The following is a 56,431-nucleotide window of genomic DNA, read 5'->3' as shown; positions in this document are numbered from 1 at the left end:
CATTCGGCCAGCGCAGGATGAAACTGATGGACGTACCGTCCACCACCGCGCCTTCCTCGATCGTTCCGAAGGTGCCGCCGGAGGATCCGGTGCCCCAGAGCCGCCCGCTGCCGTCCTGACCCAAATTGACCGTGGTCATGTGTCCGTTGCTCTGGTGGATCTGCCAGATGCCACCGGCGTAGAAGCCGGGTGCGAGGGCGGCCGCACCCGGTGCGGCCGAGGCTGCGGCGGGTGCGGCCACGGCCGCAGGGGCGAGGGCGAGGCCGCTGACGGCCAGGGCCAGGGCGAGTCCGGCCGTGGCGAGTTTGGTGCGCATGGGCGATCCCTTCGTCGACGCTTTACAGGTCGGAAGAACTGTTCCCACACGTGCAAGAGACCCGGGAACGAAAAGGAGAGTCGGGTCGAAGCGAGTATCTCCGCGCCCGGGGCAGAGGACGACGCTCCTTCCGGCCAAAGGCCCTCCCCGAGGGGCCGGACCCGCCTCACCCGGGGCGGACCCGGCCCCTCCCTCTGTCACGGCTTGCGCGGTTCGGCCTCCCGGACGGTGTTGAGGTGGATCAGGACATCGAAGGAGCGGCCGAGCGCCAGATCGTAGAGGGGGTAGTTGTCGTGGAACAGTGTGCCGATGCTGCGGGTGGGGCGGGCCGTGTTCAGCCAGTCGCGGGCGGCGGGCGCCGCGGTGCGCAGGTCGGCGTAGAAGTCGCGGTGGCGGACCCGGTCGAGCGTGTGCTCGTTGGTGCCGGGGGCGGCGCCGCCGACGGTGAACTTCTTCCAGTCGCCGCCGATGGCCGTGGATGTGGCGAGGAAGGAGCCCCGGTCGAAGGTCATACCGATGGGGAGATAGTCCCGGCCCAGGGCGTCACGGAGGAAGGACCCCTGGGTCTTCGGGTACATCTCCGCCGTTCCGGCGATCAGGCCGAGGTGGTCGTTGTGCGCGGAGACCAGGATCTTGTGCCCGGTGCGCTGCTGCCACCACAGGATGTTCCGGGCCATGACCTCGTCGCGGAAGCGCTGGAAGTCCGGCAGGCCGACGGGGTCGCCGGCGTCCACGGTCAGGAAGTGGGTGGTGTCCGCGATGGAGCGGGCGTTCTGCACGGCCCAGTCGTGGGCGTCCCGGTCGCGGCCGTCGGCCGCCCGGATCAGGTCGAGCGCCTGCCGGGCCCGGTCGGCGAAGCGCTTGCGTTCGGCGAGCGGCTTGTTCAGGTAGTCGAAGACGTCGTCGACGGGGCGCAGCCCGGTGTACAGCTCGTCGATGCGGGGGGCCAGCGCGGGGTGGTGCCGGTGGACGTATCCGGTGATCCGGCCGAAGAACTCGTCGGTCATGGAGGGACCGGCGAGGTCGTTGCCGACGAAGTGGACGGTACGGGTGGGGTTGCGGCGGTTGTGGTCGCGCATCCACTCGATGAGGTGCACGAACTCCTCGCGGTCCCACGGGGATTTGGCGAGGGTCTCGGCGGCGATCTGCCGGGCGTTCCCCTTGCCGGTCTGGAGGTAGTCGTTGATCCGCAGTCCGGCGGCCCAGCTGAACTCCAGGGAGAAGGCGCGGAATCCCTTCTCCCGGACGAGGTGGCGGAAGAGCCGCTCCTTCATGGTGAAGAACTCGTGGGAGCCGTGGGTGGCCTCGCCCAGGCCGACGACCTTGGCGCCGCCGATCATCGCGCCCAGCGCCCGCAGGTCGGCGGTGCTCCCGCCGGGTGCGGTGGAGCGCAAGGGGTGGGCGATCCGGTCCAGTGCGCGGAGGGCGGGGTCCTGGGCCCGGGCGGCGGTCGTCGCCGGGGTCTGCTGGGCGGCCGGGGCCGCCTGCGCCACCGCGGGGGTGAGGGTCATTCCCATCGCGATCGCCGCCGTGACGAGCATGGCCCTGCGGCCGATGCACGGATGGTGTGGACTGCTCATGCTGGTGGGCTCCTTCGGTTCACTGCCGGCAACGCGGCGGCCTGAGAAGATCCTCGCCCGCGCCTCCCCGGGCGCGCAGTGACCACAGCTCCCCTGTTCCCGGGGGAGCCTGCTACACCGGAGCGGCTCCACCACCGGAACTGATCCGGCGGGTGGAGTCGTCCCGGTGGGTGGAGGCGGTGCGGTACCGGGCCGCGATCCGGTCGGTCGTGCCCGGCCCGGTGCCGGGCTCATCTGGGGGAAGGCGGTCGCTTCACCGTGGACGGCACGTTTCTGTTCGGTCTGGGTACCGGCCTCTCGGCCGGTGTCGTCATCGCCCCCCTGCTCGCCGTGGCCGCCAGAACAGGCCGCTTCGCTCTGCTCCGCCCGGTGCTGGTGGCCGTCGGTGCCACCTTCGCCTTCTTCCTCGTCCTCGACGCCGTCCTGGAGTCCGGCTCCCGGCAGCCGACCGTACGGACGCTGGGAATCCTGACCGGGGTGCTGTCGCTGCTCGCGGCCGGGCTGATCACCTGGGCGGTCTTCGAGATCCACCGCGGCGCGCGGCACCGGACGTACGGACCGGCCGTACGCCCGCTGTACGCGGGTGTCGTGGTGGCCGCCGCCGCCCTCTCGGTGGGGCTGGGCGGTCTGGGCCAGGCCCAGTTCGTCCGGGCTGCGGCACGGGCCGCCACCGGCGAGGAGGCCGACCTCCTGCCGCTGTTGGGGGTGGTGCTGGGCGTCGCGACCGGGGCCGTGGTGGCGCTGGCGCTCTTCCACGGTCTGCTGGGGATCCGCCCGGACCGGTGGTTCTTCACCGGGACCGCCGTCCTGCTGGCCGTCGTCGGGGCCGGGGTGCTCGCCCAGGGAGTCGGCAACCTCCAGTTCGCCGATGTGTTCGGTGGCGATCGGACCCCGGTGTACGACGTCTACTCCGAGGTGCCGTTGGACACCTGGTACGGAATGGCGCTCACCTCCACCGTGGGGTTCAGTCCCTTCCCGACTGCCCTCCAGGTCACCGTCTGGTTCCTGTATGCGGTCCCCGTGCTCCTGCTGCTCCTCGCCCCGATAAGGTTCGGTCGTTCAGTCGGGGGCGCGGGGGCCAAGGAGTAGGCGACGACCGATGGAGAAGCCGATTCGGGTGGGTGCGCAGCGTCGCCGGGGCCGCGGGACGGCCGTGACGGGGCTGGTGGCGGCGGTGGCCGTGCTGGCTCTGACGGCGAGCGGATGCGTGACGGTGCACGGGGAGCGGGCGGTCGTCCCGTCGGCGACGGAGGCCGAGGCGGCCGGGGCGCTGAAGGAGTTCGTCACCGCGTTCAACGCGGCGGACAAGGCGTACGATCCGGGCCTCGACGCCGGGCGGGTCACGGGCGCGCTGGGGGCGGTCAACCAGGCCGGGATGAAGTCCCGCAGCGTGACGTACCCCGACGGCAATCCACGGCATGTGCCGCTGGAGCTGACGGACGTCACCTACTCCATACCGAAGAAGGCGGGCTGGCCGCGGTACTTCCTCGCGGACGCGGACCCCAACCGCGACCAGGACGGCGGCGGTCCGCGTGACGAGCGCTGGCTGCTGGTGTTCCTGCGCGGCGGGCCGACGGACGTCTGGAAGGTCGCCTATCTCAACGCGGTGTCCGCGGCGAAGGCGCCGAAGCTGAAGCGGGACGGCGAGGGGCACGTCTCGATGCTGCCCGTCTCGACGGAGAAGCTGGCGCAGCGGCCGGACCAACTGCCCAAGAGCTACTCGTCCTATATGCAGTCGGGGACGCCGCCGGTCTTCGGCGACGGGCCGCACAGCTCGCAGTGGCGGGACAGCAGGCGGCGTACGTCGAACCTGCCGGGGGTCTCCACGCAGTGGATCGACCAGCCGCTGGACACGGGTGATTTCGCGCCGCTGGCGTTCGCCGCGGAGGGCGGCGGGGCGCTGGTGTTCTTCACGATCCGGACGTACGAGCGGCAGACCGCGGCGGGCGGGGTGAAGCTGCCGGTCCACCCCGATGTGAGGCCGCTGCTGACGGGCGAGGTGAAGGCGTCGCTGACGAAGGAGCGGGTGTCCGCCCAGGCGGTGCTGGTGCCCGCGGCGGGCAGCGGAGCGGCGAAGACGGAGATCCTGAGCCGGCTGGCGGGCCTGACGACGGCGAAGGGCGCGTAGCGCGCCGTACCGGGGACGACGTACGAGCCCGGCCCTGACTCCAATCATTGATGTGAATTCGAGATAACCACCATCACGATGGGCCTCACCTTGAGGATCCGTCGCCAGAGCCTTGCCCAGCAGGGCGGCTCCCTGGGAAAGTGAATGGCCGATATCAAGCATGAGACTTTGCGGAGTCGCTCAGGATTGGTGTTGCCATGTACTTGACCCAGTCGTTGCACCGTGCCTTTCAGCAGGCGCCGGACCGTGCCATGACCGTCTGCGATGACCGGACCCACACCGTGCGGGAGGTCATGGACCGGGTGTCCAGGCTGGCCGGCGGCCTGCGCGGGCTGGGCATGGCCGAAGGCGACCGAGTCGCCGTACTCGCCATGAACTCCGACCGCTACCACGAGACCTTCTTCGCGTCGTGGTGGATCGCGGCCGCGGTGAACCCGGTCAACCTGCGCTGGAGCGCGGCGGAGATCGCCTACTCCCTCGACGACTCCGGCTCGAAGGTGCTGCTCGTCGACGAGGCGTTCGCCCACCTCGTCCCCGAACTGCGCAAGAGCTGCCCCCGGCTCACCACCGTGCTGTACTGCGGGAGCGGCAACGCCCCCGAAGGGACCCTGGGGTACGAGGAGCTGATCGCCGCCTCGGTACCGGCCGAGGACGTGCGCGCAGGGGGCGACACACTCGCCGCCCTGCTCTACACCGGCGGCACCACCGGCTCCCCCAAGGGGATCATGATCAGCCACCGGGGTCTGATGACGTCGACCCTGGGCGCGCAGGCCACCACCTCCGCGGCGGTGGCCGACGGCACTCTCCTCGTGGTCGCACCGATGTTCCACATCGCCGGTCTCGTCGGCTGGATGGGGCAGATCATCGCCGGTGGCACGATCGTCTTCCTGCCCTCCTTCACCGCCGAAGGCGTGCTCCGGGCGATCGCGCACCACCGGGTCACCTCCCTCGGGCTGGTCCCCACCATGATCCAGATGCTGGTCGACCACCCCACCGCCGGCGCGTACGACCTGAGCAGCCTCCGCCGTATCGGCTACGGCGCGTCCACCATCCCGGAGGCGCTGCTGACCCGCGCCATGACGACCTTCCCGCAGGCGGAGTTCCGTCAGCTCTACGGCATGACCGAGACCGCCGTCGTCACCACCCTCGGGCCCGGCGAGCACCGCACCGGCGGACGGCTGCTGCGCTCGGCGGGGCGCGCCGCCCCGCACTGCGAGGTCCGCATCGTCGACCCGGGCGGCTCCGAACTGCCCCCCGGCCAGGCCGGGGAGCTGACCTGCCGGGGCGACAACCTCATGCTCGGGTACTGGAACAAGCCCGCGGAGACGGCGGCCGCGCTGCGCGGAGGCTGGATGCACACCGGCGACGGCGCCTATATCGACGAGGACGGCTACGTCTTCATCACCGACCGCATCAAAGACATGATCATCACGGGTGGGGAGAACGTCTACCCCGCGGAGGTCGAGAACGCCCTCGCCCGGCACCCCGCCGTGGCCTCCTGCGCCGTGATCGGACTGCCCGACGGGCACTGGGGCGAACGGGTGCACGCCGTCGTCGTGCTCCGGCCGGGAGCCACCGCGACCGAGACCGAACTCCGCGACCACACCAGGACGATGATCGCGGGCTACAAGGTGCCGCGCAGTATGGACTTCACCGACGCCCTGCCGGTCTCCGGCGCGGGCAAGATCCTGAAGCGCGAGATCCGTGCCGGGCTGCTGGCGCGCGGGGCATCCGGCTGAGAGCCCGCTCCGGTGGACCGTACCGCTCCCGGGCGCGGGTCCCGAACGTACGGCAACAGGCCCTTGCCGGACCGCACCGCTCCCGGGCCCCGGTCCGGTATCTGCGGCACCGGCCCGGGAGGACCCGGTGCCGGAGCGCGGGCCGCTCAGTGGTGGAGCGGCCACGCCTCCTCGTGGTCCACCGCGTACCGGGCGCACGCGTCGGTGAGGGCGCCCAGCAGGGTCAGCGGTTCGGGGAGGGCGTGCTCCGGGCCCCGTACCCACGTCACCCCGTGGTCACCCGGCAGCCGGGACGGCGGCACCAGCACATAGCTGCCGCGGCAGTGCCAGCGCAGCCCCGGATGCTCGTCCATGGTCTCGGGGTGGCAGTCCAGCTCGCAGGGCCACCACTCGTCCTCGTCCTCGGGGGTCCCCCGGGTCTGGGTGAAGAAGAGCGCGCGGGCGTCCTCGCCCTCGCCGCTCGCCTCGGCGACCGGGCCCACCTCGACGCCCTGCTCCAGCAGTCGGGCGAGAGCGGCGCGGCCCGCTTCGAGCGGGACGTCCAGGACGTCGTGGACCATGCCGGTCGCGGTGATGAAGTTCGCCTCGGGGTCGCCCTGCGCCCAGCGGGAGATCTGCGCCGGGTCGGTCGTGGACTGCGTCTGCCAGGCGAACGAGACGGGGTGGCGGCCCGGGGTCGGACAGCCGATGCGCTCGCACGAGCAGCGGTACGCGACGGGATACGCGGCGGGCGCGAGTGGCAGTCCCGCGGCGGCGACGGCAAGCAGCAGATCCTCACGGCCCGAATCGTCCGGCTCGCTGTCCCGTGAGCGCCTGCGCAGCCAGCCGGCCAGCCTGCTCTCCCGGGGGAGCCCGCTCCCCGCGCCGCGGTAACGGCCTTTACCGTCGCCCATCTATCCCCTCACAGATCACAGCTCGCCCCTCGCGGTCTCTGCCATCGTCCCACCATCCGGCGCCGTGGGTGTCCACTGTGCCCAACCACATGCCCCGTCCGGGCATTCCGGAGCGCACGGGGAGGGAGTACGGGATACTGCCCTGCGCCGGGCGCAGACGGCGTGCGACCGGGCGCGGAAAGGCCGCGGAGGGCGTGGCACGGGCCGTACCCGGGCCGGTGCGGCCCGCGGCGGAGCCGTCCGGAGAGAACCGGGGCCGCCGCCGGGCGGGCGGCGGGAAGTGGCAGGGATCACCCGGCCGGTCATGCCCGGGGCGCCCTCGCCCGCGGTCCGGTGATGCCCCGGGACGCCCCTCGGCGGCGGTCCGGGCCGGGGATCACCCGCGCGGGCGCAGCCCGTACAGCGCGTACTCCACGATCCGGTCGGTGTAGTCGTGGGTCAGCGGCAGCGTCCGCAGCAGCCAGCGGTGCAGCAGCGGGCCGACGAAGAGTTCGGTGGCGATCCGGGGGTCGATCCCCGGGTCCGCGTCGCCCGTCCCCTGCGCCGCCGCCAGCCGTTCGGTGTAGAGCTTCAGGCCCGGGTCGAGAAGTTTCTCCAGGAATGCCGCGCCGACCGTCTCGTCGACGATGCCCGCGGCGGCGAGGGCGCGGGTGGGGCCCTCGTACCGGGGGTCGGTCAGCTCGTCCACGGACGCCCGCAGCACGGTCTTGAGGTCGGCTTCGAGATCGCCCGTATCGGGGAAGCCGCCGCCGTGCGCCGGGTCCGCCGGGGTGACCAGGTCGAGGAAGGCTTCGAGGAGGACGGCGGCCTTCGAGGGCCACCAGCGGTAGATGGTCTGCTTGCCGACGCCCGCGCGGGAGGCGATGCCCTCGATGGTCGTACGGGCGTAGCCGACCTCGGTGACCAGGTCGAGCGCGGCCTCGTAGATCGCGCGGCGGGAGCGTTCGCTGCGCCGGGTGGAGTCGGGGTGCCTGGGCCCGGTCGTGGTCTCGGTCTCTGCCATGCCCCTAATCTAGCAACGATGAGCCGATACGTATCGTCTCGTCGACGCTGTCCGGCTGATCGGTGACGTCTCGCCGATCCGTCGGCCGGAAGGTGACGCCCCGCTGTCGCCGCGCCCCCGGGAAACCCATCGGAAACCGGACGGAAACCGAGGGAACATCACATGGGCGCACGTCCGGTGCGGATACGGGCAGTTGGGCGCACCATGGCTTCCACGCAACCCGCGTAACCGACGTTTCGTCCGTGAGGAGCCCACCTTGCGCTCATCGCTTCGCGACGCATCGCCCCGCCGTTATCTGATGTGCCCACCCGCGCACTTCCAGGTGACGTACTCCATCAACCCGTGGATGGACCCGTCCAAGCCCGTCGACCTGCCGCTGGCCATGACCCAGTGGGAGGACCTGCGGGACCGCTATCTCGCCCTCGGCCACACCGTCGAACTGCTCGCCCCCCGCCCCGGTCTGCCCGACATGGTGTTCGCCGCCAACGGCGCGACCGTCATCGACGGACGGGTGCTGGGCGCCCGCTTCGCCCACCCGGAGCGCGCGGCGGAGGCCGCGGTCCACCGGGACTGGTTCAGGGCCGCCGGATTCACCGAGGTCCACGAGGCGGCCCATATCAACGAGGGCGAGGGCGACTTCGCCGTCACCGCCTCCTACGTCCTGGCCGGACGCGGCTTCCGGTCCTCCCCGCTCTCGCACGGCGAGGCCCAGGAGTTCTTCGGCCGGCCGGTGATCGGCCTCGACCTGGTCGACCCCCGCTACTACCACCTGGATACGGCCCTGTGCGTCCTCGACGACGCGGCCGACGAGATCATGTACTACCCGGACGCCTTCTCCCCGGGCAGCCGCGCGGTCCTGGCCCGGCTCTTCCCCGACGCGCTCGTCGCGGCCGAGAAGGACGCGGCGGCCCTCGGGCTGAACGCGGTCGGCGACGGACGCCATGTGCTGCTGCCGCAGGCGGCCGTGGGGTTGTTCGAACCGCTGCGGGACCGCGGCTTCGAGCCGCTCGGGATGGACCTGGGCGAGCTGCTGAAGGGCGGCGGCAGTGTGAAGTGCTGTACGCAGGAGATCCGCGCCGCGGTCTGAGCGGGCCGGGGGTCCCGGGGCGGTCGCCGCCCCGGGGCGTCCGGCGGCGTTCAGCCGTGCTCCGGCGGGGGCCACTCGCCGCCCCACGCGGCGTCCCGCGCCGCCTTGTAGCGGGGCCCTTGCCGTTTGGTGACGTTGATCCGGTCCAGGCCGTCGTGCCCCGTGCAGAGGTCCAGCAGGACCAGCCCCTTGCGGATCTGCGGCCTGCGGGTGATCCGCGCCGCCGCGGGGTGGACGGGGAAGCGGGTGGCGACGACGTAGCTGAACTTCTCGTCCTCGTACGCCAGGGAGCCGCCCTTGACCTGGCGGTGCAGGGACGAGCGGGCGACCCGGGCCGAGAAGTGGCACCAGTCGGAGCCCGGCACGATGGGGCAGGAGCCGCTGTGCGGGCAGGGCGCGGCGACCGTCAGCCCGGCGGCGACCAGCAGATCGCGGGCGGCGATGATCCGTTCGTACCCGTCGGGGGTGCCCGGCTCGACGATCACCACGGCCTGCGCGGCGCGGGCGGCCTCGGTGACGACGGCGGTACGGTCCGCCTCGGTCAGCTCCTTGAGGACGTACGACACGGTGACGAGATCGGTGCTCCCGATCCGGAGCGCCCTACTGATCCGGGCCCGCTGCCAGTCCGCGCCGGACGGGCCGGCGCCGCCGGACCCGGCCGCCAGCTCGCGCCCGAGGGCGAGCGCCGGTTCGGACCAGTCGAGCACGGTCGTCGCGGTCCGCCACTCCCCCGCGACGGCCCAGCTCGCGGCCCCGGTGCCGCCGCCGATATCGGTGTGGGATGCGGGCGTCCAGCCGGGGGCCGCGTCCCGCAGCGCGTCCAGGGCGGCCCGTACCGCCTCGAAGGTCGCGGGCATCCGGTACGCCGCGTACGCGACCACATCCGCCCGGTCCCGCAGCACGGGGGCGCCGGTGGGGGTCTCGCCCCGGTAGTTCGCGATCAGCCGCTCGACGGCCTGCGCGGCCCGGTTCGGGGGCAGCCCGTCCAGCAGCGCGGCGAGCCCTCGGCGGAGGGCGTCGGCGGTGGTCTCGGCGTCGGGGGCGGGAAGGGTGTCGCTCACCGGAGGATTCTAGTGCTGTGACCGGAGAGCGGTGTCCCCGCCCGGAGCAGGGCGGGGACGGCGCCTCTCCGGTGCCCGGAGCCGGGCGGGGGCGGCCCGGCCCCGTGGTGTCAGAGCCGGGCGGGTGTCCGCCACGGGCGGCACAGGAACAGGAAGGACGCGACCGCCGCCAGCCCGCACCCGAGCTGGACGACGGCCATCGGAACCGCCGTGTCCTCACCCGCGAGGCCCACCAGCGGGGAGGCCGCCGCGCCCATCAGGAACCCGGAGGTGCCGATCAGCGCGGAGGCGGAGCCCGCCGCGTGCGGGGTGCGGTTCAGGGCCAGGGCATTGGTGTTCGGCATGGTCAGACCCTGGGCGGCCATCAGCACGAAGAGTCCCGCCGCGACACCGACGAGACCCGGTTCGCCGAAGACTCCCGTGGTCATCAGGGTCAGCGCGGCCGCCGCGAGCACGATCACCACCAGCCCGCAGGCCAGCGCCTTGTCCAGGCTGACCCGGCCGATGAGCAGCCGGCCGTTGATCTGGCCGACCGCGATCAGACCGATGGAGTTGAGGCCGAACAGCAGGCTGAAGGCCTGCGGCGAAGCGCCGTAGATCTCCTGGACGACGAAGGGGGACGCGGCGATATAGGCGAACAGCGCGGCGAAGGAGAAGGCGCCGGTGAGCACGTACCCCGTGAACACCCGGTCGCCGAGCAGCCCCCGCATCGTCCGCAGCGACTCCCGGACACCGCCCGTCCGGCGCGCCTCGCGCGGCAGCGTCTCCGGCAGCCACTTCAGGATCACCAGGGTCAGTACGGCTCCGACCCCGGTGAGGACCATGAAGATGCCCCGCCAGTCGGTGAAGCGGAGGACCTGCCCGCCGATCAGCGGGGCGACGATCGGGGCGACGCCGGAGATCAGCATCAGGGTGGAGAAGAAGCGGGCCATCGCCACGCCCTCGTACAGATCGCGGACCACGGCCCGCGCGATCACGATGCCCGCGGCCCCCGCGAGCCCCTGGACCAGCCGGAGCGCGATGAGGACACCGGCGCCTGGGGCGAGGGCGCACAGGGCGGTCGCGACGACATAGACCACCATCCCGGTCAGCAGCGGGCCCCGGCGGCCCCAGCGGTCGCTGAGCGGCCCGGCGACGAGCTGGCCGAGGGCAAGACCGGCGATACAGGTGGTGAGGGTGAGCTGAATCGTCGCGGCGGACGCCGAGAGGGAGTCCGTCACGGCGGGCAGCGCGGGCAGGTACATGTCCATGGAGAGCGGTGGCAGCGCGGCCATCCCGCCCAGGACGAGGGTGACGAGCAGCCCGGCACGGCGGGCGGCGGGGAGGGGCTTGTCTCCGGCGGGGGGCGGGGCGGGGACGGCCGGGGGCGCCGGGGCGGGGACCCCCAGCGCCGGGGGCGCCGGCGCGGGCCTGCCTCCGGCGGGGGGCGGGGCCGCCGGGGCGGTGACCGGGCCGGGGGAGACGCCGGCTCCGCCGATGGCCCCGGTCGCCGGGGCAGCACCGGCCACAGGGACCGCGGCTGCCGCGGGGACCGCCGGGGGCGGTCCGGTCTTCGGATCGGGGGCTTCGGTCCGCCCCCGGGGTATGTGCCCCGCCCCGGCCCCGTCCGCCGGGCCGCCTGTCCGCTCGGCCATCGCCGCCCTCCCTGTCGCTGCTGCCGTACCCGTTGTTGAATCGTGCACCTATCTTGGCAGTCTTCGGGCCGGGGCAGGACGGGTCGGGGCTTCTCTTCCTGCCCGCCGTGCCGGGCCGGACGGCCGGGACGGCGGGCGTCGGACGAGGGACGAGGGACGGCGGACGAGAGACGGCGAACGACGGACGTCCCGGCCCTCCGGCCCGCACCGGCCCCGAACGGCCCCGGGGCCCGGTTCAGACGGGACGGAGGCCGGGGTTCCCCGCGATCATCAGCAGCGAACCCGCCGTCAGAACGGACGCGCCCGGTACGGTCACCGCGGGCACCGCGCGGAAGTCCGCACGGGCCGTGTGCTCCCGCAGCGTCAGAACCGTGTAGCCGCGCCGCCCGTCGTAGAACCGCAGATGGGGATTGGCCTCGAAGAGACGGGACCAGTTCGACGGCCGGGCCGCTCCGTTGCGCCCGCTGCTGATCGACGTGGTCGCGATCTCGGCGCCGACGGTCCGGGCACCGGGATCGTCCCAGTCCCGCTTGAGGTCGAATCCGTAGGCCACATGCACATCACCGGTCAGGACGACCAGATTGCGGATCCCGGCGGCCTCCGCGCCCGCCAGCACCCGGCTCCGGGCCGCCGGATAGCCGTCCCACGAATCCATGCTCACCTTGTGGCCGGGGCCCGGGGCGTCCCGCCGCCGGGCGAAGGTGACCTGCTGCGGCAGCAGGTTCCAGCGAGCGGTGGAGGCATGCCAGCCGTCGATCAGCCACCGCTCCTGCGCGGTACCGAGCATGGTGCGCCGGGGTGCCTCGGACTTGGGGCCCGGCCGCTGCCAGCCGTCGCCGTACGCCTGGTCGGAGCGGTACTGGCGGGTGTCGAGCACATCGAACTGGGCGAGCCGCCCGAAGTGCAGCCTGCGGTAGAGCCGCATATCCGGGCCCTTCGGGCGCTGCGGCAGCCGCAGGGGCTGGTTCTCCCAGTACGCGCGGTACGCGGCGGCCCGCCGCAGCAGGAAGTCCTCGGGCCGGACGTCGTTCTCGGGGTTGCGGCCCGCGTAGTTGTTCTCGGTCTCGTGGTCGTCCCAGGTCAGGACGAAGGGGTGGGCGGCGTGCACGGCCCGCAGATCGGGGTCCGACTTGTAGAGGCCGTAGCGGAGCCGGTACTCGGCGAGGGTGCGGGTCTCCCGGTCGAAGCGCCCGGGAAGCCGGTGGTCCCGGTAGGCGCGGGCGCCCCCGCCCGCGCCCACGGGGTACTCGTACAGATAGTCCCCGAGGTGGAACACGGCGTCGAGTTCCTCCTCGGCGAGATGGGCGTGGGCCGTGAAGTAGCCGTCGTGGTACGCCTGGCAGGAGGCCAGGGCGATCCTCAGCTCCCGGACCCGGGCGCCCGGGTCGGGAGCGGTGCGGGTCCGGCCCACGGGGCTGATCCACTTCCCGGTGCGGAAGCGGTAGAAGTAGACACGGGCGGGTTCGAGACCGGTGACCTCCACATGGAGGCTGTGGTCGAACTCGGGGTGCGCGGTGGCCGATCCGCGCCGGACGGGCCGGGTGAAGCGGTCGTCCTCCGCGATCTCCCAGTCGACCGCGTAGCTGCCGCGCGCCAGTCCGCGGCCCGTTTCGTACGGGCGCGGCGCAAGGCGGGTCCACAGCAGGACGGAGCCGGGCAGCGGATCGCCGGAAGCGACACCGAGCGTGAACGGGTCACTTCTGATCCGGGCCGGATCCGCGGCGGCGGCGTGGGCGCTGCCGGGCAGACCGGTGGCGAAGGCGAGGACGGCGGCGGCCCCGGCCCCGGTGAGGAGCCCGCGGCGGCCGACCCCCGGACGGTCCCCGGCGCGGGAGGACACGGCCGCGCCGGGATGGCCGCGGAGGAGCTGCCGGGCGGCGGCCCGGAGTTCATCGGGGTGCGCGGTGCTGGACGGTCGGCTCACAGGACCCCCTCCGGTGGACCCGGGCTGCCGTGGCATGAGCACTCGGCAGTCGAGGATCGGGGTGGTGACGGGTGCGGGTACGGGTACAAGTTCGCGCGCGAGTTCGGGCGCGGGTGCACGTTCGCGCGCGAGTTCGGGTGCGGGTGGGGATACGGGTGCACGTTCGCGCGCGAGTTCGGGTGCGGGCATCGACCGGAGCGGTGCGGTGGAGTCGGCCGGAGCGGGCCGGACGGTCGTGGCAGCGGGCCGGCAGGGGGACCTGCTGGGGCGGACGGCGTCACTGGCGGACAGGGACATACGGTGCGTGCCCACGGATGTAACCTCACCGACCGATGTGACCATGCTTTTTGATCGAGTTGTGGCGGATTTCGATCGTGTCGAGCCGCTGTTCAACAAGGCGGGTGTTTCAGAACCCTTTGGAGCGACTTTTCCCGAACTCTCGTACGAGGAGTGACAGCGGGTTGTCGGCACCACTCCGAACGGGGCGTTCCGCTGCGCTCGGGCGGCCCTCCGGATCCATCGGACGCGGCCGACGGCTCCGCGGTACGGGCGCGGGATGCGGGCCCGGCGGAGGCGGCCGGGCGTTCCCCCCGCCCCCTCCGCCGTGGGAGGCTGCCACTCGTGCACGACGCCCCCCGAGACCCCCGCCGTCCCCGACGCTCCCGACGCTCCCATCTGGTCCACGGTCGACAGGCTGTGCGCTTGGCTCGACGCCGCCGCGGAACGCCCGGCGGAACAGGAACTGTTGCTGCGCGTACTGAAACTCGCCGAGGAGGTCGGGGAGACGGCACAGGCCGTCATCGGCGTCTCGGGCCAGAATCCGCGCAAGGGCTACTCCCACACCTGGCGCGATGTCGAGTCCGAGCTGTGCGATGTGGTCCTCACGGCGATGGTGGCCCTGCGGACGCTGACCCCGGACGCGGAGCAGGTCTTCGCGGAGCACGTACGGAAGGTGACCGAGCGGTCCCTGGGCCCGGCACCCGGCACGGAACCGCGCGCGACACCGGCCCCGGGGCCCGCCACCGCCCGCTGACCGTCACGCCCCGGGGCCGCGGCCCTGACAGCTGCCGGCCGACGGCTGAATCCTTCTGCGGGCCGCGCGCCTCTCATGGGTGTACGGACGCACGGGCCGTACGGAACCGGAGGCAAGAACCATGACCACAGCAGCCGTCGTCATCGGCGCGGCCGTCCTCGTCTGTGCCTGCACCGTCTTCTTCGTCCTGCGCCGCCGCGGGAGCTTTTTCGTCCTGCGCCGCCGCGGGAGCGGTCGTGGCTGACACCGGCTGGCCGGGCGAGCAGTTGATCGCCGCGGCGCGGGACGGCGACGGGGAGGCGATCACCGCGCTGGTGTCCGGATCGCATCCGCATGTGAAGCGGTTCGCCCACACCCTCTGCGCCACCCCGCAGGACGCCGAGGACGCCGCACAGGAGGCGCTGATCATCCTGTACCGGAAGATCGGGATGCTGCGGGCCTCCGGGGCGCTGGCGTCGTGGATGTTCCGGATCGTTCGGAACGAGTGTCTGCGGCGGGCCCGGATGCTGGTGCGGAGCCCCGGGCCGGTGCCGGACGGGGCGCTGCCGTCGTTCGAGGAGGACCTGCTGCGGAAGCTGGAGGCCGAGCTGGTCGCACGGGCGATCGCGGCCCTCCCCGCCGACCAGCGGCAGGTGCTGATCATGCGGGACGTACAGGGTTACAGCGGCCGGGCGACCGCCGCCGCCCTGGGGCTGTCCACCGCCGCCATGAAGTCCCGGCTGCACCGGGCCAGGGCGGCCGTCCGGCTGGCGCTGCCGTCGGAGGACGGGGCGCTGCGGGGAGGTGCGGGCGGTGCGTGAGTCCGGGAACTTCGCGAGTGCTTCCCTGCCCCGCCATCTGGTCCGCGGCGTCCTGGGTTTCGGCTCCCTGGCGGCCTCGGTCCTGCTGCTGCCGGTGACCGGTCCGGCCGCTCTGCTGCTGGCCCCGGTGGGGCTGCTCGTGCTGCGCGGCTGTCCGATGTGCTGGACCGTGGGCCTGATGCAGACGGTGTCCCGGGGCAGGCTGCGGCGCGAGTGCCGGGACGGGCGCTGCGAACTGCGGGCGGCCGGTGCCGGCCAGGAGGAGGTGACGGGCGGCCCGATCAGGGCCGACAGGCAACAAGGTCCGGGCACCGGCTGACGGGCAACAGCCGCCAGGCAACAGCAAGGAGGTCGTACGCTACCGCCGTCCGCGGGCCCCTCGCGCGCCGAAGCCCCCGCGGTGCGGGCCACCGTCACGGTCAGGGCGTCGGTGCAGGCCCCCGGCGCCGTCGGAGCCGAGGACCGGCTCGGCTCCCGGCCCGGCTCCCGGCTCGGCTCCGGCAACGGAGGAGAGACCCCCGGGGAGCCGTCCGGGCGCCCGCCCCGGCCCCTTACCGGCAGAGCCCGGCACAGCACCCGCCCGCAGGCCCCTTCCCGGCGGGGCCGGCCCGCGCCCCGGACCCGGGCGGCCGCGTGACCCTTCTCACGGAGGAGTATCGGCCACCGGGGGTCTTCTGGCTGATCAGAAGGCGTATCAGGGCCCGCGGTCCGGGTACGGCTGAAGGGGCCGCCCGCGCACCGGGACGGCAGCCGACCGCCGCCGATGGAGGACAGAGCGCGTGATGACCGCGGAACCACCGAACCCCGCCCGAGGCACCGGCACCGGCCCGGACTCCGCCGAGCCGCCGCTCGTCCGCACCAGCGGCAGCCCTCGGGGGCGCGGCCGCCAGTACGGGGCAGCGGCCCGGGAGCGCGTCCTGCTGTCGCTCGAAGCCTACGAGCGGATGTACGCGCATTTCGCGGAGATGGACTGGCGGACGGCGACCGCGCTCGCCGAGACGTTCGTCCCGGTGATCGAGGAGTTCAACGCCGACCATCTGGAGGAGATGGCGGGCATCGCCGACGGGGCCGGGGTGTCCTTCGCCGATGTCCTCGCCCTCAACCTCCGTACGGAGATCCTCTTCTCGGCCCGGGCCCGGACCGCCGGTGCTCCCCCGGCGGAGTGCACCGCCTTCGCCGATCTGCGGGGTCCGGAGCCGATCGTGGGCCAGAACTGGGACTGGCAGCCGTTCGCCCATCGGACGATCGTGGTCCTCCAGACCGAGCCGACGAACGGCCCGCGCTGGGTGTCGGTGGTGGAGGCCGGACTGCTGGCCAAGTTCGGCATGAACTCCGCGGGTCTGACGGTCCTGACGAACGCCCTGGTCAGCTCGGTGGACCAGGGCCGCCCAGGGGTGCCGTACCACCTGCTGCTGCGGGCCCTGCTGGAGTCGGAGTCCGCGGAGGCCGCCGAGGAGACCCTGCGGTCGGCGAACCGCTCCTCCTCGGCCAACTACCTGCTGACCTCCGGCCGCCGGGCCGTCGACCTGGAGGCCCGCCCCGGCGGCCCCGCCGACCTGGCCCGCCGGGCGATCACCCCGGGCACCTTCTATGTCCACACCAACCACTTCACCTCCCCCACCACCGACTTCGGCACCCCGGCCGCCGACCACGGCCCCGACGTCTTCCCCGACACCCACGCCCGCCATACCCGCGCCACGACACTCGCCCGCGCGATGCCCTACCCCTCGGTCGCCGCCTGGCAGGAGGTCCTGCGCGACCACGACAACCACCCGGAGTCGATCTGCTGCCACCCGGACCCGGCCGCCGCGGAACCCAACCGCAGCTCGACGGTGGCGAGCACGATCGTCGAACCGGTTCGCCGCACGATGCATCTGACCCTGGGCAACCCGTGCACGACGGCCCGGGTGACGTACGCGTACCGGGACTTCTTCAAGGGGCGCGGCTGACGGCCGGTATCCGGGTCCAGCGGCACGGGAGTTCGCAGGCGACCCCGGGGAAGTGTTCCGACCATGCGCGACGGGTGACCGGAGGCCGCCCCGTCGCCCAGACCCGGACCGGCGCACGGCCGGGATCCGTTTCCCGCAAGAGAGCGGTGCCGTCGCGGCCGGCCGGGGCGTGAAAGGAGGAGATCGCGCTCACCCCGATCGGCCGGGCCGGCCTGGCCGATCTCGACGCGGCCATCACTTCCCCGGCCGTCCCGGACGCCGTCGACGTCAACGCGGCCCTGGACCGGGTGATCGCGCTGACCGAACGGGCCTGCCCGAACGCCCTGGACGGTCTCGCGGACTCCATCACCGCTTACCGCACCCACCTGGAGCTGGCGTGACGGCCCCGGCCGTTCCCGTCACGGCAGGAGACCGGGTGCGGCAGGCGGTGTTCTTCGGCGGGGTCGTCCCAGCCTCGGACGACGAGGAACGGCTCGCGGAGGAGGTCGGCATGGCGCTGGCGGGGGCCGGGTTCGAGCTTCTGCACGGCGGCTACAACGGGCTGATGCAGGCCGCCGCCCGCGGGGCCGCCGCCAAGGGCGGCACCGTCACCGCGGTGAGGCCATGGTCCCTCTTGTCCCGGAGGACACCGGCGTCCTTGCCGGGGTCGCCCCGGCGGGATTCCCCTGGTCGTCGCCCTGTCCGCAGTCACCGGACTGCCCGCCGTGTTCCTGCGGCGCCACCCCAAGCGCCATGGGTCGAAGCGGCAGATCGAAGGCGCCGAGGTGGACGGGCGGCGGGTCGCCCTGGTCGACGACGTGGTCCGCTCCGGCGACAAGGTCCTGGCGATGGCCCGGATACTGCGGGTCGCCGGGGCCCCGGTCTCCCACGCCCTCTGCGTACTGGAGCGGCCGTCCGGCGGCAGGCTACTGCTGGAGGACCACCGCATCAGCGTGCGACGGCTGCTGACCGAGGCCGACCTGACCGAACCGGGGGCAGCGCCATGAGCGCTGGAAGGCACAGCCCCGCACGACGCGGTGTTCGCCGGTGACACCCTCACCGACCACAGGGCAGCCCGCGCGGCCGGAGTCCTGTTCGCCGGAGCCGGATGGGGATGCGCCGGGAAGGACGCCCTCGCGGCGGACGGCCGGCCCGTAGCGCTGACCGACCCCGGGCAGATCGGTCCTGGCCTGCTCGATCCGACCCGTGCCCGACCCGCACCCGACCCTCCTCCGGCCGGAGGCGGTAGCGGAAACACAGAACGATCTTGACGCCGGACCCGCTACAGTCGGTGGTGCGGCAGACCAGGACAACAGCTCCGGCCGTCTGCCGCACCACCGATGTGATCAACGGATCTGGAGTCAAGGTTGCGGCCCATGGGGGCGCGAGCTATCTGCGTCGAGCTGGAGAACTGAGAACTCTCTCAGTCCTGGTTCTCGGCCCGGCTCGGCGTGTGATCTCCCCCCTTTCCCACCTTCCACGACTCCTTTCGTGAGGGCAGCCAGCCATGCACTCGACGCAGATCCGTCAGACGTTCACCGACTTCTTCACCTCCCGCGGCCACCACCAGGTCCCATCCAGCTCACTCATCCCGGACGATCCCACCCTGCTGCTGGCCAACGCCGGGATGAACCAGTTCAAGCCCTATCTCCTCGGCGAGATCACCCCGCCGTTTCTCCGCGCCACCAGCATCCAGAAATGCGCCCGCACCTCGGACATCGACAACGTCGGCCGCACCAACCGGCACGCGACGTTCTTCGGGATGATGGGCAACTTCTCCTTCGGCGACTACTTCAAGGAAGACGCCATCGCCTTCGCCTGGGAGCTCATGACCCGGGGATACGGGTTGGAGGAGGACAGGCTCTGGATCACCGTCTTCGAGGACGACGACGAGGCCGAGGCCATCTGGCGCCGCATCGGCGTCCCCGCCGGCCGGATCCAGCGGCTCGGCATGGAGGACAACTACTGGTCCATGGGCGTCCCCGGCCCCAGCGGCCCGTCCTCCGAGATCAGCTACGACCGCGGCCCCGCCTTCGGGAAGGAAGGCGGCCCCGCCGTCGACGGCGAGCGCTACATCGAGCTGTGGAACCTGGTCTTCATGCAGACCCTGCGGGGCGAGGGCCCGGCCAAGAAGGATTACCCGATCATCGGGGAACTGCCGGGCAAGAGCATCGACACCGGACTCGGCCTCGACCGGCTCGCCGCGATCCTCCAGGGCGCCGAGAACGTCTGCACCACCGACCTCCTGCTGCCCACCCTCACCACGGTCCAGGAACTGGCCGACCGGGAGTACCCCGGCGACGGGGAGGAGAAGGTGTCCTTCCAGGTCGTTGCCGAACACGCCCGCTCCGCCGCCTACCTCATCGCCGACGGCGTCCTTCCGGCGAAGGACGGCCGCGGCTACATCCTGCGGCGTCTGATGCGCCGGGCGATCCGCCATGCCCGCCTCCTCGGCATCACCGGCCCCGTCCTGCCGAGCGCGACTGCCAGCGTGATCAACAATCTGGGCGACGTCTGGCCCGAACTGACCGCCCAGGCCGCCCTGATCGAGCAGGTCGTCACCGCAGAGGAGGAATCCTTCACCCGCACTCTGGCTCAGGGCACCCGGCTGCTGGACGCCGCGATCACCCGCACCCGTGGGAATCGCTCGGCCTCGCTGCCCGGCGAGACGGCCTTCGAGCTTGCCGACACCTACGGCTTCCCTCTGGAGCTGACCGTCGAGGCTGCCCGCGACGCCGGACTCACCGTCGACGAAGACCGCTTCGCCACCCTGCTCGACGAGCAGAAGAAACGCGCGAAGACCGGCGGGAAGGCCAAGACCGCCGAAGCCCTCAAGAAGATGGACGCCTACCGCGAGCTCGCCGCCCGTCTCCCCCGGACCGACTTCGTCGGCTATGAGCGTCTGTCCGCCGAGAGCACCGTCACCGGCCTGATCGTGAACGGCATCGTCGTCCCGACCGCTGCCGAGGGCACCGAGGTCGAGCTGGTGCTGGACCGCTCTCCGTTCTATGCCGAGGCCGGCGGCCAGATCGGCGACACCGGCACCCTGACCCTGCACGACGGCACCCGCCTGGAGATCACGGACACCCGCTATGGCCTGGAGGGCTTCCGCGTCCACACCGCCCGCGTCCTCGAAGGTGAACTCCACACCGGCGCGGTGGGCGAGGCCCGGGTGGACGCCGAGCGCCGGGCGGGGCTGATGCGGTCGCACTCGGCCACCCACATCCTGCACGCCGTCGTCATGGCCACTCTCGGCGATCATGCCCGGCAGCAGGGCTCTCTCGTCGAACCCGACCGGCTCCGATTCGACTTCGCCCACTTCACCGCCCTCACCCCCGACCAGCTCACCGCCATCGAGACAGCCGTCAACGGCCACGTACTCGACGACCCGCGCGTGCGGGCCTGGCAAGCCGATCGTGCCGAGGCCGAAGCCGCCGGAGCGATCGCCCTGTTCGGTGAGAAGTACGGCGACACCGTCCGCATCGTCGACATCGGCGACTTCTCCCGCGAGCTCTGCGGCGGCACCCACGTCGCCCACGGCTCCCAGGTCGGCGCCTTCCGCCTGCTCGGCGAGTCCTCCATCGGATCCAGCCTCCGCCGCGTCGAAGCCCTTACCGGTCACAGCACCCTCCGCCATCAGGACACCGAACGACGGCTGCTGAAGGAACTCGCCAACCTGCTCGGAACCCGTCCGGCCGACGCCCCCGATGCCCTGCGCAAGCGACTCGACGCCTTGGCCGCCGCCCAGGAGAAGCTGTCCCGGCTCCGCACCGAAGAGCTGCGGGAGCGGGCCGGGCAGCTCGCCGACCAGGCCCAGCCCACCGGGCAGGGGCAGTTGGTCGTCCAGCACGTCACCGGCATCACCCCGGACGAACTGCGCGGCGTGACCACCAACACCCTCGCCCGGCTCAGCCACGGTCCGGCCGTCGTGATCCTGGGAGCCGAACACGACGGCAAGGCCCTCCTCACCGCCGCGATCTCCCCCGAACTCCACCTGCACGGCACCCAGGCCGGCCAGATCCTCGCCCAGGCGGCCCGCGCTGTCGGCGGCGGCTCCGGCGGACGCGGGCCCCTCGCCAGCGCGGGAGGACGCCACCCCGAAAACCTCGCTCAGGCCCTGGAACTCGCCTCCCACGAAGCCACCCGCCTGCTCGGCGAAGACTGACCAACGCCCTTGGTGGGCCCGCTCGGCCAGTGGGCCCACCGGGCGACCGGGAAACCGCCTGACGGACGCCCCTCATCGGTCCAGCCGAACCCCGCCTCCGACCCAAGAAGCGTGGCTGCCTTGATGGCTGCCTTCATATCCGTGAGGTCCGGTTTGAACCGGTACGGAACGGGTCACCCCAAGGCCGACCAACCCAGCAAAAAGAGCCCCTGACTTGCGATTTCGCTGGTCAGAGGCCCTTGGGGGCAGACGAGCCGGGCCGTACGCCGGGTTCTGTTTCCCCGCCGGCCTCGCGACCGATGGGGCGACGGCCATCCATCTAGGACCGGTGTTGCCACCGGCCTCCTGCGGTCTACCCGCGGACTCGGGCGAGCAGCCCTCGAACGTCCGCGCAGGAACACCGGGGTGTTCCCTCTTGACCTTGCTCCGGGTGGGGTTTACCTAGCCGCCTGAGTCACCTCAGGCGCTGGTGGTCTCTTACACCACCGTTTCACCCTTACCGGGGTCCGTACGGATACGGTCCCCGGCGGTCTGTTCTCTGTGGCACTGTCCCGCGGGTCACCCCGGGTGGCCGTTAGCCACCACCCTGCCCTGTGGAGCCCGGACGTTCCTCGGGGGGATCCGGGGATCCCCACGCGGCCGTCCGCCCGGCTCGTCTGCCGTGTCGACCATGCTACCCGGCCGGGCGGGCGGGCGACGCGTGCCGTTGACCTTGCCGCAGCGTCATGGTTTCCACTGGGGGCATGAGGATCGGAGAAGTCGCCGCGCTCGTGGGCGTCACCCCGCGGACCGTACGCCACTACCACCGGCTCGGGCTGTTCCCCGAACCCGGCCGGCTGCCGAACGGCTACCGCGACTACGGGCTGCCGCACGCGGTCGCCCTGGCCCGGATCCGGCGCCTCACCGAGCTGGGGCTCGGTCTCGCGGAGGTACGGGACGTCCTCGCCGACGACGCCGGGCGGGAGCTGGTGGAGGTGCTGGAGGAACTGGACGAGGATCTGGCCCGGCAGCAGGCCGGGCTCGCCCGGCGGCGTGCGCAGCTCGCCGGGCTGATCACGCGGGCCCGCGAGGGCGGCCTGCCCGCGGAGGGGCCCGTCTCGCCGGAGCTGGCCGGGCTGCTGAGGTCGCTGCCGCCCGGCGGGTCGGCCATGGCGGCCAAGGACCGCGATCATCTGACGCTGCTGGACACCCTGCTGACCCAGAAGGACCGGGAACGGCTCTTCGCCGCGCTGACGCCGCCGGCGGACGATGGTCTCGTGGCCCGGATCCACGAACTGTACGAGCGGTTGGACGCGCTGGCGGACGCCGCCCCCGGGGATCCGCGGATCGGCCCGCTCGGCAACGCGCTCGCCGCCGTGATGCCGGACGAGCTGATCGCGCTGATGGGCGACGAGCCGCTGCCGGACGGGAGCACTGCCTTCGGGCGGGCGTTCCTGGACGATTTCACGCCCGCTCAGTCCGCCGTCGTACGCCGGATGCTGTCCGCGCTCGACACGCGCCGCCGGGAACGGCAGAAGACGGGCGGACCGGACGGTGACAGGCCGGAGGGGAACGGGCCGGAGTCGCCCCGTGGGGGCGAGACACCGGAAGAGGCGGAGGCATCATGACGAACCGCACCGGCCGGGTGTCCCCCCGGCGCCTCCTGTGGATCCTGGCCCCCGTCGAGCTGGCGCTGCTGGCCGCCGAAGCGGCGGGCGCGCCCATGCCGACCACCGTGGCCGTCTTCGCCCGGGTACTGCTGCTCGCCGTCGCCGCGACGGAGGCGTTCGCGGCCGTACGCGGATACGCCCTCGCCCGCCGCGCCGGCGAGCCGCCGCGAGCGGCGCTGCGGAGGGTCGCGTACGACCGCTGTCCGCGCGTCCTCGTACGGCTGGTGATCCACGAGGTCCGTTCGCTGCACAGCATCTGGCTCTGGCTTCGGCGGCGGCGCGACGGGGTCGGCGCGGGTGACTACGCCGCCGGGTACAACGCCCCGCAGAACGTCATGATGTGGTCGTGGATCGGCCTCTCCGTCGTCGAGACGGTCGCCCTGGCCTTTCTGATCCCCTGGCCCCTGGTGCATCTGATCCTGCTGTACGTGGGGGTGTACGGGACCCTGCTGATGGTCGGGATGCAGGCGGCTCATGTCGTACGGCCCCATGTGGCGGGTGCGGACGGGTCGCTGCGGCTGCGCTACGGCGCCCTCTTCGACCTGTGGATACCGGCGGAGAACATCCTCCGAGTCAGGACGGAGCGGCGCTTTCCGACGACGGGGAGCCTGCTCGGGACGGACGGCGGCGGTTCGCTGGATCTGATCGTGGGCGGACAGACCACGGTCGCAGTGGACCTGGTGTCCTCGGTGGCATACACCCGGCCGCTGGGCCGGACCGGCACCGCCCGCACGACGGTCCGCTTCCACGCCGACGACCCCGGGGCGCTGATCGCCGCGCTGAGCAGGGCCGGGAACGGGGGCGAGTCGACGGGGGCGGGGGCTGCCCGCTGAGCCGGGCGGGGCACGGCGCGGGGTCACGGCGCGGGGTCACGGCTGAGGGAGCGCCGCGCACGCGGGCACCTCGAACCGCTGCTCACGCGGGCGCGAAGAGAACCTTCGCCGTGCCCGGTCGTGCCTCCGGGTCGGCGCGGGTCAGCCGTACCCGGAGCGGCTCCCCCAACGGCAGCCCGCCGTCGCCCGCGATCCGTGCCACCACCGCGGGGTCGGTCAGCTGGACCGTCCCGGCGGACGGATCGTTCTCCTTCACATCGACCACCAGGCCGTCGAAGGTGTCACCGACCCGGTCGCGCAGCAGAGCCGCCTCGACGAGGTCGACGCACTCGCGCTCCACGGCACCCGCCCGGCGGGCACCAGCGGCCATCTCCGCCGGGAGGGCTTCGAGCGCGGAGAGGACCCATTCGGGGACGCCCTGTCCGGCGTCGGCGGCCAGGCACAGTTCGCCGGTGTAGCGGTCGACGAGCCGCCGCAGTGGTGCGGTGGAGTGGGTGTAGGCGTGGGCGACGGCCGCGTGGACCGACGGTTCGGGGATCCGGCCGCCGGTGAAGACGGTGTATCCGGCGCCGCGGAGCAGGCTGGTGCATTCGGCCAGGAAGGCCGCGTGACGGGGCACGCGTGGGTCGAGGGAGCGGATCACCTCGGCGTACGGGACGTGGTGCGGCCAGTCGATCCGCAGGGCCCGCGCGGTCAGGCGGAGCCGGGCGACCTCGCCGAGCGGGGCGGTGGGAAGGGTCCGCAGGATGCCCGTACCGGACCCGATCATGATGTCGGCCGCGGCCATTCCGGTGAGCAGGGAGAGCTGGGCGTTCCAGCCCTCCGCGGGCAGTGGGGCGCGGAAGGCGAGGACGTACGCGCCGTCGTGGCGGGCGATCTCCTGTTCGGGGACGGCGAGGGAGACACCGCCGCGTTCGCGTTCCAGGGCCTCCCTCAGCAGGCCGATCTCCTTGAGCAGGGCGAGGGGTTCCTCAGCCGTGCCGTCGTCGATGTGCCGCTGGGCGGTGGCGTAGTCGAGGCGGGTACGGCTGCGGACGTACGCCCGGCGGACGCCCGCGGTGACGGTACGGCCTTCGGCATCGAGGTCGATCCGCCACAGCAGGGCGGGGCGGGTCTCGCCGGGCAGCAGGCTCGCCGCACCCGCGGAGAGCACGGGCGGGTGGAGCGGAACGGAGCCGTCCGGGAAGTAGAGGGTCTGTATCCGTCGATGGGCCTCGGAGTCGACGGTTCCGCCGGGGGCGACGAAGGCGGCGACATCGGCGATGGCGTAGTGGACGCGGTAGCCGCCGCCGGCCCGGCGGGAGAGGTGTACCGCCTGGTCGAGATCGGCCGAGCCGGGTGGGTCGACGGTGAAGAACGGCAGACCGGTGGCGTCGGCCGGGGCGGGCCCCGGCGGGAAGGGGGCCGCGGCGGCGCGTTCGGCCTCGTCGAGTACGGCGGCGGGGAAACCGTCCGGGACACCCAGCTCGGCCCGGAGCGCGCGCAGGGCCGGGGCGAGGGAGGCCTCGGCCGCGCCGCTGGTGCGCAGGGGTCGACGGGGCATGGGTCGAGCGTAGGCCGCGGGGCGCAGGGGCGCGCGGCGAACGGGTGACAGGTGGCGGGCACCGGGGGCCGGGCGGGGCTCTCACGACGGATCGAGGGTCCGGGCCGGTGTGGAGTGAAGTGGAGTGGAGTGGAGTGGCGAGGGTACGCCAGGGGGGTTTACGGCGCGGACACCGCGACTGCCTGCGGTTTTGCCGGATCGGGGTCGGAGGCGTGTCGCGTTCACCCTCTAGGGTGACTGTACGTAATGGCGACTCTACCTAACGTGGAATCGCGGGGGTCGCTCAGCGGTCCTCGCCTCTCACCCTTCCGTCCGCTGTCCGCTGTCCGGAAGCCGCCGCACCCGGCGCCGAACGACACCGAACCGCACAGACCGGAACCAGTCGGCACACCAGAGCCGACCGGAACCGGCAGACACAACCGGAGACGTACGGACCGGAGACGTACGAACCGGAGACGCACCGGCACCGCCCCTCGGACCAGCACCACTCGGACCTGTACCGGAGGTATCAGCATGCGCCGTCTCGCCACCGTCCTCGCCGTTCTCGCCGCAGCGGTGCCACTCGCCGTCGCGGTCCCGCAGTCCGTCTCGCCCGCGTTCGCCGCGACCGGTGAGCTGAGGGTCAACGACACGGTCCACCTCAACCCCAGCGGCTGTTACGGCAGCGACCGCCGCCCGCTTTTCGTCGACAACCGGACGGACTCGTACGTCTTCGTCCATGAGAGCGCCGACTGCACGGGGCGGGTGATCGGCATCGTCCGGCCGGACGTACGTTCCAGTTGGCCGCTGGGCAGAGCGGTCTACGTCCAATGACCGGCCGCGGCCCCGGAGCCCCGCCCGACCGGCCGAGCCCCGCTTCCGGAGCACGCCGGGTTCGGGCCTGACCGGACGACGACCGGACGACGACCACACGACGACCGGACCGCAGCCGGGCAGCGAACCGGACGGGATCCGGCCCGATCCGGAAGAAGGACCCCGGCGGACCGCCGCCGGCCAGGATCCTGGTGGGATCACCGCCCCGCGGCCCCACCGGGCGGGATGTCCGAGCCCCGGCACCCCTCCCCGCACCCCGGGCCTCGGTCACTCCCGCACTGCTCAGCCTCTCCGACCCCTCGGTTCCTCCGTCCCCCTCCGTCCCCCTGCGCCCCTCCACCACCGCCCTCCGCACGGCTCCGGTCCGAGCCGCCGCAGGACGGGTCGGCGGCATCGCCGCCGGCCGCCCGGGGCCGGGCCGCCCGTCCTCCTCCCCGGGCGGCCCGGACTCCCCGGGGGCGTACGCTGACGCGAGGCTCACCCCCGCGCCCCGCCCCCGTCCATGAGGAGATCGTCCGTGCTGGTCCTGCTGCCGCCGTCGGAAGGAAAGGCCGAGTCCGGCCGCGGCGCCCCGCTGAAGCCGGAGTCGCTGTCGCTGCCGGGACTCGCCGCCGCGCGGGCGGCCGTGCTGGACGAGCTGGTGGAGCTGTGCACTGCCGACGAGTCGAAGGCGGCAGAGGTCCTCGGACTCAGCGCGGGGCTCCGCGGCGAGCTGGTGAAGAACGTCACGCTGCGGACCGCCGGGGCGCGTCCCGCCGGGGAGATCTACACGGGCGTGCTGTACGACGCGCTGGGTCTGGCGACGCTGGACGCCTCGGCCAAGCGCCGGGCCCGAGCGTCCCTGCTGGTGTTCTCCGGGCTGTGGGGTGCCGTGCGGGTGGGCGACCGGATCCCGTCGTACCGCTGCTCGATGGGCGTCAAACTGCCGGGGCTGGGGCTGCTCGCCGCACACTGGCGGGAGCCGATGGAGACCGCGCTGCCCGAGGCGGCCGGTGGTGGACTGGTCCTCGACCTGCGGTCGTCGGCGTACACGGCGGCCTGGAAGCCCCGCGGCGAACTCGCCGGGCGCACGGCGACCGTGCGGGTGCTGCACTCTCAGATCGTCGACGGGGTCGAGAAGCGCTCCGTGGTCAGCCACTTCAACAAGGCGACGAAGGGCCGTATCGTCCGGGACCTGCTGACCGCGGGTGCGAAGCCGAAGGCGCCGGGACAGCTGGTGGAAGTCCTGCGGGAGCTGGGGTACACGGTGGAGGCGCAGGCTCCGGACCGCAAGGGCCGGCCCTGGTCGCTGGATGTCGTGGTCGACCGGATCCACTGACCACCTCTCCCTCGACCACTTCAGCCCTCAGCCCTCAGCCGATTCTCTCGTTGCACAGGACACAACGGTCGTTGCAGACGTTGTGGGCGACGGGCAGGATGGCGGTATGACCTCCGTGCTTGAGCTCGCGCCCGTGATTCCCGTCGTTGTCATCGAGGACGCCGAGGACGCCGTACCGCTCGCCCGGTCGCTGGTCGCGGGCGGGCTGCCCGCGATCGAGGTGACCCTGCGGACCCCGGCCGCTCCTGACGCCATCCGGGCCATCGCCGCCGAGGTGCCGGACGCCGTGGTCGGCGCGGGCACCGTGCTCTCCCCCGCGCAGGTAGAGACGGCGGTCTCCGCCGGGGCCCGGTTCCTGGTCAGCCCGGGTTGGACCGATGCACTGCTGGACGCGATGCGCGATTCGGGCGTGCCGTTCCTGCCGGGCGTCTCCACGGTGTCGGAGGTGGTGGCGCTGCTGGAGCGCGGGGTGACGGAGATGAAGTTCTTCCCTGCCGAGGCCGCGGGCGGCAAGCCGTATCTGAAGTCGATCTCCGGGCCGCTGCCCGGGGCCCGGTTCTGCCCGACGGGCGGTATCTCGCGGGAGTCCGCGCCCGGCTATCTGTCCCTGCCGAACGTGGCCTGTGTCGGCGGCACCTGGATGCTCCCCCCGGACGCCCTCGCGGCCAAGGACTGGGCCCGTGTCGAGGCCCTGGCCGCGGAGGCAGCGTCCCTCGGGTCCCCCGCCGCCTCCTGACCGGGGCACACCCCGTCCCGGGGTCGTCAGGTACGCCCCTGGGCCGCCCATGACGCCTGTCCGCCCCACCGCACGGGGCTCCGGGCGAAGGACACCGGTCCCCCGTGCGAGCCACCCGGGCAGCAGGTGCTTCCTGTCCAAGCCCCCTGCTCGGCAGGACCTTTTGCCGGGGCGCCCCGGTCCTGGCACGACCGTGCTCGCCGGCACCCCGGCGCAACCCGCGCCGGGGTGCCGGACGGGGCTTCAGGCCCCGGCGCGGAGGTGGGAGGTGTCGTTCAACAGCCGTACCGAGGCGTTGCCGTCGGCGTAGTACGCCACGGCCGATACAGATGCCGCCGACAGCTCCATCCGGAACATGGACTCGGGCGGTGCGCCCAACGCCAGCCGGACCAGGGTCTTGACGGGGGTGACATGGGTGACCAGCAGAACCGTACGGCCCGGCGAGCGGGCCAGGAGCCGGTCGCGGGCGGCCGCGACCCGGCGCGCGACCGAGGTGAAGCTCTCCCCGCCGCCGGTGGGTGCGGCCTTGGCGGACGAGAGCCACGCCGCGAGATCGTCCGGATAACGCTGCTGGACCTCTGCGAAGGTGAGCCCCTCCCAGGCGCCGAAGTCGGTCTCCCGCACCCCGTCCTCGATACGGACGCCGAGACCGAGCCGGGCGGCGACCGCATCGGCGGTCTCCCGGCAGCGTTTCAGCGGTGAGCTGACGATCTCCTGGACCGTGCCCCGGACGGCGAGCGCCGCCGCGACGGCCTCGGCCTGCCTCCGGCCCACCGGGGAGAGTTCGGGATCGCCGCCGCCACTGCCCGAGAAGCGCTTCTCGGGGGTGAGCGCCGTTTCACCGTGGCGCAGCAGGACCAGGGTGGTGGGGGCCCCGAGATCGGCGGAGGCCCCCCAGCCGACGGACGGAACACCCACCGCATCGGCCCCGGTCTCGGAGCCCGCGCCGGAGCCCGCCGGGAACGTCCCTGCGGGGGACCCGGCCGGAGATTCCACGCTCGCCGTCCGGGACACGGCCCCGGCACCGGCCCCGGCGAGTGCCGCACGGGCGCGGGCCGCGCCCGCCGTGGCGTCGCCGACCGTACGGGGCTCCTCGGCCGCCGCACGCGCCCCGGAGGTGTCCGGCGCGGCGGTGGAGCGGGAGGGCTCCCACTGCCTGCCGCGCTTGCCCGCGTCCATCGCCTCGTTGGCGAGCCGGTCGGCGTGCTTGTTCTGCTCGCGGGGGATCCACTCGTACGTCACGGCGGACCGGGGGAAGATCTGCGCCGCCTCCGCCGCCAGCGGCTTCATATCGGGGTGCTTGATCTTCCAGCGGCCCGACATCTGCTCGACGACCAGCTTGGAGTCCATCCGGACCCGGACCGAGGCGTCCGGGGCGATGTCCCGGGCGGCACGCAGCCCGGCGATGAGTCCCTTGTATTCGGCGACGTTGTTCGTGGCGACGCCGATGTACTCGGCGGCCTCGGCGAGGGTCTCGCCGGTGACCGGGTCGAGCACCACGGCGCCGTAGCCCGCGGGACCGGGGTTGCCCCGGGATCCGCCGTCCGCCTCGACGACGAACGAGGGCATCAGAGACCGGACTCGGCGGTGCGAACGAGGATGCGGCTGCAGTTCTCGCAGCGGACCACCTTGTCGGAAGCGGCGGACCTGACCTCGTTCAGTTCGGTGATGTTCAGCTCCAGCCGGCAGCCCTCGCAGCGGCGCTGGTAGAGCCGGGCGGCGCCGATTCCGCCCTGCTGGACGCGGAGCTTCTCGTAGAGCTTCAGCAGATCGGCGGGGACCACGGCGGCGATCGTCTCGCGCTCCTTGGCGATCGTCGCGGACTCGTCGTCCAGCTCCTGCTGCGCGGTGTCGCGGCGGGCGGTGGCGTCATCGGCCTTGGCCTGGACGGAGGAGACCCGGGCGGTCAGCTCGGCCACCCGCTCCTGGACCGCCTCGCGGCGCTCCATCACATCGAGGACCACGTCCTCCAGATCGCCCTGGCGCTTGGCGAGGGAGACGATTTCGCGCTGGAGGCTCTCCAGGTCCTTGGGCGAGGTGATCGCGCCCGAGTCCAGCCGCTGCTGGTCGCGGGCGGCGCGCTGGCGGACCTGGTCCACGTCCTGCTCCGCCTTGGTCTGCTCGCGTGCGGTGTCGCTCTCCTCGGTCTGCGCGGCGACCAGCAGATCGCGGAGCTGGGTGAGGTCCTTGGTGAGCGAATCCAGCTCCGCGTGCTCGGGCAGCGACCGCCGCTTGTGGGCGAGCTGCGACAGTCGCACATCGAGGTTCTGGACGTCGAGGAGTCGGATCTGGTCGGCGGGCGCGGCGTTCAGTTGGGGGCTCCAGGAGAAGAGGAAAGGGAAGCGGTATGGGATGACCAGGGGTCGGTGACCGTGGACGAGACGTGGACCCGGAGGTCCCAGCCGTGCCGGTCGGAGATCTCGTCGAGCTGGGCGGCCGCCTGTGCGCACCAGGGCCACTCGGTGGCCCAGTGCGCGGCGTCGACCAGCCCGAGCGGGGAACGCTCGGTGGCCTCGGACGCGGGGTGGTGGCGCAGATCGGCGGTGAGGAAGGCATCGACACCGGCGGCCCTGACCGCGTCGAAGAGGCTGTCGCCGGAGCCGCCGCTGACCGCGACGGTCCGCACCGGTGCGTCCGGGTCCCCGGCGAGGCGGATGCCCTGCGCGGTGGCCGGGAGCAGCCGGGCGGCCCGCTCGGCGAAGGCGGCGAGGGTCTCGGGGTGCTCGGGCTCGCAGATCCGGCCGAGGCCACGGCGGCCCGACGGATCGGTGGGGTCCGGCACCAGGGGGCGCAGGACCTTCAGGCCGAGGGCGGCCGCGAGGGCGTCGGAGACCCCGGGGTCCGCGGTGTCGGCGTTGGTGTGGGCGACATGGAGCGCGATGTCGTTCTTGATCAGGGTGTGCACGACCCGGCCCTTGAAGTGCCCGGCCGCGACGGTCGTGGTGCCGCGGAGATAGAGGGGGTGATGGGCCACCACGAGCTGGACGCCCAGCTCCACGGCCTCGTCCGCGATCTGCTGGACGGGGTCGACGGCGAACAGGACCCCCCGCACTTCGGCGTCGGGATCGCCGCAGACGGTCCCCACGGCGTCCCACTGCTCGGCCCGGGCGGGGGGCCAGAGGGCGTCGAGGGCTGCGATGACTTCGGAGAGGCGGGGCACGGGACACAGGTTACCCGCGCCCCGCCGACTCCCGGCCTGCCCTGTCCACAACTCCGGCCTGATCATCACACCGGAGAGGAGTGCCGTCCGCCCGCCCGGGTTCCCCTCCGTGTTCACCTCGCGACCATCCGCCGACCATCCGCCGACCGCCCGCCGACCACCGGGCGCCCTGCCCCAGCACAGCCACCGGCTCCCCCTCAGCCGAATCCGCGCCCGGCCACCCGTATGTGTGAAGTGGGAGGTCTCGTGTTGTTCGGCAGGAAGTGCGAAATCTAGCTTCATGGCCGGAGGTGACCGAACGATGACAGCCTGTGCGGTCGAGCCGGGGGCGACACGGTGGAACGGCCCCGGCGGAAGCGAGGGGTCCGGCGGCGGGGCGGCGCCGGGCGGGGACGGCCCGGGTGCCCCTTCCCACGGAGCCGTCCCCGCCCCGCCCCTGACCTTCTCCGCCGACGGGGCCTACGCGGCCAGGCTGGCGGGCTCCGGAGACGCCCTGTATCCGGAGCGGTGGACCCTCGACGGGCCCGAGGCCTACGCCGTACCCCTGCCGCTCTACCAGCCCGAGGAGCCCGATACGGCGGTACTGCCGCTGGCGGACGGGCGGGTGCTGATCCACCGCAGGACCGCCGGACGGCAGTTGTTCTCGCTGCTCTATCCCAGCGGCCCGGAGACCGGTGAACTCTCCCTCGGCGGTGTCGGGACACCGTCGGCGGCCGGACGCGGTGCGGCCGTACTGCTTCCGCCGACGCCGGACGGAACGCGGGCCCACCTTCTGGTCCCCGGGCCGGGTGACGGTTCCGGCGGGCTCGTGACCGCGATCTGGCTGGTGGCGGGGGGTTCGTTCGGACCCGAACTCATCGCGGAGGTCCCGGGCCGCTGCACCGGCGGCGTCTGGCTGGACCGTACGGGGCGGCTGCTCGCCCTCGACCGGCAGCGGGAGCCCGGCGGCCCGGTGAAGGCCGTCGCCGTCGACCTGGAACGCGGCGGCGAGGTCTCCCCGCTGCTCCAGATCGCACCGGACAGCAATGACCGGCTGCTGCTCGCGGCGCCCGACAGCGGACTGCTCGTGGTCCGCTCCGACGCACCCGGCGACGACCGCGTCGGCTGGGGCGTCCTCGGCGGCGAGCGCCCGGTCCGCTTCCCGGACTGCCTCCGGGTGCCCGGCGCCGCCGTGAGCCCGTTCGCGGTCCAGCCGGGCCAGGTCCTCCAGCCGGACGACTGCGCCGTGGCGTTCACCGTCGCGACGGGTACGGGCTCCGCACCGGCCGTCTGGCGTCCGCGGGGCCGGGGGCTGCGTCCGCTGACCGCTCCGGACGGCTGGTTTCCCGGGACCGGCCGCTGGACCCCGGAGGGCATACTGCAACTGCCCTACTCGAGCCCCGCGGCGGTCTGCGGGACGGCCCTCCTCGCACCGCCCGCGGAACCGGCGGAGCCCGCCGGGGATCCGGCCGGTTCCGGATCCGGTCCCCGGCCGGCCGCCGCCCTGCGCCCGGTTCCGTTGCAGCAGGCACCGCTCGTGGGCCGTACCCGGACTGGCTAAACTCTCCGACCTGCGCGAAGTTCCGCCGTTCGCCGATGTGCGCGGATTGCGCGGCGGAAACGGCGGGACCTCGCGAGGACGTGTGAACCATGACAAGCAACCATGACGGGGAAGTTCCGAACCATGCCTGAAACCCGAACCGACACTCCTCCGCCCCAGTCGCAGGACGCTGCCGCGGCGGCCGAAGCACACGGCCGGCACCGGGGCACGGCCGCGCCGGACGACGCGGCGACGGAGCCGCACGGCAAGCACCGCAAGACCGAGACCGGGTGACCACGCGTCACGGCGCTCCCCGGAGCCACTGGTTCCGCGGCTGACCGCGGAAGCGGAATGGTCGGGGCCCGGTCACAGGATGTCCTCAAGTCCGTGACCGGGCCTTCGCCATCGCCGGATCTCCCGGTACGTACGGCGAATGCAGCCTCGGAATCCGTCCTCACCGGAGGGGCCGGGCGACCACCCCGCACCGTCCGGCCCGCCCGCCCCGGCCCCTCGGCCCTTCGGACCGCCCGTCCGGCCCGACGCGCCGGACGGGACGACGGGCCGGACGGGACGACGGGCCGGACGGGACGACGGGCCCGCTGTCACAGCCGTACGGAAGGCCGAACCCGCCGTCACAGCCGTACGGAGCGACTCCGCCGCCCTCCAGAAGGCGGACGCCGTCTTCTTAACCGCGCGTACTCCATGACCGACGAGGCCGAAGCACACCCCGCGGCCGCCCGGGACTTCTGCGACCAGCTGTGAAGCGCGCGGGGCGCGGACGCGGCTTCCGGTGGCCGCTCCCGCGACCCCGTCATCCCTTCCGCAGGCCCAGGATCTCCGTCGCGGCGAAGGACTCCCCCGCCGGGCGGGCCGCGAAGTGCGGAGTGAGCAGGGCATCGAGTTCGTCGTGGCTGAAACGCTCCTTCGCCGTATCGAACCGCGCCGCGACCCGGGGCCGTTCGACGACGGCGACCAGACCGCCGTGGACGACGAAGACCTGGCCGGTCACGCCCGCGGCGGCGGGGGCGGCCAGATAGCCGACGAGCGGGGCCACGTGCTCGGGGGCGAGCGGGTCCGGTTCGCCGGCCGCCGGTTCCCGGTATCCGGCGAACACGTCCTCCGTCATCCGGGTCCTGGCCCGGGGGCAGATCACGTTCGCGGTGACGCCGTACCTGGCCAGACCGGCCGCCGTGGACATCGTCAGACCGACGATGCCGCCCTTGGCCGCCGCGTAGTTGGGCTGTCCCGCGGACCCCGCGAGGAAGGCCTCCGACGAGGTGTTGACGATCCGCCCGTAGACCGGGCCGCCGGCCGCCTTGGCCCGCTCCCGCCAGTGCGCCGAGGCGAAACGCACGGTGTTGAAGTGGCCTTTGAGATGGACGCGTATCACCGAGTCCCACTCGTCCTCGGCCATCGAGAACACCATCCGGTCCCGGAGGATGCCCGCGTTGTTGACCAGGACGTCGAGCTGGCCGAACCGTTCGACGGCGAGCGCGACCAGCTCCCGGGCGCCCGCGAAGTCGGCGATGTCCCCGTGGTGGGCGACGGCCTGTCCGCCCGCGGTACGGATCTCCTCCACGACCTCGTCGGCCGGGGCCGCCGAGGATCGCCCGGAGCCGTCCCGGCCGGGCTGCCCGTAGTCGTTGACGACGACGCTCGCGCCGAGCCGGGCCAGTTCGAGTGCTTCGGCCCGTCCCAGGCCGCGGCCCGCGCCCGTGACGATCGCGGACAGTCCGTCCAGTGGCAGTGTCATCCGGTCTGGTTCCCTTCGTTTCACCGGGCCGGCCGCGCGGCGTGGCGTGGCGCCGGGACCCGCTCGGCTCTCAGATCTCGATACAGGTACGCAGTCCCTCGCCGGTACGCATCAGCTCCAGCGCCTCGTCGATCCGGTCGAGCGGCAGCCGGTGGGTGATCAGCCCGGCGAGGTCGATCCGGCCCGCGCGCCACAGGGCGATGGACCGTTCGAAGGAGGTGAGGGCGGATCCGCCGCCGTACATCGACGGCAGGATCCGCTTCTCGTCGAAGAACAGCTCGAACATATTGAGCCCGAGCACATCGTCCATGGCGCCCGCGCCGACGACGCAGAGCGTGCCGCCGCGCCGGGTGGTCTCGTACGCGGTCCGTGCGGTCGCCGACTTCCCCACCACCTCGAAGACGTAGTCGAAGCCCTCGCCGCCGGTCAGCCGCTGTGCGGCGGCGCCGAGGGCGTCGGGGGCGACGGCCTCGGTGGCACCGAAGCGGAGCGCCGCCTCACGCCGGGCCGGTACGGGGTCGACCGCGACGATCTGCGCCGCTCCCTTGAGCCGGGCACCCTGGATCACACAGACGCCGACCCCGCCGCAGCCGATGACGGCGACCGACGAACCGGTGGCGACGTCGGCGGTGTTGACGGCCGCGCCGATACCGGTGGTCACTCCGCAGCCGATGAGGGCGGCGATATCGTACGGGACGTCGTCCGGAATCGGTACGGCCGCGTCCGCGGCGACGACGATCTCCTCGGCGAAGGTCCCGGTGCCCGCGAAGCCGAACACGTCGCCGGAGGGGCGGCGGAAGTTCGGGGTACCCGCGTTCAGGAAGCCGGAGAGGCACAGCTGGCTCTGGCCACGACGGCAGGACGGGCAGTCCTGGCAGGCGGGCAGCCAGCTGACCAGGACCCGGTCGCCGGGTTTGACCCGGGTGACGCCGTCACCGACGTCGGTGATATCGCCGGCGGCTTCGTGGCCGGGGACGAAAGGCACGGGCTGGGGCAGGACTCCGGTCATCGCGGAGAGGTCCGAGTGGCAGAGTCCGGTGGCCCGGATCCGGATCCTGACCTTGCCGGGGCCGAAGCCCACGGCCTCCAGGTCGTCGAGGACTTCGAGCTGTGTCTGCCCGGTCTCGTGCAGGACGGCTGCGCGCACGGTACGGCTCCTCTCGTGTCGTTTCCGCCGCGGCCGGGGCGCGGCGGCGGGCGGTTCAGTGGTGTTCGACGACGGTGTCGGCGAGGACGGGCGCGTCGTCCCGCTCGACGGCTCCGACCGCGGCCCGGACCCGTCGGCCGTCCTCGGCCCAGAGGCGGATCCGGAGCGTCTCGCCGGGGAAGACGACCCCGGTGAAGCGCGTGGTGTACGAGGTGACCCGGGCGGGCTCCCCGCCGAGGAGGGTGTCGACGACGGCTTTGAGGGTCATTCCGTAGGTGCACAGCCCGTGCAGGATCGGCCGGTCGAATCCGGCGCGCGCGGCGAACTCCGGATCGGCGTGGAGCGGATTGAGATCGCCGGAGAGCCGGTACAGCAGTGCCTGGTCCTCCCTGACGTACCGTTCGACGGTCTTGTCGGGTTCACGGCCCGGGAGTTCGGTACGGGTGGCGGGGCCGCGTTCGCCGCCGAAGCCGCCCTCCCCCCGGACGAAGATCTGTGCGTCGTTGGTCCAGAGCGGCCCTTCGGCGTCGGATGCCTCGGTCCGCAGGACGAGGACGGCGGCTTTGCCCTTGTCGTAGACGGCCGCGACCCGGGTCGATGAGACGGCGGTGCCGACGGGCGGCACGGGACGGTGGAGGCGGACGGTCTGGCCGCCGTGGAGCACGGCGGTGAGGTCGATATCGAGCCCGGGGCCGGAGAGACCGCCCGCGATGCCCTTGCCCCCACCGGCGACCGTCACGAAGGCGGGCAGGACGTGGAGCCCGGATTCCAGGGTGTAGCGGAGTTCTCCGGGGTCCGTCGCGGGGATCCCGGCGCCCAGGCCCAGATGGTAGAGCTGGACGTCCCGGTGGTCCCAGGAGATCTCGGCGGTACGGGGCTCGGCGGCGAGGGCCCTGGCGGGGTCGATCGGCATGAGGCTGCTGCTCCCTTGCTGGAAGAGGCTCGGTCCGCCTCCGGGCGCCGTGCTGGAAGACCTCGGCGCGACCGTCCGCACCGTCGGCCGCGCCGAGGTCGTACGGGGCCGGACCCCTGGGTCCGGTACGGCCCGGTCCGGATCCGCGCCCGCCGCCCGGTCCACGGCTCCCTCCGCGCGGACGGCGCCGCTTTCCGGAACCGGCCTGATCCACGACAGACCTCCGTGGAACACGTTCCAGGTCCGGTTCTGGGTATGTATAACGCAGCCCCGGGAGCAAAGGAAGAGTTCTGACACTCCGTCAGTTCAATATCTGACAGTACGTCAGCTACGGAATCGGGGAAGAGCGGGCGCCGTGTCACGGCAGGCAGGGACATCATCAGACATACCCTTCACTTATGGAAGAAATGCCCCAGGATCATCGACCGGCCGTATCCGTACGGATCCTGCTCGCCGGGGACGGCGGAGCGACCGGCGGGGCGTTGGCCCTGCTGCTGGGTCTGGAACCGGGCTTCGCCGTGGTCGCGCAGGTGGGGCGGGGCTCGGAGGTGGCGGATGTGGCGCGGGACCGTCGGCCCGATGTCGCCCTGCTGGACGCGGTACTCCCGGACGGCGACGGCCTCGACGCCACCGTTCAGCTGCTGGTCGAGGCGCCTGAGTGCCGGGTGCTGCTGCTGACCGGCTCCGGCCGCCCCGGGCTCGCCGACCGGGCGCTGGCCGCCGGGGCGGTGGGCCTGCTGGTCAAGGACGGCCCGCACGAGGAACTGGTCCGGGCCGTACACCGCTGTCTCACCGGGGAGATCGTGATCGACCCGGCCCTTCTGCCTCCCCGGGACCCGGCGCAGCCGGCCGGCTGAACGCCGCCGCGGCGACGGCCGCGGACGACGGGCCCGCCGGTGGCGACCGGGTCCGGCCGGGACCGCGGTCCCGGCCGTCATGGGCAGGCCGTCACGGGAGGCCGTCACGGCACTAGCGTTCGCCCTCCCCCTTCGGCAGCCAGACCAGCATCAGCAGCGCCGCCGTGAACAGGGCGACCGCCCCGCAGCGGAACGCCAGGGCGTAGCCGGCCGTCAGGGCCTCCGGCGAGGTGCTGCCGCCGGAGCGGGACGCGGCGACCGTCGAGAGGACCGCGAGACCCAGCGCGCCGCCCATCGTGCGGGAGGTGTTGATCAGGCCGGAGGCCAGCCCCGCGTCATCCGCGGCCACCCCGGCCGTCGCCAGCGCGGACAGCGGGGTCGCCGCCAGCCCGATCCCGGCCAGCATCAGCACCCCGGGGCCGAGTACGGAGGTCGCATAGCTTCCATCGGCCGTCATCGCCGACTGCCAGGCGAAGCCCGCGGACGCCACCAGGGCACCGCCGACGGCGACGGTCCGCGTCCCGACCCTGGCCATCAGCGGCGGCGCCAGCTTCGAGCCGACGACGATGCTGATGGAGCTGGGTATCAGGGCGACTCCGGCCTTCAGCGGGCCGTACCCGAGGACGTTCTGCGCGTACATCGTCATAAAGAACCAGGAGGCGAAGGAGGCCGATCCGGTCAGCAGCATGGTCGCGTTCGCCGCGGTCACCGCACGGGAGCGGAAGAGTTTCAGCGGCATCAGCGGAGCGGCCGTCCGCGCCTCCACGGCCACGAACACCCCGAGCAGCAGCACTCCGGCGAGCAGCGGCAGCAGTGCCGCCGGGGTGTCCCAGCCGGACGCCTCGGTCTCCACGATGCCGTACGCGACGGCCGCCAGGCCCGCCGTGACCAGGACGGCTCCCGGCAGGTCGAGCCGGCGCCCCGGGCCACCGCGCCCCTCCGCCAGCCAGAGCACCCCGGCCACCAGGACCAGCGCCCCCACGGGCACGTTGATCAGCAGCACCCAGCGCCAGGACAGAAGGTCCGTGAGAAGCCCGCCGACCAGTCCGCCCGCCGCCCCGCCCGCAGCGCCCACCGCGGCCCAGGTCCCTATCGCCCGGGTACGGGCGGGACCCGGCGGCACCGCGGCCATGATGATGGTGAGGGTCGCCGGGGCGAGCACGGCGGCGCCCAGGCCCTGGACCGCCCGCGCGGCGAGCAACTGCCAGCCGTCCTGCGCCACCCCGCCCGCCAGGGACGCGACCGTGAACAGCCCGAGCCCCACGAGGAACATCCGCTTGCTGCCGAAGAGGTCGGCCGCTCGCCCGCCCAGCAGCATGAACCCGGCGAAGGCGATGGTGTACGCGTTGAGCACCCACTGGAGGCCGGTGGTGGAGAGCCCGAGGTCGGTGCGCATCGACGGCAGGGCCACATTGACCACGGACACGTCCAGGACGACCAGGAACTGCCCGGCGCAGACCGTGAGCAGCACCAGCCAGGTGGGGACGGACCGCCGCGGACCGGCCGGGGCCGGGAGGGAACCGCTCGCCGGGCCGCCGGGGCCGCCCCCGCGGGGCTCGGCCGGGACGGCTCTCGAAACAGCCACCGGGACGGCAGACGGGACGGCACTCGCGACGGCAGTCGGAACAGGGTCGGGAGCCGGGACGGCCGTCGGGGCAACGGTATGAACGCCGGTGCCGATACCGGTACCTGTGCCTGCGCCTGCGCCTGCGTCGGTTCCAGTGCCGGTTCGGAGAGGTTTGCCGGAATGGGGTTCGGACGGGTGGTGCGGTCGTGAGTGGGGCATTGCGCCATGGTCGCAGCGAAGTCCCGAACGCACATCCGGGTTGTGGACAACCCGGGTGAGCCGGATGAGCCCAATGCCCGGACAGGGCCTATCGGGCCCGGAGGAGGGTGACCACGGCTGCACCGCCGAGTCCGATGTTGTGCGCCAGCCCCACCCGCGCGCCCGCGACCTGTCGTTTCCCCGCCTCGCCCCGGAGCTGCCGGACCAGTTCGGCGGTCTGCGCCAGGCCGGTCGCGCCCAGCGGATGCCCCTTGGAAATCAGCCCGCCCGACGGATTGACCACCCATCGGCCGCCGTACGTCGTCGCCCCTTCGGCCACCAGTTCTCCGGAGCCGCCGTCCTCGCACATGCCCAGCGCCTCGTACGTCAGCAGCTCGTTGACGGAGAAGCAGTCGTGCAGTTCGACGACGTCGACATCCTCTATCCCCAGCCCCGACGATTCGTATGCCCGGTGCGCCGCGGCCCTGGACATGGGCCGGCCGACGACGTCGATGCACGACCCCGAAGCGAAGGACTCCTCGGTGTCGGTGACCATCGCCTGGCCTGCGATCTCCACGGCCCGCGCCGCCGTCCCCCCGCCGGATCCCGCCCGGGGCGTCCGCTGCCGCAGAAAGCGTTCGGACACGACGACGACCGCCGCCGCGCCGTCCGAGGTCGGCGAGCATTGGAGCTTGGTCAGCGGCGCGTGGATCGTCCGCGCGGCGAGGATCTCCTCCACCGTGTACACGTCCCGGAACTGGGCCTGCGGATTGTCCGCGGAGTGCCGGTGGTTCTTGGCCGCGACGGCGGCGAGCTGCGCCTCGGTGGTGCCGTACCGCTCCATATGCTCACGGGCCGCGTTGCCGAAGATCTGCGCGGTCGGCGGGGCGGCCCCGAAGCCGTGGGCGGCGGCCATCACCCCGTAGTGCCGGGCGACGGGCGAAGCGGCGAAATCGGCTCCGGCGTCCGATCCGGCGCCGAGCGGGCCCTTCCGCATCTTCTCGAAGCCCAGGGCCAGCACGCAGTCGGCGGCCCCGCCCTCCACGAGCTGCCGGGCGAGGACGAGCGCGGTGGCCCCGGTAGCACAGTTGTTGTTGACGTTGTAGACGGGGATGCCGGTGAGTCCGAGGGTGTATGTGGCGCGCTGACCGGCCGTGGAGGGCTGGAAGCAGTAGCCGACGACCGCCTGTTCCACGTCGGCGTAGCCGATTCCGGCGTCGGTGAGGGCCTCCGTACCCGCTTCCCGTGCCAGGTCCCAGTACCGCAGATCCCGTGCTCCGGGTTTCTCGAACGGTGTCGTGCCGACGCCGAGGACGAAGCTCTTCGCGCTGGCCGCCATCATGTCCCTGCTCCTTCCGTCTGCGATCAGCCGGTCCGTACACGGCCGGCGGGTACCCGAGCGGTGAGTACGCGGCCGATGGGTACCCGAGCGGTGGGTTCGCGGCCGGCAGGTACACGGCCGGTCAGTCGCGCGGCAGACCGAGGATCCGCTCGGCCACCACATTGAGCTGCACCTGAGTGGTGCCCCCGGCGATGGTCAGGCACCGGGACATCAGCAGCCCCCGGACGGCCGCCTCCCCCGCGCCCTCGGCGACCGCGCCCGCCGGACCGAGGAGTTCCAGGCCGAGTTCGGCGGTCTTCTGCTGGTGGAGGGTCTGGACGAGCTTCCGTACGGAGGCACCCGGGCCGGGTTCGAGTCCGGACACCTGCCGCAGGGTGGTGCGCAGCGCCAGGCAGTTGAGGGCGTGCGCCTCGGCGGCGAGGGCGCCGATCCGGGCCCGCCGGGCACCGTCGAGCCCGGGTACGGCCGCGAGCAGCGCTTCGAGCCCGCTGTCGAAGGCGATCTGGTCGGCCATGTGGACGCGTTCGTTGCCCAGGGTGGTGCGGGCCACCCGCCAGCCGTCGCCCACCTCTCCCACGACGGCGTCGGCGGGCAGCAGGGTGCCGTCGAACCAGACCTCGTTGAACACGGAGTCACCGGTGATCTCCCGCAGGGGGCGGATGGTGACGCCCTCGCAGGCGCGGAGGTCGACGACGAAGTAGGTCAGCCCGCGGTGCCGGGGCGCTTCGGGGTCGGTACGGGCCAGCAGGATGCCGTGGTCGGCCCGGTGGGCGGCGCTGGTCCACACCTTCTGACCGGTGATGCGCCAGCGGCCGTCGGGGGTGCGCTCGGCCCGGGTGGTGAGGGCTGCGAGGTCCGATCCGGCACCCGGCTCGCTGAACAGCTGGCACCAGCGGAGTTCGCCGCTGAGAGTGCCGGGGACGAGGCGTTCCTGCTGCTCCGGTGTGCCGTGGGCGAGCAGGGACGGTACGACCCAGGCGCCGATGGACAGTCCGCTGAGGGCGACGCCCGCATCGGCCAGCTCCCGCTGGACGGCGAGCTGCTCCACGGGCCCGGCGCCGAGGCCGTAGGGCGGGGGCAGATGGGGCGCGGCGAGCCCGGTGGGGGCGAGGGCCCGGCGGGCGGCGGCCGGGTCGAGTCGGCGGGCGGCGGCGATCAGCGGCCGTACCCGCAGCCGGTGGGAGGTGGCCTCCGGCGGGAGTTCGGTCCGCAGCTCGCGCCGGGCCCCCGCGGCGGCGAGCCGTGCGGCCCGCAGGAGCTGCTCGTCGGCGGGCCCGGTCAGCTGACGGGCGACAACGGCCCGGCGCAGCAGGAGGTGGGCGTCGTGCTCCCAGGTGAACCCGGTGCCGCCGAGGATCTGGATGCAGTCCTTGGCGCAGGTGTACGCGGCTTCGAGCGCGGTGGCGGCGGCGAAGGCGGCGGTCAGGGCGCGCGCGGGGTACGGTTCGGCGCCGGGCGCCTGCCGGGGCGCAGGGTCTGCGGCATCTGCGGCGATCGCCGCGTCCCAGGTGAGCGCCCTGGCCCGTTCCAGCCGGATCAGCATATCGGCGCAGAGGTGTTTGACCGCCTGGAAGCGGCCGATGGGGCTGCCGAACTGCTCCCGGGCCTTGGCGTGTTCGACGGCGGTCGCCAGGGCCCTGGCCGCCACCCCGCAGGCTTCGGCGGCGAGCAGCACCCCGGCGAGGTCCCGGACGAGCCCGGGGTCGGCGGTGGCCGGGCCGAGGACCCTGGAAGCGGGCACCCGGACGGCCGCGGCGGTGACTTCGGCGGTGGGGCGGGTGGGGTCGGCGCTCCCGTGGACCCTGACGGCGAAGGCGTCCGCGTCGGCCGCGGCCCATACCGTGCCGCCGGCGGTCACGGCCGCGATCAGCAGGAGATCGGCGTGGCCGCCGCCGAGGACGGGCGGCGCGGTGCCGTCGACGACGAGTCCGCCGTCCGCGTCGTGTACGGCGGTCAGCCCGCCGGGCCCGAAGGCAGCGGCCGCGACGCGGCGGCCGTCGGCGAGCGCGGCGACGAGGTCGTGGTGGGCCGTGCGGCGCAGCACTTCGGCGACGAGGACATGTCCGGGGTACGGCCCCGGGAGCAGGGCCGCCCCGGTCTCCTCCAGTGCCACCGCCAGTTCGAGGAGGGTGCCGCCGCCCCCTCCGTACTGCTCGGGGAGGTGGATCCCGAGGAGGCCCTGGGCGGCGGCCGCGTCCCAGTGCGCCGGACGGCCGGGCGGGGCGGCCGGGTCGTCGGCGCGGGGAGCGTCGAGGAGCTTGCGCACTTCGCCCGGCGGCACGGCCCTCGTCAGCCAGCCCCGCACGGACCGGGCCAGTTCCTGGTGCTCGTGCGTGATTCCGATGCCCATGGGCGGCAGAGTAGAACACGTTTCAATCTGATGGTAGGTCAGATACACACGGATGTCCGCGTCCGGGCTCGATACGGGGATGTCCTCTTCGGGCCGGATGCCATGGGACGTCCCGGCCGCCGCGACGACCGCCGGGGCCGCAGCGCGCAGACCGCCGCAACGGCCCGGACGGCGGCCGCGTCGGGACCGGCGTCGACCCGGCGGGGACCGTGGGGCACCATGGTCCGCCGGGCCCGTACCCGTACATCCCGTACACCGGTACGGCAGCGGGCCCGTACCACCGCAGATCCGTGCGGCGGCGCCACCGCTCCGCCGCACCCCGCACCGCCAGAAGGAATCCGCCATGAGCCACACCCCCTCCCCCGCGCCGGAGGTCCTCGACGCGTTCGCGGCGGCCAAGGGCTTTATGCCGCCCGCCGAGGGGCTCGCGCTGTACGCGGCCGCGGCAGAAGCGGCGGCGCCGGGGCTGCCGCTGCTGGAGGTGGGGACGTACTGCGGCCGGTCGACGATCCTGCTCGCGGCCGCCGCCCGGTCCGCGGGGACGATCGCGGTCACCGTGGACCACCACCGCGGCAGCGAGGAGCAGCAGCCCGGCTGGGAGTACCACGACCCGGAGGTGGTCGACCCGGAGGTCGGCCTGATGGACACCCTGCCCACCTTCCGCCGTACGCTCCTGCGGGCCGGTCTGGAGGACCATGTGATCGCGATCGTCGGACGGTCGCCGCAGGTCGCCCGGGTCTGGGCGGCGCCGCTGGGGCTCGTGTTCATCGACGGCGGCCACACCGACGAACACGCCACGGCCGACTACGAGAGCTGGGCGCCGCATATCGCCTCCGGCGGGCTGCTGGTGATCCACGACGTCTTCCCCGACCCGGCGGACGGCGGGCAGGCCCCGTACCGGATCCACCAGCGGGCACTGGCCTCGGGCGCGTTCACCGAGATCTCGGCCATGGACTCACTGCGCGTCCTGCGGCGTATCGGCCCGGGATTCTGACCGCCCAGGTCTAGGCTGCCCCTCGTGTCGCATCACGAGCAACACCAGCACCGCGAGGGCCACGAGGGTCGCGAGGGCCGCGAACCCGATGCCCTGCCCGCCGCCGACGCCCTGCCCGAGGGCCCCGCGCCCCTGGCCGGGAGTTCCGGCGCCCCGCCCGAGGGCTCCGGCGCCCTCCCCGGAGGGTCCGGTGGCGGACCGGTGCCGTCCGCCCGTCCGCGGCGGTACATCCGGCGTGCCGTCGCCGCCACCGCCGTCGCGGCCCTGGCCGGCGGAGCGCTGGCCGGATGGCTCTCCTGGCGGGCCGGCGACGGTTCCGCGCCCGGCGGGGACGGCCGGGCGCTCCCGGCGGCCGGGACACCGGACCGCGCGCACGGCCGTACGGACGACCGCCCCCCGGCCACGGCCCGGAGCACCCGCGAGGGGCAGCTCGCCGGCCGGGTCGTGGTGATCGACCCCGGACACAATCCCGGCAACTTCCGCCATTCCACCGACATCAATCAGCTCGTCGACATCGGAACCCATCGCAAGGAATGCGATACGACCGGTACCGCGGCCGCGGACGGATACACCGAAGCCGCATTCACCCGTGATGTTTCCCAGCGGCTGCGGGCCCTGCTCGAAAAGGAGGGCGCAAAGGTCGTCCTCACGCATGAGGAAGGCGAGCGGGCCTTCGGTCCGTGCATCGACGAACGGGCCCGGATCGGCAACGCGGCGAAGGCCGACGCCGTCATTTCCGTTCATGCCGACGGATCGGCGGAAGGCCACCGGGGATTCCATGTGATCCTGCCCGGAAAGGTCACCTCGGGCGGCGCCGACACCACCGCGATCGTCGCCCCGTCCCGGCAGCTGGGCGAGCACGTCGTGGACGCCTTCGCCCGGACCACGGGCTCGGGCCGGGCCAACTACCTCGGCGGCGGCACCGGTCTCGACGTACGCACCGACCTCGGCGGGCTGAACCTCTCCACCGTCCCCAAGGTCTTCGTCGAATGCGGAAACATGGAGGACTCCCGGGACGCGGCGCTGCTGGCGAGCGCCGACTGGCGGCAGAAGGCAGCCCTGGGCATCGCCGAGGGACTGCGCGCCTTCCTCGCCCCCACCGCCTGAGCAGTCTCCCCCGCCGGCCGAACACCACCGTCCCCGCCCGCCCGAACGACCACCCGCGACATCGCGCACACCTCCGTACACCGCCTTGCCCGGCCGTACGCCGCCACGTCAGGAGCGGATTCCGCGCGATTCTCCGCGAATGCTCGGGAATACCCGGAATACGCGTGACACGAGCCGGGCCCGACCGGATTCCGGCCGCGCCCTCCGCGATACCGCCCGCGGGCCGTCATCACCCTTCCCCCACCCGGCCGTCACCCGAGATCCCGATCCGGTTCCGATCGGGTTTCCATCCGGCTCCCCCGGGGACTCCGTCCCCTGTGAGTCCGTATACCGGGCAGACGCAGGGAAGCGGCAGACGATAGATTCACCCCGGGTGACGGGGGAGTCCCCGCACTGCGCCGAGCGCCCCGATGCGACGACGACCCGAGACGACCGACGAAGGATTCTCACGTGAACATCCGCTCCCTCACACGAGGCGACGGCGTGGTGATCGGAGCAGCGGTACTGCTGTTCATCGCCTCGTTCCTCGACACGTTCGACTGCGCCGGCACCAGGTGCGACGACGTGCCGAACGCCTGGGACAACGGGGCCCTGCTGCTGGGGGTCTATCTCGCCGGCGTGATCGGCGCCGCGCTGATCGTGCTCTCGCATCTGCTGCCCCGCCCGCCGAAGGTGCTCGGCATCGAGCTGGGGCACATCGGCATGATCGCCGCCGTCCTCACCGCCTGGACCGCGCTGGGCGCCGTCTTCGACCCGTCGGGCTCGTTCGACATGGGCGAGTTCAGCCTCGACGCCGGTACCGGTCTGATCCTCGGCCTGATCGCCGCGCTGGTGCTGGCGGCGGGCGCGATCGGCGGGCAGCTCGTGCCCGCGCTCAAGGCCCCGCTGCTGGGCACGCCGAGCCCGGCGGCTCCCCCGTCCCCGTACGGCGGGCACCCGCAGGGCGGTTACGGCTACCCCGGCGCGCAGGCCCCCGGCCAGCAGCAGCCGTACCCCGGGCATTCGGCGCAGCAGGGCGTCCCGGGTGCCACTCCGCCCGGTGGTACGCCCGGTGGCGCCCCCGAGTTCGCGCCGTTCTGGTTCGCGGTGCCGGTGGCCCGCCCGCTGTACCCGGAGGACGGCTCCCCGACGCCGATCGCCGAACTGGCGCCCGGCACCTGGTACCTCGCCGTCGACCAGCGCGGTCAGGCGCTGGTGGCGCAGACGCAGGACGGCCGCCGCGGCGTGCTCCAGGACACCACCGGCATCCAGCGTGGCTGACCGCGCGGTTCCACCCGCAGGCCCCCGGCCCCTCGCCCCTTCCGGGCGGGGGGCCGCTGCCGTACTCTGACACACCGTCAGATCCGGTACAGGGGTGCGGAAGAGGCGGGTGAGGCCGTGCGACTGGGACTGGCCCTCGGCTACTGGGGCCGCGGCCCCGATCCGGACCGGCTCGGCCTCGCCCTGGAGGCCGAGCGGCTCGGCTACCACTCGGTGTGGACCTCCGAGGCCTGGGGCTCCGACGCCTTCACCCCGCTGACGTGGATAGCCGCGCACACCTCCCGGATCCGGCTCGGCACCGCCGTCGCGCAGATGGCCGCCCGCACCCCGACCGCGACCGCGATGCACGCCCTCACTCTCGACCATCTCTCCGGCGGCCGGCTGATGCTGGGCCTCGGCCTGTCGGGCCCGCAGGTGGTGGAGGGCTGGTACGGACGTCCCTTCCCGGCCTCCCCGCTGACCGCGACCCGGGAGTACATCGACGTGGTCCGGCAAGTACTGCGACGCGAGGGGCCGGTGGTGCACGAGGGCCGCTACCACTCCCATCCGTACACCGGCACCGACGGCACCGGCCTCGGCAGACCGCTGAAGTCCATCACGCATCCGCTCCGGTCCGGACTGCCGGTCCTGCTCGGCGCGGAGGGCCCGAAGAACATCGCCCAGACCGCCCGGATCGCCGACGGCTGGCTGCCGCTCTACTGGTCCCCGCTGCGCCCGGCCGGGTACGAGGAGTCCCTCGCCCCGCTCGCCGGGCGCACCGGCGACTTCATGATCGCGCCACTGGTCCGGGCCGCGGTCTGCGACGACATCGCGCAAGGGCTGCTTCCGGTGAAGACCATGCTGGGCTTCTACATCGGCGGCATGGGGCACACCAGCCGCAACTTCCACGCCGACCTCATGGCGAGGATGGGGTACGAGGGGGAGGCGCGGAAGGTCCGGCGGCTGTTCGCGGAGGGCCGCCGGGCGGAGGCGGTCCACGCGGTCCCGGACGCCTTCGCCGACGAGATCTCGCTGGTCGGCCCGCGCGCCCGGATCGCGGAACGCCTCGAACTCTGGCGTACCACCCCCGCCACGGACCTCCTCGTCACCTCTCCCGACCCGGCGACCCTGCGAACCCTCGCGGAGCTGGTGCTCTAGGCCCTGTCCGGCCCGCAGCAGTCCGGCGCCAGGCCCTCCGGCAGGTCCGTACCGCCGAACACCGCCCGGGTGGGTTCGTCGCCGCCGAGTGCGGCGACGGCCAGGAGCAGGGAGCCCGCGGTCCACGTCGTGCGCTCCTCCGGCCAGACCGCGCGGTCCTCGAAGACGTACCCCGTCCAGTACATCCCGTCCCCGGCCCGCAGATGGCCGATGGAGCGCAGCACCTCGTGCGCCCGCTCCGGTTCCCCCGCCGCCCACAGCGCCAGCGCCAGTTCGCAGCTCTCGCCGCCGGTCACCCAGGGGTTGGGCAGCACACAGCGCACCCCGAGGCCCGGCACCACGAACGCGTCCCAGCGTTCGTCGAGCCGGGCCCTGGCCGCCGCGCCGGTGACCGCGCCGCCGAGTACCGGGTAGTACCAGTCCATCGAGTAGTGCGATTTGTCGAGGAACCGCTCGGGATGGCGCCGGATGGCATGGGCGAGGGCGCCCGCCGCCAGCTCCCAGTCCGGCTGCGGCTCACCGCGCTCCTCGGCGATCGCGAGGCCGCAGCGCAGCGCGTGGTGCACGGACGAACAGCCGGTCAGCAGCGCGTCGGTGACGGAGGTGCCGTCCGCCTCGCGCTTCCAGCCGATCTCGCCGCCGGGCTGCTGGAGCCGGACGACGAAGTCCAGCGCGGCGCGGACCACCGGCCACATGCGGTCGAGGAAGGCCGGATCGCGGGTGGTCAGCCAGTGGTGCCAGGTGCCGACGGCGACGTACGCGGTGAAATTGGTCTCCCGGCCGCGGTCCGTGGGCCGGGCCGGGTCGCCGTCCTGGTAGGCCGCGTACCAGGAACCGTCGTCGTTCTGGTGCTTCCGCAGCCAGTCGTACGCCCGGCCGGCGGCCTCGTGCTCCCCGGCGGCGTCCAGCGCCATCGCCGCCTCGGTGTGGTCCCAGGGGTCGAGGTGGTGGCCGCGGAACCAGGGGATCGCGCCGTCGTCGCACTGCTGGGCACGGATCCCGGCGACGGTTTCGGCTGCCTCGGCGGCCGTCAGCACGCCGGGCAGGACGAGACGGCCGGTCGGCGGAGTGCGCGGGGTCCGGGGCGTCGTCACGCCTCCGCCAGGGGCAGCGCGGGCTTGGTCGCGTAGGCCACGAAGCTCTTGCCGATCAGGGGGTTGAGCGCCTGCTCGGCGAGCCGGGTGGCCAGCGGCTTCTTCATGATGTCCCAGACCAGGAGCTTGTGGTACGCCTTGACCGGCAGGACCTTGTCGTTGTCAACGCCGAACGCGCACTTGAGCCACCAGTAGGGGCTGTGCAGGGCATGGGCGTGGTGGGTGCCGTACGGAACGAGCCCGGCCTCCTCGATGCGCGCGAGGAGTTCGTCCGCCTTGTAGATGCGGATATGGCCGCCCTCGACCTCGTGGTAGGCGTCGCTGAGCGCCCAGCAGATCTTCTCGGGGCCGTAGCGGGGGACGGTGACGGCGATCCGGCCGCCGGGCCGCAGGACCCGGACCATCTCCGCGAGCACGCCCTTGTCGTCGTGGATGTGCTCCATCACCTCGGAGATGATCACGACGTCGAAGGACCCGTCGGGGAAGGGGAGGTTGAGCGCGTCGCCCTCCATGGCGGTCGCGGTGGCGCCCTCCGGGGCCTCACCCGCCTCCTTCATCGCCGCGAACCACTTGGCGACCTCGCGGATCTCCTCGGCGTTGCGGTCGAGGGCGACGACCCGGGCCCCGCGCCGGTAGCACTCGAAGGCATGGCGTCCGGCACCGCAGCCGAGGTCCAGGACACGGTCGCCGGGAGCGAGCGGGAAGCGGGAGAAGTCGACGGTCAGCACGCGTTCCTGCTTTCGCGGTCGGCACGGGAGGGGCGGAAGGAGGGGTACGGGCGGGGGCACCGGAAGCGCGGAAACACTCGGGCGACCACGGCTTCGGCAGCTGTGGAAGCGATGGCCGGCGGTCCGGCGGCGCACCCGGAAGAAGCGCGGGTGCGGGCGGGGCGGATCACCGGGCGGCCGTCCGGGCTCCCCGGCGCGAGCGCGCGGCCCGCTCCACGGCCTCCCGGTACAGCTCGGCCGTGCCCTCCGCGGCACGGGCCCAGGTGAATCGTTCCAGCACCCGGGCGCGCCCGGCCGCGCCGAGCCGTGCCCGCAGCTCCGCGTCCCCGAGCAGCCGGCCCAGGGCCGCCGCCAGGGCGCCCGCGTCGCCGGGCGGGACCGCGAGGCAGGTCTCACCGTCGGGACCGGCGACCTCCGGGATCGCGCCGCCGGTGGTCGCGGTGAGCGGGGTGCCGGTGGCCATCGCCTCCGCGGCGGGCAGCGAGAAACCCTCGTACAGCGACGGTACGCAGGCGATCTGCGCGCCGCGGACCAGGTCGACCAGCTCCGGGTCGGAGACGCCCTTGACGAACTCGACCGCACCGGCGAGCCCGTAGCGTTCGATGGCGCGGGCGACCGGCCCGTCCTCGGCCCGTTTGCCGACCACGACGAGATGCGCGCCCGGATGCTCGGTACGGACCTTGGCCAGCGCCTCCACCAGATGCACCAGGCCCTTGAGCGGCACATCGGCACTGGAGGTGGTGATGATCCGGCCGGGGATCTCCGCGACGGCCGGATCGGGCGAGAACAGGCCGGTGTCGGCACCGATGTGGACCACGCGGATGCGGTCGGGACGGACACCGAGGTGCTCTTCGATCTCGGCCCGGGAGGTGTCGGAGACCGTGAGCACGGACGGCAGCCGCCGGGCCACGCGCTTCTGCATCCGGGTGAAGGCGTACCAGCGGCGCAGCGAGGCCCGGCGCTGCCAGGTGGCGGCGGCGTCGAGTTCGAGCCGCCGGTCGACGGTGATCGGGTGGTGGACGGTGGTGACCAGGGGGGCGCCGAGGTCGCCGAGGAGTCCGTAGCCGAGGGTCTGGTTGTCGTGGACGACGTCGAACCGGCCGCGGTGGGCGCGCAGATGGCGGCGGGCCCGCAGGGAGAACGTCAGCGGCTCGGGGAAGCCGCCGGTCCACATGGTGCCGACCTCCAGGGCGTCGACCCAGTCGCGGTACTCGTCGCGGGCGGGCGTACGGAAGGGGTCCGGGCTGCGGTAGAGGTCGAGGCTGGGGAGTTCGGTGAGCCGGACGCCCTCTTCCGGATCGAGCACGGGATAGGGCTGGGCGCCGATCACCTCGACATCGTGGCCGAGGCGGGCGAGTTCGCGGGAGAGATGGCGGACGTAGACGCCCTGGCCGCCGCAGAACGGATTGCCCTTGTACGTGAGGAGGGCGATCCGCAGGGGGCGTTCACCGCGGCCGGAGGTGCCGGTGCGGGAGATGCCGGTGCGGGAGATGCCGGCGGGGGCTCCGGGAGTGTCGCCGCCGCCGTGCCCGGAGGGCTGTCCGGAACCGTCCCCGAGGAGCTGGGGGGAGTCTTCTCCGGGGGGCTCGGGGAGGTCGCTTCCGGGGGTTCGGGCGGGGTCGCGCGGCGCGCCGTCCTCCGGGTCACGGGGACCGGCTTCGATGGCCTCAGCGGTCACTCACGGCCCCCTGTCTCCCCTACGTTTCGGCGGAGCGTAACCGCTCGCGCTAATCTAGAACAAGTTTCAGACTTGCCCGCTCAAGGAGCATTGAATCTACCCGCAGGTAGCTCCGTCATGGCGGCCGGATCAGGTGATTCACGCCACGACGGGCCGGGGAGGGCGGGCTCGGCGACGGGCGCAACGGGGAACGGGGTACGCGGACGATGACAGCCGAAGCCCAGCAGGCACGAAGGGGACCCGGACGGGCTTCCGGGCCGGTCCCCCGCGGCGCGGACGGTACGGATCGGGCGCGGGCCCCCGGCCCCGTACCGGATCCCGCGGCGCGGCCGGACCCCCGTCCCCGTACCGCAGCCCCGGAATCCGCATCCGCATCCCCATCCGGAGGGCCGCGTGGTGCGGTCAGGTCCGCCCACCGGGCGGGGGCGGGCGGCGGGCGGAGCCCCGTACCGCAGCCGGGCACGGTCCCCGGTTCGCCGCCCCTGACGGAACGCCAGGAGGCCAGACGCCGCCGGATCCTGCACGCCAGCGCCCAACTCGCGGGCCGGGGCGGCTTCGAAGCCGTCCAGATGCGGGAGGTGGCCGAGGCGGCGGGTGTCGCCCTCGGCACCCTCTACCGCTACTTCCCCTCCAAGATCCACCTGCTGGTCGCCACCATGCAGGACCAGCTTCAGCACCTCCACACCACCCTCCGCAAACGGCCCCCGGGCGGGGCGACCGCGGCCGAGCGGGTGGCGGAGACCCTGATGCGGGCCTTCCGGGCGCTCCAGCGCGAACCGCAGCTCGCGGACGCGATGGTGCGCGCTCTGACCTTCGCCGACCGCAGTGTCAGCCCCGAGGTGGACACGGTCTCCCGGCAGACGACGGCGATCATCCTGGATGCGACGGGCCTCGACGATCCGACGCCCGAGCAGCTTTCGGCGGTCCGGGTCATCGAGCACACCTGGCACTCGGCACTGATCACCTGGCTGTCGGGGCGGGCGTCGATCGCCCAGGTGAAAATCGACATCGAGACCGTGTGCCGGCTGATCGACCTCACGGCGCCGGAGCCGGGCGGGCGGCGGGGCCGGCGGCGCTGAGGTTCCGCGGGCGCCGTGCCGGGCGGGCCCCGGCGCGGTTCCCGGCGCGGTTCCCGGCTCACTCCTCCGGCGGAAAGACCGGTTCACCGCTGTCCAGCAGGGTGATCACGATCGCCTCCACCGGACAGCTCTCCGCCGCGGCGAGCACGGTCTCGTTGGCGTCCGTCGCCGCCTCCTTGGGGCGGGCCTGGCGCGCCGAGTCCAGGGCGAAGCCCTCCGGGGCCGTACCCACGCACATCCCGGAGCCGATGCAGACCCCCCGGTCGACCTCCACATGCCAGCGGTCGCCCATCACACGCCTCCGTCCGTCGTGTTGTGCCGTTACGTTGGTGAGGTTCCGTTCCGTACTGTTCCGTTCCGTACTGTTCCGTTCCATTACGTTACGTTCCGTTGCCTGGTGACGGTGCCGGCTCAGGAGCCGTATCCGGCGGGCAGGTGGATCGTCTTGTGCTCCAGATACGCGGCGTACCCTTCGGGTCCGAACTCCCGCCCGAGCCCGGAGTTCTTGTAGCCGCCGAAGGGGCCCAGCATGTCGAGGCTGAAGGTGTTGACGCTGTACGTCCCGGTCCGGATCCGGCGGGCGAAGGCGATACCGCGCTCCGGGTCGGCGGTCCACACGCTGCCGCTGAGCCCGTAGTCGGAGTCGTTCGCGATCCTTACCGCCTCCTCCTCGTCCCCGTACGGCAGCAGACAGACGACCGGTCCGAAGATCTCCTCCCGCGCGACCCGCATCCCGTTGCCGACGTCGCCGAGGAGGGTCGGTTCGACGTACCAGCCCCGCTCCAGCCCCTTCGGGCGGCCGCCGCCGGTGAGGATCCGGGCGCCTTCGCTCCGTCCGGCCCCGATGTAGTCGAGGGAGCGGCGGCGCTGGCGCTCCGCGACCAGCGGGCCGAGACCGGTGGCCGGGTCCAGCGGATCGCCGACGGTCAGCGCCTCGGCGGCGGCGATCAGCGCGTCGGCTGTCTCCGCGTAGCGTGCGCGCGGTGCCAGGATCCGGGTCTGGGCCACGCACGCCTGGCCGTTGTTCATCCAGGCCGCGGGGGCGATACCGGCGACCGCCTCGGATATATCGGCGTCCGGCAGGATCACCGCGGCGGACTTTCCGCCCAGTTCGAGGGTGACCCGGGTCAGATTGCGGGCGGCCACCTCCATGACGCGCCGGCCCGCGGCGACCGAGCCGGTGAAGGACACCTTGTCGACGCCCGGACTGCCCACCAGATGCTCACCGGTCCCGGCCCCGGCCGGCAGGATGGACAGCACCCCTTCGGGCAGTCCCGCCTCGCGGACGATCTCGGCGAGGAGATAGGAGTCGAGCGGGGTCTCCGGGGAGGGTTTCAGCACCGCCGTACAGCCCGCGAGCAGGGCGGGAGCGAGTTTGGCCGCCGCGGTGAACTGCGGCACGTTCCACGGCGCGATCGCCGCGACGACACCGACGGGTTCGCGGCGCACCAGGATCGGGCCGAGGGCCCCCGCGCGCGGCTCCTCCTCCGCGACCGCGCGGGCCACGGTGATCGCGGAATCCCACACCATCATCGCGCCGAGCGCCTGGGCGAGAACGCTCCATGCGTACGGGGAGCCGTTCTGGGCGCTGACCACCCGGGCGATCTCCTCGTGGCGTACGGCGATCGCGTCTCTGATCCGGCCGACGACCGCGATCCGCTCCTCCAGGGCCATCCGGGGCCAGGGCCCCTCGTCGAAGGCCCGGCGGGCGGCGGCGACGGCCCGGTCCGCGTCCGCCGGGGACGCGTGCGGGACCCGGCCGATGACCTGTTCGGTATGGGGCGAGACGACATCGATGGTGTCGGTGCCGAGGGGGTCGGTCCAGGCGCCGCCGATGAAGAGCTGTCCGTGTGCCGTGAATTCCGTGGGTTCCGTCATGGCCGCCGCCTCTCCCGCGCCGGGGCTTCTTCCCTCGAATTTCTGATGCCGCGTCGAATTTCTGATGCCGCGTCAGAACTGATATCAGCTCGGGGAGGAGTAATCCAGACCCGGAAGCCGGGTGGGGCGCCCCGGCGGCGCCCGGGGGTGCGGCATTCCGGCGGCGGCCGGGGGCGGTGCGTACGGTGAGCGCATGAGCGGCACTCCCCCGCGTCCGGTACGGCCGGATCCGCGCCCCGCGGCGGCCGGCGCGCGGCCCGAGCGGATCTGGTACGCCTCGTACGGCTCCAACACCGACCCGGCCCGGCTGCGCGCCTATCTCCTCGGCGGGCGGGCGGCGGGGGCGGCTCGGCCCACTCCGGGCTGCCGGGATCCGCGGCCCCCCGAGCGGTCGGTCGCGCTCGAACTCCCGGGCAGGCTCCACTTCGCGACCCGGTCACCGGTCTGGTCGGGCGGGCGGGCGTTCTGGGACCCGGACGCCGGGGGCACCACCTGGGCGCGCGCGTATCTGATCACACTCGGCCAGTTCTCCGATATCGCGGCGCAGGAGATGTACCGCACCCCCGGGACCGCCCCGGATCTCGACCCGGCCGAGGCGCTGGCCCACGGGCGCGCGGCGCTCGGGCCGGGGCGGTACGAGACGCTGGTCTGCCCCGGGTTCGTCGCCGGGCTGCCGGTGCTGACCTTCACGGCGCCGTGGCGGTGCGGCGAGGTCCCCGGGGAGTGTCCGTCCGCCGCGTATCTCCGGCATCTGGCGGCCGGGTTGCTGGACGCCGGGGCGTGGGAGGCGTCCGCGGTCGCGCGCTATCTGGCGGCGGCGCCGGGCGCGGAGGGGTGGACGCCGGAGCGGGTGGCGGAGCTGATGCCCGGCACCCGGGACCCGGGGCCCCACACCGCGAAACCGACGCCCGGCGCCGGCAAAGAATCCCGACGACCCTCTTCCTGACGCTGCATCAGATTCCGTTATGATGCAGCGGGCCCTATCGACGAGGAGCGGGGATACGTCCCCCGGGAGGTGCCGCCGGCCGGGTCCGCGGACCGCCGCGAGCAGCACCCGCAGGGGCTCCGGGGGAAGGAACCGCGCGAACGGTCCGGCCCGGACCGGACCGCGGCCGGAGCACGAACCCCGCCGGGGACGGCGCGCTCACCCGCAGCCGCAGGCCCGCAGGGCCCCGGCGGCACCGGCCGCCGCACCGGCCCGGAGAGCAGCCGAGGAGCGCGTATGCCACAGGTGATCGACCACGGCGGAGGCGTCTGGTCCGTCCAGGTCCCCATCCCCGACAACCCCCTCGGCCACACCCTGGTCCATGTCCTCGACACCGGCCGCGGGCCGGTCCTCGTCGACACCGGCTGGGACGACCCCGCCTCCTGGGACGCCCTCACCGAGGGGCTGGCCGCCGTCGGAACCGCGGTCCCCGAACTGCACGGGGTCGTGATCACCCACCACCACCCGGACCACCACGGACTCTCCGGCCGGGTCCGGGAGGAGTCCGGGGCGTGGCTCGCCATGCACCCGGCGGACACCGCGATCGTCCGGCACACCCGCGGCTCCCACCCCTCCCTCTGGTTCGACTACCTGGCCGAAAAGCTCGCCCGCGCCGGCGCTCCGGACACCCATCTCGCGCCGCTGCGGACCGCCCGCGCCGCGGGCCGGACCGGCGGCCTGCCCGGACTCGGCGCCGCCCTGCCCGACCGGGAGATCGCCCCCGGCGAACTGCTGCCGCTGGCGGGCCGGAGTCTGCGCGCCATATGGACCCCCGGCCACACCCCCGGCCATGTCTGCCTCCATCTGGAGGAGGCGCACCCCGGCGGGCTGCCCGGCCGCGGAAGGCTCTTCTCCGGAGACCATCTGCTGCCCGGGATCAGCCCCCACATCGGGCTGTACGAAGACCCCGGGAATCCCGGCGGCGACCCGGGGAATCCCGGCGGCACCGACGGCGGCACCGATCCGCTGGGCGACTACACGGCCTCCCTGGAACGCATCGCCCGGCTCGCCCCCGCCGAGGTCCTCCCGGCCCATCAGCACGCCTTCACCGGCGCCGGGATCCGGGTCCAGGAGCTGCTGGCCCACCACGAGGACCGCCTCAGGGGCCTCCTCGCACTCCTCCGCTCCGCGCCCCTCACCCCCTGGCAGGCGGCCGAACGCATGGTGTGGAACCGCCCCTGGGCCGCGATCCCGCACGCCTCGCGCACCATCGCCGTCTCGGAGGCGGAGGCCCATCTGCGCCGCCTGGTGAAACTGGGCCGAGCGGAGGTCCTGCCGGGGGTCCCGACGCGGTACGCGGCGGTCTGAGCCGCCGCCCGGAAGCCTGTCCCGGTCCCGTACCGCCCGGGAACCCACGGTCCCGGGGGGGGGGGCCCCCCCCCCCCCCGGGGGGCCCCCCCCCCCGGGGGGGGGGGGGGGGGGGGGGGGGGGGGGGGGGGCGGGGGGGGGGCCCCCCGCGCCCCCCCCCCCCCCCCCCCCCCCCCCGGCCCGGTGGTACGGAG

Annotated in this window: 49 protein-coding genes, 1 other RNA gene and 1 pseudogene (1 of these 51 cut by a window edge); 28 read left to right on the top strand and 23 right to left on the bottom strand. The window is 73.3% G+C overall.

Features of this window, described 5'->3' with window-relative positions; all coding sequences use genetic code 11:
* Together ACIQ9E_RS21585 and ACIQ9E_RS21580 are read right to left on the bottom strand one after the other, a co-directional pair.
* Positions 1–316: the 5' portion of a hypothetical protein gene (locus ACIQ9E_RS21585; protein ID WP_403709329.1), read on the bottom strand. The gene continues 116 nt to the left of window position 1, outside the view; only the first 316 of its 432 coding nucleotides appear in the window; it begins with the start codon at positions 314–316; its stop codon lies beyond the left edge, outside the window.
* Positions 317–513: 197 nt separating this feature from the next.
* Complete coding sequence (locus tag ACIQ9E_RS21580) at positions 514–1,896, bottom strand: erythromycin esterase family protein (protein WP_403709327.1); 1,383 nt, start codon at positions 1,894–1,896, stop codon at positions 514–516.
* A 258-nt stretch (positions 1,897–2,154) separates the two neighbouring features.
* Between ACIQ9E_RS21580 and ACIQ9E_RS21575 the strand changes: the two genes are divergently transcribed.
* From ACIQ9E_RS21575 to ACIQ9E_RS21565, 3 genes are all read left to right on the top strand, one after another.
* On the top strand, positions 2,155–2,985 hold the full coding sequence (locus ACIQ9E_RS21575) for an FTR1 family protein (RefSeq protein WP_403709325.1): 831 nt from the start codon (positions 2,155–2,157) through the stop codon (positions 2,983–2,985).
* Between the two features lie 10 nt (positions 2,986–2,995).
* Positions 2,996–4,024, top strand: coding sequence for a hypothetical protein (locus ACIQ9E_RS21570; protein WP_403709323.1), 1,029 nt, complete (start codon positions 2,996–2,998; stop codon positions 4,022–4,024).
* A gap of 197 nt (positions 4,025–4,221) precedes the next feature.
* Positions 4,222–5,763, top strand: coding sequence for a long-chain fatty acid--CoA ligase (locus ACIQ9E_RS21565; RefSeq protein ID WP_403709321.1), 1,542 nt, complete (start codon positions 4,222–4,224; stop codon positions 5,761–5,763).
* Between the two features lie 146 nt (positions 5,764–5,909).
* Here the strand turns inward: ACIQ9E_RS21565 and ACIQ9E_RS21560 are convergent, their stop codons facing one another.
* Both ACIQ9E_RS21560 and ACIQ9E_RS21555 read right to left on the bottom strand, forming a co-directional pair.
* On the bottom strand, positions 5,910–6,656 hold the full coding sequence (locus ACIQ9E_RS21560; RefSeq protein WP_403709319.1) for a bifunctional DNA primase/polymerase: 747 nt from the start codon (positions 6,654–6,656) through the stop codon (positions 5,910–5,912).
* A 376-nt stretch (positions 6,657–7,032) separates the two neighbouring features.
* Complete coding sequence (locus tag ACIQ9E_RS21555; RefSeq protein ID WP_403709317.1) at positions 7,033–7,659, bottom strand: TetR/AcrR family transcriptional regulator; 627 nt, start codon at positions 7,657–7,659, stop codon at positions 7,033–7,035.
* A 256-nt stretch (positions 7,660–7,915) separates the two neighbouring features.
* Between ACIQ9E_RS21555 and ddaH the strand changes: the two genes are divergently transcribed.
* Entirely contained in the window at positions 7,916–8,746 is an 831-nt protein-coding gene (gene ddaH, locus ACIQ9E_RS21550; protein WP_403709315.1) for a dimethylargininase, read from the top strand.
* Between the two features lie 50 nt (positions 8,747–8,796).
* Here ddaH and ACIQ9E_RS21545 read toward each other — a convergent pair whose 3' ends face one another.
* From ACIQ9E_RS21545 to ACIQ9E_RS21535, 3 genes are all read right to left on the bottom strand, one after another.
* Positions 8,797–9,807: a small ribosomal subunit Rsm22 family protein gene (locus tag ACIQ9E_RS21545; RefSeq protein ID WP_403709313.1), complete on the bottom strand. Its 1,011-nt coding sequence runs from the start codon at positions 9,805–9,807 to the stop codon at positions 8,797–8,799.
* A gap of 110 nt (positions 9,808–9,917) precedes the next feature.
* Positions 9,918–11,441: a multidrug effflux MFS transporter gene (locus ACIQ9E_RS21540; protein ID WP_403709311.1), complete on the bottom strand. Its 1,524-nt coding sequence runs from the start codon at positions 11,439–11,441 to the stop codon at positions 9,918–9,920.
* Between the two features lie 235 nt (positions 11,442–11,676).
* Positions 11,677–13,401: an alkaline phosphatase D family protein gene (locus ACIQ9E_RS21535; protein WP_403709309.1), complete on the bottom strand. Its 1,725-nt coding sequence runs from the start codon at positions 13,399–13,401 to the stop codon at positions 11,677–11,679.
* Between ACIQ9E_RS21535 and ACIQ9E_RS21530 the strand changes: the two genes are divergently transcribed.
* The 9 genes and pseudogenes from ACIQ9E_RS21530 (at position 13,400) to alaS (ending at position 21,291) form a co-directional block, all read left to right on the top strand.
* Positions 13,400–13,819 carry an SDR family oxidoreductase gene (locus tag ACIQ9E_RS21530; RefSeq protein WP_403709307.1) on the top strand — a complete coding sequence of 140 codons (420 nt, stop codon included), beginning with the start codon at positions 13,400–13,402 and terminating at the stop codon, positions 13,817–13,819. The genes ACIQ9E_RS21535 and ACIQ9E_RS21530 overlap by 2 nt on opposite strands.
* 291 nt (positions 13,820–14,110) lie before the next feature.
* Complete coding sequence (locus ACIQ9E_RS21525; RefSeq protein WP_403709305.1) at positions 14,111–14,398, top strand: MazG-like family protein; 288 nt, start codon at positions 14,111–14,113, stop codon at positions 14,396–14,398.
* Positions 14,399–14,519: 121 nt separating this feature from the next.
* Positions 14,520–14,642, top strand: coding sequence for a hypothetical protein (locus ACIQ9E_RS21520; protein WP_403709303.1), 123 nt, complete (start codon positions 14,520–14,522; stop codon positions 14,640–14,642).
* Entirely contained in the window at positions 14,635–15,198 is a 564-nt protein-coding gene (locus ACIQ9E_RS21515) for an RNA polymerase sigma factor (RefSeq protein WP_403709301.1), read from the top strand. Before ACIQ9E_RS21520 ends, ACIQ9E_RS21515 begins: the two co-directional genes overlap by 8 nt.
* Positions 15,191–15,517 (top strand): hypothetical protein, encoded by a 327-nt coding sequence (locus tag ACIQ9E_RS21510; protein WP_403709299.1) that lies wholly within the window; start codon positions 15,191–15,193, stop codon positions 15,515–15,517. Before ACIQ9E_RS21515 ends, ACIQ9E_RS21510 begins: the two co-directional genes overlap by 8 nt.
* 463 nt (positions 15,518–15,980) lie before the next feature.
* Positions 15,981–17,147: a C45 family autoproteolytic acyltransferase/hydolase gene (locus ACIQ9E_RS21505; RefSeq protein ID WP_403709297.1), complete on the top strand. Its 1,167-nt coding sequence runs from the start codon at positions 15,981–15,983 to the stop codon at positions 17,145–17,147.
* Between the two features lie 490 nt (positions 17,148–17,637).
* Positions 17,638–17,697: pseudogene (locus tag ACIQ9E_RS21500) on the top strand (DNA transporter); the annotation flags it as partial.
* Between the two features lie 154 nt (positions 17,698–17,851).
* Positions 17,852–18,133, top strand: a complete 282-nt coding sequence (locus tag ACIQ9E_RS21495; protein WP_403709295.1) for a hypothetical protein — start codon at positions 17,852–17,854, stop codon at positions 18,131–18,133.
* 500 nt (positions 18,134–18,633) lie between these two features.
* The gene (gene alaS, locus ACIQ9E_RS21490) at positions 18,634–21,291 is read left to right on the top strand and encodes an alanine--tRNA ligase (RefSeq protein WP_403709293.1); all 2,658 of its coding nucleotides are present in this window, start codon (positions 18,634–18,636) and stop codon (positions 21,289–21,291) included.
* Between the two features lie 246 nt (positions 21,292–21,537).
* Here alaS and rnpB read toward each other — a convergent pair.
* Positions 21,538–21,946: RNase P RNA component class A (gene rnpB / locus ACIQ9E_RS21485), an RNA gene on the bottom strand.
* 88 nt (positions 21,947–22,034) lie between these two features.
* Between rnpB and ACIQ9E_RS21480 the strand changes: the two genes are divergently transcribed.
* Together ACIQ9E_RS21480 and ACIQ9E_RS21475 are read left to right on the top strand one after the other, a co-directional pair.
* Entirely contained in the window at positions 22,035–22,898 is an 864-nt protein-coding gene (locus tag ACIQ9E_RS21480) for a MerR family DNA-binding transcriptional regulator (RefSeq protein ID WP_403709291.1), read from the top strand.
* The gene (locus ACIQ9E_RS21475) at positions 22,895–23,773 is read left to right on the top strand and encodes a hypothetical protein (protein WP_403709289.1); all 879 of its coding nucleotides are present in this window, start codon (positions 22,895–22,897) and stop codon (positions 23,771–23,773) included. The genes ACIQ9E_RS21480 and ACIQ9E_RS21475 overlap by 4 nt, the downstream gene beginning before the upstream one ends.
* A gap of 82 nt (positions 23,774–23,855) precedes the next feature.
* Here the strand turns inward: ACIQ9E_RS21475 and ACIQ9E_RS21470 are convergent, their stop codons facing one another.
* Positions 23,856–25,316, bottom strand: coding sequence for an RNB domain-containing ribonuclease (locus ACIQ9E_RS21470; protein ID WP_403709287.1), 1,461 nt, complete (start codon positions 25,314–25,316; stop codon positions 23,856–23,858).
* Positions 25,317–25,829: 513 nt separating this feature from the next.
* Between ACIQ9E_RS21470 and ACIQ9E_RS21465 the strand changes: the two genes are divergently transcribed.
* The 3 genes from ACIQ9E_RS21465 to eda all read left to right on the top strand — a co-directional run bounded on the left by ACIQ9E_RS21465 (position 25,830) and on the right by eda (position 28,183).
* Entirely contained in the window at positions 25,830–26,129 is a 300-nt protein-coding gene (locus tag ACIQ9E_RS21465) for a hypothetical protein (RefSeq protein WP_403709286.1), read from the top strand.
* A 517-nt stretch (positions 26,130–26,646) separates the two neighbouring features.
* A complete protein-coding gene (gene yaaA, locus ACIQ9E_RS21460; RefSeq protein WP_403709284.1) occupies positions 26,647–27,447 on the top strand; it encodes a peroxide stress protein YaaA in 801 nt (266 codons plus the stop codon).
* Between the two features lie 106 nt (positions 27,448–27,553).
* Complete coding sequence (eda, locus tag ACIQ9E_RS21455) at positions 27,554–28,183, top strand: bifunctional 4-hydroxy-2-oxoglutarate aldolase/2-dehydro-3-deoxy-phosphogluconate aldolase (protein WP_403709282.1); 630 nt, start codon at positions 27,554–27,556, stop codon at positions 28,181–28,183.
* Positions 28,184–28,426: 243 nt separating this feature from the next.
* Here the strand turns inward: eda and ACIQ9E_RS21450 are convergent, their stop codons facing one another.
* The 3 genes from ACIQ9E_RS21450 to ACIQ9E_RS21440 are packed head-to-tail and all read right to left on the bottom strand — an operon-like array spanning position 28,427 to position 31,343.
* Positions 28,427–29,752 (bottom strand): bifunctional RNase H/acid phosphatase, encoded by a 1,326-nt coding sequence (locus ACIQ9E_RS21450; protein WP_403709280.1) that lies wholly within the window; start codon positions 29,750–29,752, stop codon positions 28,427–28,429.
* Positions 29,752–30,495 (bottom strand): zinc ribbon domain-containing protein, encoded by a 744-nt coding sequence (locus ACIQ9E_RS21445; protein WP_403709405.1) that lies wholly within the window; start codon positions 30,493–30,495, stop codon positions 29,752–29,754. The genes ACIQ9E_RS21450 and ACIQ9E_RS21445 overlap by 1 nt, the downstream gene beginning before the upstream one ends.
* Entirely contained in the window at positions 30,492–31,343 is an 852-nt protein-coding gene (locus ACIQ9E_RS21440) for a Nif3-like dinuclear metal center hexameric protein (RefSeq protein WP_403709278.1), read from the bottom strand. Before ACIQ9E_RS21440 ends, ACIQ9E_RS21445 begins: the two co-directional genes overlap by 4 nt.
* A 301-nt stretch (positions 31,344–31,644) precedes the next feature.
* On the opposite strand from ACIQ9E_RS21440, the gene ACIQ9E_RS21435 reads away from it, so the two are divergent.
* Positions 31,645–32,883, top strand: coding sequence for a hypothetical protein (locus ACIQ9E_RS21435; RefSeq protein ID WP_403709276.1), 1,239 nt, complete (start codon positions 31,645–31,647; stop codon positions 32,881–32,883).
* A gap of 123 nt (positions 32,884–33,006) precedes the next feature.
* On the top strand, positions 33,007–33,156 hold the full coding sequence (locus tag ACIQ9E_RS21430; RefSeq protein ID WP_403709274.1) for a hypothetical protein: 150 nt from the start codon (positions 33,007–33,009) through the stop codon (positions 33,154–33,156).
* Between the two features lie 517 nt (positions 33,157–33,673).
* Here the strand turns inward: ACIQ9E_RS21430 and ACIQ9E_RS21425 are convergent.
* The 3 genes from ACIQ9E_RS21425 to ACIQ9E_RS21415 form a co-directional block, all read right to left on the bottom strand.
* Positions 33,674–34,615, bottom strand: a complete 942-nt coding sequence (locus ACIQ9E_RS21425) for a 3-oxoacyl-ACP reductase (protein WP_403709272.1) — start codon at positions 34,613–34,615, stop codon at positions 33,674–33,676.
* Between the two features lie 70 nt (positions 34,616–34,685).
* On the bottom strand, positions 34,686–35,762 hold the full coding sequence (locus ACIQ9E_RS21420; RefSeq protein ID WP_403709270.1) for a Zn-dependent alcohol dehydrogenase: 1,077 nt from the start codon (positions 35,760–35,762) through the stop codon (positions 34,686–34,688).
* 55 nt (positions 35,763–35,817) lie between these two features.
* Positions 35,818–36,675, bottom strand: a complete 858-nt coding sequence (locus ACIQ9E_RS21415; RefSeq protein ID WP_403709268.1) for a MaoC/PaaZ C-terminal domain-containing protein — start codon at positions 36,673–36,675, stop codon at positions 35,818–35,820.
* A 398-nt stretch (positions 36,676–37,073) separates the two neighbouring features.
* Between ACIQ9E_RS21415 and ACIQ9E_RS21410 the strand changes: the two genes are divergently transcribed.
* A complete protein-coding gene (locus tag ACIQ9E_RS21410; protein ID WP_403709266.1) occupies positions 37,074–37,532 on the top strand; it encodes a response regulator transcription factor in 459 nt (152 codons plus the stop codon).
* A gap of 112 nt (positions 37,533–37,644) precedes the next feature.
* Here the strand turns inward: ACIQ9E_RS21410 and ACIQ9E_RS21405 are convergent, their stop codons facing one another.
* The 3 genes from ACIQ9E_RS21405 to ACIQ9E_RS21395 form a co-directional block, all read right to left on the bottom strand.
* Entirely contained in the window at positions 37,645–39,117 is a 1,473-nt protein-coding gene (locus ACIQ9E_RS21405; RefSeq protein ID WP_403709264.1) for an MFS transporter, read from the bottom strand.
* A 289-nt stretch (positions 39,118–39,406) separates the two neighbouring features.
* Positions 39,407–40,639: a thiolase C-terminal domain-containing protein gene (locus tag ACIQ9E_RS21400; protein ID WP_403709262.1), complete on the bottom strand. Its 1,233-nt coding sequence runs from the start codon at positions 40,637–40,639 to the stop codon at positions 39,407–39,409.
* A 121-nt stretch (positions 40,640–40,760) separates the two neighbouring features.
* Positions 40,761–42,989, bottom strand: coding sequence for an acyl-CoA dehydrogenase (locus ACIQ9E_RS21395; protein WP_403709260.1), 2,229 nt, complete (start codon positions 42,987–42,989; stop codon positions 40,761–40,763).
* A gap of 343 nt (positions 42,990–43,332) precedes the next feature.
* Between ACIQ9E_RS21395 and ACIQ9E_RS21390 the strand changes: the two genes are divergently transcribed.
* The 4 genes from ACIQ9E_RS21390 (at position 43,333) to ACIQ9E_RS21375 (ending at position 47,487) form a co-directional block, all read left to right on the top strand.
* On the top strand, positions 43,333–43,983 hold the full coding sequence (locus ACIQ9E_RS21390) for a class I SAM-dependent methyltransferase (RefSeq protein WP_403709258.1): 651 nt from the start codon (positions 43,333–43,335) through the stop codon (positions 43,981–43,983).
* A 201-nt stretch (positions 43,984–44,184) separates the two neighbouring features.
* Positions 44,185–45,090, top strand: a complete 906-nt coding sequence (locus ACIQ9E_RS21385) for an N-acetylmuramoyl-L-alanine amidase (RefSeq protein ID WP_403709403.1) — start codon at positions 44,185–44,187, stop codon at positions 45,088–45,090.
* A gap of 450 nt (positions 45,091–45,540) precedes the next feature.
* On the top strand, positions 45,541–46,350 hold the full coding sequence (locus tag ACIQ9E_RS21380; protein WP_403709256.1) for a hypothetical protein: 810 nt from the start codon (positions 45,541–45,543) through the stop codon (positions 46,348–46,350).
* Positions 46,351–46,467: 117 nt separating this feature from the next.
* Positions 46,468–47,487 carry an LLM class F420-dependent oxidoreductase gene (locus tag ACIQ9E_RS21375; RefSeq protein ID WP_403709254.1) on the top strand — a complete coding sequence of 340 codons (1,020 nt, stop codon included), beginning with the start codon at positions 46,468–46,470 and terminating at the stop codon, positions 47,485–47,487.
* On the opposite strand, the gene ACIQ9E_RS21370 is transcribed toward ACIQ9E_RS21375, so the two are convergent.
* From ACIQ9E_RS21370 to ACIQ9E_RS21360, 3 genes are all read right to left on the bottom strand, one after another.
* Complete coding sequence (locus tag ACIQ9E_RS21370; RefSeq protein WP_403709252.1) at positions 47,484–48,581, bottom strand: prenyltransferase; 1,098 nt, start codon at positions 48,579–48,581, stop codon at positions 47,484–47,486. The genes ACIQ9E_RS21375 and ACIQ9E_RS21370 overlap by 4 nt on opposite strands.
* Positions 48,578–49,309, bottom strand: coding sequence for a class I SAM-dependent methyltransferase (locus ACIQ9E_RS21365; RefSeq protein WP_403709250.1), 732 nt, complete (start codon positions 49,307–49,309; stop codon positions 48,578–48,580). Before ACIQ9E_RS21365 ends, ACIQ9E_RS21370 begins: the two co-directional genes overlap by 4 nt.
* 166 nt (positions 49,310–49,475) lie before the next feature.
* A complete protein-coding gene (locus ACIQ9E_RS21360) occupies positions 49,476–50,801 on the bottom strand; it encodes a glycosyltransferase family 4 protein (RefSeq protein ID WP_403709401.1) in 1,326 nt (441 codons plus the stop codon).
* Between the two features lie 668 nt (positions 50,802–51,469).
* Between ACIQ9E_RS21360 and ACIQ9E_RS21355 the strand changes: the two genes are divergently transcribed.
* Complete coding sequence (locus ACIQ9E_RS21355; protein ID WP_403709399.1) at positions 51,470–52,066, top strand: TetR family transcriptional regulator; 597 nt, start codon at positions 51,470–51,472, stop codon at positions 52,064–52,066.
* 58 nt (positions 52,067–52,124) lie between these two features.
* On the opposite strand, the gene ACIQ9E_RS21350 is transcribed toward ACIQ9E_RS21355, so the two are convergent.
* Both ACIQ9E_RS21350 and ACIQ9E_RS21345 read right to left on the bottom strand, forming a co-directional pair.
* Complete coding sequence (locus tag ACIQ9E_RS21350) at positions 52,125–52,358, bottom strand: ferredoxin (RefSeq protein ID WP_403709248.1); 234 nt, start codon at positions 52,356–52,358, stop codon at positions 52,125–52,127.
* Between the two features lie 119 nt (positions 52,359–52,477).
* Positions 52,478–53,944, bottom strand: a complete 1,467-nt coding sequence (locus tag ACIQ9E_RS21345) for an aldehyde dehydrogenase (protein WP_403709246.1) — start codon at positions 53,942–53,944, stop codon at positions 52,478–52,480.
* A 193-nt stretch (positions 53,945–54,137) separates the two neighbouring features.
* On the opposite strand from ACIQ9E_RS21345, the gene ACIQ9E_RS21340 reads away from it, so the two are divergent.
* Entirely contained in the window at positions 54,138–54,890 is a 753-nt protein-coding gene (locus ACIQ9E_RS21340) for a histone deacetylase (protein WP_403709244.1), read from the top strand.
* Positions 54,891–55,166: 276 nt separating this feature from the next.
* Positions 55,167–56,237 (top strand): MBL fold metallo-hydrolase, encoded by a 1,071-nt coding sequence (locus ACIQ9E_RS21335; protein ID WP_403709242.1) that lies wholly within the window; start codon positions 55,167–55,169, stop codon positions 56,235–56,237.
* Positions 56,238–56,431 lie beyond the last annotated feature (194 nt).

Source organism: Streptomyces sp. NPDC094448, assembly GCF_044763775.1.
Classification (GTDB): Bacteria; Actinomycetota; Actinomycetes; order Streptomycetales; family Streptomycetaceae; genus Streptomyces.
Note: the sequence above shows the minus strand (reverse complement) of the source record. Positions and strands in the feature narration are given on the sequence as shown.

What these genes read in the sequence shown, in the direction of transcription:
- ACIQ9E_RS21580 (WP_403709327.1), bottom strand. Translation starts at nt 1,896, where the DNA reads ATGAGCAGTCCACACCATCCGTGCATCGGCCGCAGGGCCATGCTCGTC.
- ACIQ9E_RS21570 (WP_403709323.1), top strand. Translation starts at nt 2,996, where the DNA reads ATGGAGAAGCCGATTCGGGTGGGTGCGCAGCGTCGCCGGGGCCGCGGG.
- ACIQ9E_RS21565 (WP_403709321.1), top strand. Translation starts at nt 4,222, where the DNA reads ATGTACTTGACCCAGTCGTTGCACCGTGCCTTTCAGCAGGCGCCGGAC.
- ACIQ9E_RS21560 (WP_403709319.1), bottom strand. Translation starts at nt 6,656, where the DNA reads ATGGGCGACGGTAAAGGCCGTTACCGCGGCGCGGGGAGCGGGCTCCCC.
- ACIQ9E_RS21555 (WP_403709317.1), bottom strand. Translation starts at nt 7,659, where the DNA reads ATGGCAGAGACCGAGACCACGACCGGGCCCAGGCACCCCGACTCCACC.
- ACIQ9E_RS21540 (WP_403709311.1), bottom strand. Translation starts at nt 11,441, where the DNA reads ATGGCCGAGCGGACAGGCGGCCCGGCGGACGGGGCCGGGGCGGGGCAC.
- ACIQ9E_RS21530 (WP_403709307.1), top strand. Translation starts at nt 13,400, where the DNA reads ATGAGCACTCGGCAGTCGAGGATCGGGGTGGTGACGGGTGCGGGTACG.
- ACIQ9E_RS21535 (WP_403709309.1), bottom strand. Translation starts at nt 13,401, where the DNA reads ATGCCACGGCAGCCCGGGTCCACCGGAGGGGGTCCTGTGAGCCGACCG.
- ACIQ9E_RS21520 (WP_403709303.1), top strand. Translation starts at nt 14,520, where the DNA reads ATGACCACAGCAGCCGTCGTCATCGGCGCGGCCGTCCTCGTCTGTGCC.
- ACIQ9E_RS21505 (WP_403709297.1), top strand. Translation starts at nt 15,981, where the DNA reads ATGACCGCGGAACCACCGAACCCCGCCCGAGGCACCGGCACCGGCCCG.
- alaS (WP_403709293.1), top strand. Translation starts at nt 18,634, where the DNA reads ATGCACTCGACGCAGATCCGTCAGACGTTCACCGACTTCTTCACCTCC.
- ACIQ9E_RS21480 (WP_403709291.1), top strand. Translation starts at nt 22,035, where the DNA reads ATGAGGATCGGAGAAGTCGCCGCGCTCGTGGGCGTCACCCCGCGGACC.
- ACIQ9E_RS21475 (WP_403709289.1), top strand. Translation starts at nt 22,895, where the DNA reads ATGACGAACCGCACCGGCCGGGTGTCCCCCCGGCGCCTCCTGTGGATC.
- ACIQ9E_RS21470 (WP_403709287.1), bottom strand. Translation starts at nt 25,316, where the DNA reads ATGCCCCGTCGACCCCTGCGCACCAGCGGCGCGGCCGAGGCCTCCCTC.
- ACIQ9E_RS21465 (WP_403709286.1), top strand. Translation starts at nt 25,830, where the DNA reads ATGCGCCGTCTCGCCACCGTCCTCGCCGTTCTCGCCGCAGCGGTGCCA.
- eda (WP_403709282.1), top strand. Translation starts at nt 27,554, where the DNA reads ATGACCTCCGTGCTTGAGCTCGCGCCCGTGATTCCCGTCGTTGTCATC.
- ACIQ9E_RS21450 (WP_403709280.1), bottom strand. Translation starts at nt 29,752, where the DNA reads ATGCCCTCGTTCGTCGTCGAGGCGGACGGCGGATCCCGGGGCAACCCC.
- ACIQ9E_RS21435 (WP_403709276.1), top strand. Translation starts at nt 31,645, where the DNA reads ATGACAGCCTGTGCGGTCGAGCCGGGGGCGACACGGTGGAACGGCCCC.
- ACIQ9E_RS21430 (WP_403709274.1), top strand. Translation starts at nt 33,007, where the DNA reads ATGCCTGAAACCCGAACCGACACTCCTCCGCCCCAGTCGCAGGACGCT.
- ACIQ9E_RS21425 (WP_403709272.1), bottom strand. Translation starts at nt 34,615, where the DNA reads ATGACACTGCCACTGGACGGACTGTCCGCGATCGTCACGGGCGCGGGC.
- ACIQ9E_RS21415 (WP_403709268.1), bottom strand. Translation starts at nt 36,675, where the DNA reads ATGCCGATCGACCCCGCCAGGGCCCTCGCCGCCGAGCCCCGTACCGCC.
- ACIQ9E_RS21410 (WP_403709266.1), top strand. Translation starts at nt 37,074, where the DNA reads ATGGAAGAAATGCCCCAGGATCATCGACCGGCCGTATCCGTACGGATC.
- ACIQ9E_RS21400 (WP_403709262.1), bottom strand. Translation starts at nt 40,639, where the DNA reads ATGATGGCGGCCAGCGCGAAGAGCTTCGTCCTCGGCGTCGGCACGACA.
- ACIQ9E_RS21395 (WP_403709260.1), bottom strand. Translation starts at nt 42,989, where the DNA reads ATGGGCATCGGAATCACGCACGAGCACCAGGAACTGGCCCGGTCCGTG.
- ACIQ9E_RS21390 (WP_403709258.1), top strand. Translation starts at nt 43,333, where the DNA reads ATGAGCCACACCCCCTCCCCCGCGCCGGAGGTCCTCGACGCGTTCGCG.
- ACIQ9E_RS21350 (WP_403709248.1), bottom strand. Translation starts at nt 52,358, where the DNA reads ATGGGCGACCGCTGGCATGTGGAGGTCGACCGGGGGGTCTGCATCGGC.
- ACIQ9E_RS21345 (WP_403709246.1), bottom strand. Translation starts at nt 53,944, where the DNA reads ATGACGGAACCCACGGAATTCACGGCACACGGACAGCTCTTCATCGGC.
- ACIQ9E_RS21340 (WP_403709244.1), top strand. Translation starts at nt 54,138, where the DNA reads ATGAGCGGCACTCCCCCGCGTCCGGTACGGCCGGATCCGCGCCCCGCG.
- ACIQ9E_RS21335 (WP_403709242.1), top strand. Translation starts at nt 55,167, where the DNA reads ATGCCACAGGTGATCGACCACGGCGGAGGCGTCTGGTCCGTCCAGGTC.